Annotated in this window: 55 protein-coding genes, 1 tRNA gene and 1 pseudogene (1 of these 57 cut by a window edge); 33 read left to right on the top strand and 24 right to left on the bottom strand. The window is 65.3% G+C overall.

The window, feature by feature from the left end:
• The 5 genes from ACVIW0_RS33765 to ACVIW0_RS33745 form a co-directional block, all read left to right on the top strand.
• Positions 1-1022: the 3' portion of an NAD(P)(+) transhydrogenase (Re/Si-specific) subunit beta gene (locus tag ACVIW0_RS33765; protein ID WP_461356280.1), read on the top strand. It extends 379 nt beyond the left edge of the window; only the last 1022 of its 1401 coding nucleotides appear in the window; its start codon lies beyond the left edge, outside the window; the stop codon is at positions 1020-1022.
• A 533-nt stretch (positions 1023-1555) separates the two neighbouring features.
• On the top strand, positions 1556-2362 hold the full coding sequence (locus ACVIW0_RS33760) for an alpha/beta hydrolase (protein WP_461357500.1): 807 nt from the start codon (positions 1556-1558) through the stop codon (positions 2360-2362).
• 54 nt (positions 2363-2416) lie between these two features.
• Positions 2417-3514, top strand: coding sequence for a calcium:cation antiporter (locus tag ACVIW0_RS33755; RefSeq protein WP_461356279.1), 1098 nt, complete (start codon positions 2417-2419; stop codon positions 3512-3514).
• Between the two features lie 38 nt (positions 3515-3552).
• Positions 3553-3837, top strand: a complete 285-nt coding sequence (locus ACVIW0_RS33750; RefSeq protein ID WP_095731174.1) for a cupin domain-containing protein — start codon at positions 3553-3555, stop codon at positions 3835-3837.
• A 251-nt stretch (positions 3838-4088) separates the two neighbouring features.
• Entirely contained in the window at positions 4089-4952 is an 864-nt protein-coding gene (locus tag ACVIW0_RS33745; protein ID WP_461356278.1) for a hypothetical protein, read from the top strand.
• Between the two features lie 138 nt (positions 4953-5090).
• On the opposite strand, the gene ACVIW0_RS33740 is transcribed toward ACVIW0_RS33745, so the two are convergent.
• Positions 5091-5606: a DUF1993 domain-containing protein gene (locus ACVIW0_RS33740; protein ID WP_461356277.1), complete on the bottom strand. Its 516-nt coding sequence runs from the start codon at positions 5604-5606 to the stop codon at positions 5091-5093.
• Positions 5607-5685: 79 nt separating this feature from the next.
• Positions 5686-6435: an SDR family NAD(P)-dependent oxidoreductase gene (locus tag ACVIW0_RS33735; protein WP_461356276.1), complete on the bottom strand. Its 750-nt coding sequence runs from the start codon at positions 6433-6435 to the stop codon at positions 5686-5688.
• Positions 6436-6531: 96 nt separating this feature from the next.
• Between ACVIW0_RS33735 and ACVIW0_RS33730 the strand changes: the two genes are divergently transcribed.
• Positions 6532-7428: a LysR family transcriptional regulator gene (locus tag ACVIW0_RS33730; RefSeq protein ID WP_461356275.1), complete on the top strand. Its 897-nt coding sequence runs from the start codon at positions 6532-6534 to the stop codon at positions 7426-7428.
• Between the two features lie 244 nt (positions 7429-7672).
• On the opposite strand, the gene ACVIW0_RS33725 is transcribed toward ACVIW0_RS33730, so the two are convergent.
• Positions 7673-8332, bottom strand: a complete 660-nt coding sequence (locus ACVIW0_RS33725) for a tetratricopeptide repeat protein (RefSeq protein ID WP_461356274.1) — start codon at positions 8330-8332, stop codon at positions 7673-7675.
• A 114-nt stretch (positions 8333-8446) separates the two neighbouring features.
• Positions 8447-8743: a 30S ribosomal protein S21 gene (rpsU, locus tag ACVIW0_RS33720; RefSeq protein ID WP_021078544.1), complete on the bottom strand. Its 297-nt coding sequence runs from the start codon at positions 8741-8743 to the stop codon at positions 8447-8449.
• 264 nt (positions 8744-9007) lie between these two features.
• Here rpsU and aqpZ point away from each other — a divergent pair, with 264 nt between their 5' ends.
• The gene (aqpZ, locus tag ACVIW0_RS33715) at positions 9008-9730 is read left to right on the top strand and encodes an aquaporin Z (protein ID WP_461356273.1); all 723 of its coding nucleotides are present in this window, start codon (positions 9008-9010) and stop codon (positions 9728-9730) included.
• 83 nt (positions 9731-9813) lie between these two features.
• Here aqpZ and ACVIW0_RS33710 read toward each other — a convergent pair whose 3' ends face one another.
• Both ACVIW0_RS33710 and purE read right to left on the bottom strand, forming a co-directional pair.
• Positions 9814-10938: a 5-(carboxyamino)imidazole ribonucleotide synthase gene (locus tag ACVIW0_RS33710; protein WP_461356272.1), complete on the bottom strand. Its 1125-nt coding sequence runs from the start codon at positions 10936-10938 to the stop codon at positions 9814-9816.
• Positions 10935-11423 (bottom strand): 5-(carboxyamino)imidazole ribonucleotide mutase, encoded by a 489-nt coding sequence (gene purE, locus ACVIW0_RS33705; protein WP_461356271.1) that lies wholly within the window; start codon positions 11421-11423, stop codon positions 10935-10937. The genes ACVIW0_RS33710 and purE overlap by 4 nt, the downstream gene beginning before the upstream one ends.
• A gap of 145 nt (positions 11424-11568) precedes the next feature.
• On the opposite strand from purE, the gene ACVIW0_RS33700 reads away from it, so the two are divergent.
• The gene (locus ACVIW0_RS33700) at positions 11569-12297 is read left to right on the top strand and encodes a GGDEF domain-containing protein (protein WP_461356270.1); all 729 of its coding nucleotides are present in this window, start codon (positions 11569-11571) and stop codon (positions 12295-12297) included.
• A gap of 235 nt (positions 12298-12532) precedes the next feature.
• Here the strand turns inward: ACVIW0_RS33700 and ACVIW0_RS33695 are convergent, their stop codons facing one another.
• The 3 genes from ACVIW0_RS33695 to ACVIW0_RS33685 all read right to left on the bottom strand — a co-directional run bounded on the left by ACVIW0_RS33695 (position 12533) and on the right by ACVIW0_RS33685 (position 13411).
• Entirely contained in the window at positions 12533-12784 is a 252-nt protein-coding gene (locus ACVIW0_RS33695; protein ID WP_024583703.1) for a hypothetical protein, read from the bottom strand.
• A gap of 15 nt (positions 12785-12799) precedes the next feature.
• Positions 12800-13024 carry a hypothetical protein gene (locus ACVIW0_RS33690; RefSeq protein ID WP_461356269.1) on the bottom strand — a complete coding sequence of 75 codons (225 nt, stop codon included), beginning with the start codon at positions 13022-13024 and terminating at the stop codon, positions 12800-12802.
• 180 nt (positions 13025-13204) lie between these two features.
• Entirely contained in the window at positions 13205-13411 is a 207-nt protein-coding gene (locus ACVIW0_RS33685) for a YdcH family protein (RefSeq protein WP_024583705.1), read from the bottom strand.
• Between the two features lie 240 nt (positions 13412-13651).
• Between ACVIW0_RS33685 and ACVIW0_RS33680 the strand changes: the two genes are divergently transcribed.
• Positions 13652-13837: a YdcH family protein gene (locus ACVIW0_RS33680; RefSeq protein ID WP_461356268.1), complete on the top strand. Its 186-nt coding sequence runs from the start codon at positions 13652-13654 to the stop codon at positions 13835-13837.
• A 107-nt stretch (positions 13838-13944) separates the two neighbouring features.
• Here the strand turns inward: ACVIW0_RS33680 and ACVIW0_RS33675 are convergent, their stop codons facing one another.
• Positions 13945-15081: an NAD(P)/FAD-dependent oxidoreductase gene (locus ACVIW0_RS33675; RefSeq protein WP_461357499.1), complete on the bottom strand. Its 1137-nt coding sequence runs from the start codon at positions 15079-15081 to the stop codon at positions 13945-13947.
• Between the two features lie 234 nt (positions 15082-15315).
• Between ACVIW0_RS33675 and ACVIW0_RS33670 the strand changes: the two genes are divergently transcribed.
• The 3 genes from ACVIW0_RS33670 (at position 15316) to ACVIW0_RS33660 (ending at position 21635) form a co-directional block, all read left to right on the top strand.
• Positions 15316-18003, top strand: a complete 2688-nt coding sequence (locus ACVIW0_RS33670; RefSeq protein ID WP_461356267.1) for a sensor domain-containing protein — start codon at positions 15316-15318, stop codon at positions 18001-18003.
• Positions 18004-18358: 355 nt separating this feature from the next.
• Complete coding sequence (locus tag ACVIW0_RS33665) at positions 18359-19882, top strand: ABC-F family ATP-binding cassette domain-containing protein (protein ID WP_461356266.1); 1524 nt, start codon at positions 18359-18361, stop codon at positions 19880-19882.
• Positions 19883-20168: 286 nt separating this feature from the next.
• Entirely contained in the window at positions 20169-21635 is a 1467-nt protein-coding gene (locus ACVIW0_RS33660) for a glycerol-3-phosphate dehydrogenase (protein WP_461356265.1), read from the top strand.
• A 366-nt stretch (positions 21636-22001) separates the two neighbouring features.
• Here the strand turns inward: ACVIW0_RS33660 and ACVIW0_RS33655 are convergent, their stop codons facing one another.
• Positions 22002-23231: a tetratricopeptide repeat protein gene (locus ACVIW0_RS33655; RefSeq protein WP_461357498.1), complete on the bottom strand. Its 1230-nt coding sequence runs from the start codon at positions 23229-23231 to the stop codon at positions 22002-22004.
• 296 nt (positions 23232-23527) lie between these two features.
• Between ACVIW0_RS33655 and ACVIW0_RS33650 the strand changes: the two genes are divergently transcribed.
• Genes ACVIW0_RS33650 through ACVIW0_RS33640 form a run of 3 tightly spaced genes read left to right on the top strand, consistent with a single transcriptional unit; the run spans position 23528 to position 26354 of the window.
• Positions 23528-24628 (top strand): ABC transporter ATP-binding protein, encoded by a 1101-nt coding sequence (locus ACVIW0_RS33650; RefSeq protein WP_461357497.1) that lies wholly within the window; start codon positions 23528-23530, stop codon positions 24626-24628.
• Positions 24625-25539, top strand: a complete 915-nt coding sequence (locus tag ACVIW0_RS33645; RefSeq protein ID WP_461356264.1) for an ABC transporter permease — start codon at positions 24625-24627, stop codon at positions 25537-25539. Before ACVIW0_RS33650 ends, ACVIW0_RS33645 begins: the two co-directional genes overlap by 4 nt.
• Positions 25539-26354, top strand: a complete 816-nt coding sequence (locus ACVIW0_RS33640; RefSeq protein WP_461356263.1) for an ABC transporter permease — start codon at positions 25539-25541, stop codon at positions 26352-26354. The genes ACVIW0_RS33645 and ACVIW0_RS33640 overlap by 1 nt, the downstream gene beginning before the upstream one ends.
• Before the next feature lie 331 nt (positions 26355-26685).
• Here the strand turns inward: ACVIW0_RS33640 and ACVIW0_RS33635 are convergent, their stop codons facing one another.
• Positions 26686-27537 (bottom strand): carbohydrate ABC transporter permease, encoded by an 852-nt coding sequence (locus tag ACVIW0_RS33635; protein ID WP_461356262.1) that lies wholly within the window; start codon positions 27535-27537, stop codon positions 26686-26688.
• Positions 27534-28403: a carbohydrate ABC transporter permease gene (locus tag ACVIW0_RS33630; protein WP_028336011.1), complete on the bottom strand. Its 870-nt coding sequence runs from the start codon at positions 28401-28403 to the stop codon at positions 27534-27536. The genes ACVIW0_RS33635 and ACVIW0_RS33630 overlap by 4 nt, the downstream gene beginning before the upstream one ends.
• 189 nt (positions 28404-28592) lie before the next feature.
• Between ACVIW0_RS33630 and ACVIW0_RS33625 the strand changes: the two are divergent.
• Positions 28593-29582 (top strand): annotated as a pseudogene (locus tag ACVIW0_RS33625) (IS30 family transposase); the annotation flags it as partial.
• A 59-nt stretch (positions 29583-29641) separates the two neighbouring features.
• Here ACVIW0_RS33625 and ACVIW0_RS33620 read toward each other — a convergent pair.
• Complete coding sequence (locus tag ACVIW0_RS33620; protein WP_461356261.1) at positions 29642-31027, bottom strand: ABC transporter substrate-binding protein; 1386 nt, start codon at positions 31025-31027, stop codon at positions 29642-29644.
• 159 nt (positions 31028-31186) lie between these two features.
• Complete coding sequence (locus tag ACVIW0_RS33615; RefSeq protein ID WP_461356260.1) at positions 31187-33151, bottom strand: AsmA family protein; 1965 nt, start codon at positions 33149-33151, stop codon at positions 31187-31189.
• Positions 33152-33395: 244 nt separating this feature from the next.
• On the opposite strand from ACVIW0_RS33615, the gene ACVIW0_RS33610 reads away from it, so the two are divergent.
• The 5 genes from ACVIW0_RS33610 to ACVIW0_RS33590 all read left to right on the top strand — a co-directional run bounded on the left by ACVIW0_RS33610 (position 33396) and on the right by ACVIW0_RS33590 (position 37688).
• The gene (locus ACVIW0_RS33610) at positions 33396-34103 is read left to right on the top strand and encodes a CoA transferase subunit A (protein ID WP_461356259.1); all 708 of its coding nucleotides are present in this window, start codon (positions 33396-33398) and stop codon (positions 34101-34103) included.
• 24 nt (positions 34104-34127) lie between these two features.
• Entirely contained in the window at positions 34128-34778 is a 651-nt protein-coding gene (locus ACVIW0_RS33605) for a 3-oxoacid CoA-transferase subunit B (RefSeq protein ID WP_456728397.1), read from the top strand.
• A gap of 263 nt (positions 34779-35041) precedes the next feature.
• Positions 35042-36061, top strand: coding sequence for a GlxA family transcriptional regulator (locus tag ACVIW0_RS33600; RefSeq protein ID WP_461356258.1), 1020 nt, complete (start codon positions 35042-35044; stop codon positions 36059-36061).
• A gap of 102 nt (positions 36062-36163) precedes the next feature.
• Positions 36164-36691, top strand: a complete 528-nt coding sequence (locus tag ACVIW0_RS33595; protein WP_461356257.1) for a tautomerase family protein — start codon at positions 36164-36166, stop codon at positions 36689-36691.
• Positions 36692-36704: 13 nt separating this feature from the next.
• Positions 36705-37688 carry a carbon-nitrogen hydrolase family protein gene (locus ACVIW0_RS33590; protein ID WP_461356256.1) on the top strand — a complete coding sequence of 328 codons (984 nt, stop codon included), beginning with the start codon at positions 36705-36707 and terminating at the stop codon, positions 37686-37688.
• Between the two features lie 22 nt (positions 37689-37710).
• Here the strand turns inward: ACVIW0_RS33590 and ACVIW0_RS33585 are convergent, their stop codons facing one another.
• Positions 37711-38646: a threonine/serine dehydratase gene (locus tag ACVIW0_RS33585; RefSeq protein ID WP_461357496.1), complete on the bottom strand. Its 936-nt coding sequence runs from the start codon at positions 38644-38646 to the stop codon at positions 37711-37713.
• A gap of 65 nt (positions 38647-38711) precedes the next feature.
• On the opposite strand from ACVIW0_RS33585, the gene ACVIW0_RS33580 reads away from it, so the two are divergent.
• The 3 genes from ACVIW0_RS33580 to ACVIW0_RS33570 all read left to right on the top strand — a co-directional run bounded on the left by ACVIW0_RS33580 (position 38712) and on the right by ACVIW0_RS33570 (position 41964).
• Entirely contained in the window at positions 38712-39029 is a 318-nt protein-coding gene (locus tag ACVIW0_RS33580) for an ArsR/SmtB family transcription factor (RefSeq protein WP_461356255.1), read from the top strand.
• Positions 39030-39438: 409 nt separating this feature from the next.
• Positions 39439-41139, top strand: coding sequence for a vWA domain-containing protein (locus ACVIW0_RS33575; RefSeq protein WP_461356254.1), 1701 nt, complete (start codon positions 39439-39441; stop codon positions 41137-41139).
• A gap of 339 nt (positions 41140-41478) precedes the next feature.
• Positions 41479-41964, top strand: a complete 486-nt coding sequence (locus ACVIW0_RS33570; protein WP_095730922.1) for a Crp/Fnr family transcriptional regulator — start codon at positions 41479-41481, stop codon at positions 41962-41964.
• On the opposite strand, the gene ACVIW0_RS33565 is transcribed toward ACVIW0_RS33570, so the two are convergent.
• Positions 41903-42730, bottom strand: coding sequence for a metallophosphoesterase family protein (locus tag ACVIW0_RS33565; protein ID WP_461356253.1), 828 nt, complete (start codon positions 42728-42730; stop codon positions 41903-41905). The genes ACVIW0_RS33570 and ACVIW0_RS33565 overlap by 62 nt on opposite strands.
• A gap of 443 nt (positions 42731-43173) precedes the next feature.
• Complete coding sequence (locus tag ACVIW0_RS33560; RefSeq protein ID WP_461356252.1) at positions 43174-47049, bottom strand: PAS domain-containing protein; 3876 nt, start codon at positions 47047-47049, stop codon at positions 43174-43176.
• Positions 47050-47385: 336 nt separating this feature from the next.
• On the opposite strand from ACVIW0_RS33560, the gene ACVIW0_RS33555 reads away from it, so the two are divergent.
• From ACVIW0_RS33555 to ACVIW0_RS33530, 6 genes are all read left to right on the top strand, one after another.
• Positions 47386-47784 carry a phasin family protein gene (locus tag ACVIW0_RS33555; protein WP_461356251.1) on the top strand — a complete coding sequence of 133 codons (399 nt, stop codon included), beginning with the start codon at positions 47386-47388 and terminating at the stop codon, positions 47782-47784.
• 268 nt (positions 47785-48052) lie between these two features.
• Complete coding sequence (locus ACVIW0_RS33550) at positions 48053-48487, top strand: phasin (RefSeq protein WP_456752361.1); 435 nt, start codon at positions 48053-48055, stop codon at positions 48485-48487.
• A 189-nt stretch (positions 48488-48676) separates the two neighbouring features.
• Positions 48677-48753: transfer RNA gene (locus tag ACVIW0_RS33545), tRNA-His, on the top strand.
• A 172-nt stretch (positions 48754-48925) separates the two neighbouring features.
• Positions 48926-49255 carry a hypothetical protein gene (locus ACVIW0_RS33540; protein WP_461356250.1) on the top strand — a complete coding sequence of 110 codons (330 nt, stop codon included), beginning with the start codon at positions 48926-48928 and terminating at the stop codon, positions 49253-49255.
• A gap of 205 nt (positions 49256-49460) precedes the next feature.
• Complete coding sequence (locus tag ACVIW0_RS33535; RefSeq protein WP_461357495.1) at positions 49461-49787, top strand: hypothetical protein; 327 nt, start codon at positions 49461-49463, stop codon at positions 49785-49787.
• 182 nt (positions 49788-49969) lie between these two features.
• On the top strand, positions 49970-50650 hold the full coding sequence (locus tag ACVIW0_RS33530) for a ParA family protein (protein WP_021081815.1): 681 nt from the start codon (positions 49970-49972) through the stop codon (positions 50648-50650).
• A 107-nt stretch (positions 50651-50757) separates the two neighbouring features.
• Here ACVIW0_RS33530 and ACVIW0_RS33525 read toward each other — a convergent pair whose 3' ends face one another.
• Both ACVIW0_RS33525 and ACVIW0_RS33520 read right to left on the bottom strand, forming a co-directional pair.
• Entirely contained in the window at positions 50758-50901 is a 144-nt protein-coding gene (locus tag ACVIW0_RS33525; RefSeq protein ID WP_461356249.1) for a hypothetical protein, read from the bottom strand.
• A gap of 141 nt (positions 50902-51042) precedes the next feature.
• The gene (locus ACVIW0_RS33520; protein ID WP_212016924.1) at positions 51043-51339 is read right to left on the bottom strand and encodes a DUF4282 domain-containing protein; all 297 of its coding nucleotides are present in this window, start codon (positions 51337-51339) and stop codon (positions 51043-51045) included.
• 266 nt (positions 51340-51605) lie between these two features.
• Between ACVIW0_RS33520 and ACVIW0_RS33515 the strand changes: the two genes are divergently transcribed.
• The 3 genes from ACVIW0_RS33515 to ACVIW0_RS33505 all read left to right on the top strand — a co-directional run bounded on the left by ACVIW0_RS33515 (position 51606) and on the right by ACVIW0_RS33505 (position 52944).
• A complete protein-coding gene (locus tag ACVIW0_RS33515) occupies positions 51606-52064 on the top strand; it encodes a MaoC family dehydratase (RefSeq protein WP_461356248.1) in 459 nt (152 codons plus the stop codon).
• 88 nt (positions 52065-52152) lie between these two features.
• A complete protein-coding gene (locus ACVIW0_RS33510) occupies positions 52153-52635 on the top strand; it encodes a MaoC family dehydratase (RefSeq protein ID WP_461356247.1) in 483 nt (160 codons plus the stop codon).
• A 165-nt stretch (positions 52636-52800) separates the two neighbouring features.
• Positions 52801-52944, top strand: a complete 144-nt coding sequence (locus ACVIW0_RS33505; protein WP_024584466.1) for a hypothetical protein — start codon at positions 52801-52803, stop codon at positions 52942-52944.
• A gap of 105 nt (positions 52945-53049) precedes the next feature.
• Here ACVIW0_RS33505 and ACVIW0_RS33500 read toward each other — a convergent pair whose 3' ends face one another.
• From ACVIW0_RS33500 to ACVIW0_RS33485, 4 genes are all read right to left on the bottom strand, one after another.
• The gene (locus ACVIW0_RS33500; RefSeq protein WP_461356246.1) at positions 53050-53187 is read right to left on the bottom strand and encodes a hypothetical protein; all 138 of its coding nucleotides are present in this window, start codon (positions 53185-53187) and stop codon (positions 53050-53052) included.
• A gap of 225 nt (positions 53188-53412) precedes the next feature.
• A complete protein-coding gene (locus ACVIW0_RS33495) occupies positions 53413-53835 on the bottom strand; it encodes a hypothetical protein (RefSeq protein ID WP_016841371.1) in 423 nt (140 codons plus the stop codon).
• A 154-nt stretch (positions 53836-53989) separates the two neighbouring features.
• Entirely contained in the window at positions 53990-54958 is a 969-nt protein-coding gene (locus tag ACVIW0_RS33490; RefSeq protein WP_461356245.1) for a hypothetical protein, read from the bottom strand.
• 153 nt (positions 54959-55111) lie between these two features.
• A complete protein-coding gene (locus ACVIW0_RS33485) occupies positions 55112-55546 on the bottom strand; it encodes a nuclear transport factor 2 family protein (protein WP_461356244.1) in 435 nt (144 codons plus the stop codon).
• Between the last annotated feature and the right edge of the window lie 12 nt (positions 55547-55558).

The following is a 55558-nucleotide window of genomic DNA, read 5'->3' as shown; positions in this document are numbered from 1 at the left end:
GCCTGGTCGAGATGTCGCTCGGGGTTGCGATCGGCGCCCTGACCTTCACCGGCTCGGTGATCGCGTTCCTGAAGCTGTCGGCGCGGATGAGCGGTGCGCCGATCATCCTGCCGGCGCGCCACATCATCAACATCGTGCTGGCGCTGGCGCTGGTGTTCTTCATCGTCGGCCTCGTGCTTAGTGGCAGCGCGTTCGACTTCTGGATGATCACGATCCTGGCGCTGGCGCTCGGCGTGCTGATGATCATCCCGATCGGCGGCGCCGACATGCCGGTCGTGATCTCGATGCTGAACTCGTACTCCGGGTGGGCCGCCGCCGGCATCGGCTTCACGCTCGGCAACTCGGCGCTGATCATCACCGGTGCGCTGGTCGGCTCGTCGGGTGCGATCCTGTCCTACATCATGTGCCACGCGATGAACCGCTCGTTCATCTCGGTGATCCTCGGCGGCTTCGGCGGCGAAACGGCCGCGGCCGGCGGCGGCAGCGGCGAGCAGAAACCCGCAAAACTCGGCTCGGCCGACGATGCGGCCTTCATCATGAAGAACGCCTCCAAGGTCATCATCGTGCCCGGCTACGGCATGGCGGTAGCGCAGGCCCAGCACGCGCTGCGTGAGATGGCCGATCTGCTGAAGAAGGAAGGCGTCGAGGTGAAATACGCCATTCACCCGGTCGCGGGCCGCATGCCCGGCCACATGAACGTGCTGCTCGCCGAAGCCAATGTGCCCTATGACGAGGTGTTCGAGCTCGAGGACATCAACTCCGAGTTCGCCCAGGCCGACATCGCCTTCGTGATCGGCGCCAACGACGTCACCAACCCGGCGGCGGAAGAAGACAAGACCTCACCGATCTACGGCATGCCGGTGCTGCAGGTCTGGAAGGCCGGCACCGTGATGTTCATCAAGCGCTCGCTGGCCTCGGGCTATGCCGGCATCGACAATCCGCTGTTCTACCGCGACAACACCATGATGTTGCTCGGCGACGCCAAGAAGGTCACCGAGAACATCGTCAAGGCGATGGCCTGACGCTGATGGCCCTGGACCGGGAGTGGCATCGACACCATCGCATGCCAACCCGCGCCACGCGCGAGCAGCGCATCGCATGGCATGTGGCGCACGCGAAGGTTTGCGCCTGCCGGCCGGCTCCCGACAGCATCAGGCTCGAGGTCGAAGGGCTGCTCAATTCGAGGCGCAGGCCGGTCTCGGCGGCCGCTAAAGACCGGGGGCGGGACCAAAAACCGCGAAAACAACCCCATGCAAAGTAGCAATGGGGTCTCGCATCATCCCGACACACCAAATCTAGAGCATGATGAGATTCGGTTGAGCTGCAACGGCGTCGAAGCTTCACCTCTCCCTTGGGAGAGGTCGATTTGCGCAGCAAATCGGGTGAGGGGTTGCGGTCTATCGAGAAAGCAAGAGCCCTCCACCCGGATTGCTTCGCAATCCGACCTCTCCCCGAAGGGGAGAGGTGAACCGAGACCGGGTCAAGCCAATTCAACCCAAATTCATCGCGCTTTGGAGCGCAAATTGAGGGCGGCAGGCGGGATTTGCGCGTGGTTCTGACGATCCTGAAATGGCTGCTGATCCTCGCCGCAGTCGTCTATCTCGGTGGCCTTGCGGTGCTGTACGTCAAGCAGCGCGAGATGCTGTTTCCGATTCCGCCGGTGGGCCGAACCGCGCCGGCCGCCGTCGGACTTCCCGAAGCCGAAGAGCATGTGCTGACCACGGATGACGGCGAGAAGGTCATCGTCTGGCATGTGCCGGCGAAGCCCGGCCGGCCTGTCGTGCTGTTCTTTCCCGGCAATGGCGATTTCCTGGCCGGCCGCGTCGCGCGCTTCAAGGCCATCACCGCCGATGGCACCGGGCTGGTGGCGCTGTCGTATCGCGGCTATGCCGGCTCGAGTGGCGCACCGAGCGAGCAGGGCCTGCTGCGGGACGCTGCTGCAGCCTATGCGTTCACCACCGCGCGATACCGTGCCGCTGAGATCGTGGCCTGGGGCTTCTCGCTGGGCACCGGCGTTGCGGTCGCGCTCGCCGCCGAGCATCCGGTCGGCAGGCTGATCCTGGAGGCGCCGTACACCTCGACGGCCGATGTCGCTGGCGCGCTCTTCTGGTACGTGCCGGTCAGCCTGCTGATGCGGGATCCATTCCATTCCGACCGGCGAATTGCCGGTGTCACGGTGCCGCTGCTGATCATGCACGGCGCCGACGATGCGGCGATCCCGATCCGCTTCGGCGAGCGGCTGTTTGGCCTCGCGCACGAGCCCAAGCAGTTCGTGCGGTTGCCCGGTGGCGGGCACGACAATCTCGACGATTTCGGTGCGATGGCGACGGCGCGGCCGTTCATCGACGCCGCAAGAGGCTGACGGAGGCGATTGTCTATCGCATACTCGCAGCATCGGAAGTGAGGGGATCCCACGATGAGCGCACACGGACCGATGCCGCGGTCGGCCTGGCTGTATCCTGTTCTGGCGGTGCTGTTGTTTACCGCTGTCACGGGCACCGGCTACGGCTTCGCGCCATCGGCGGCCGGCTGGGCGTTCGCAGCCGTGCTGCTGGTGATCCTGTTCGGCACCGTGTTCGCAGCCGTCCATCACGCCGAGATGATTGCCGAGCGGATCGGTGAGCCGTTCGGCACGCTGCTCCTGACACTCGCCGTGACCATCATCGAGGTCGCGCTGATCTCGACCATCATGCTGGGCGACACGCCGGCGCCGACCCTGGCGCGCGACACCGTGTTCGCGGTGGTGATGATCGTCTGCAACGGCCTGGTCGGGCTCTGCATCTTCATCGGCGGCATCCGCTACCGCGAGCAGGATTTCCAGATCACCGGCGCCAACCTCTATCTCAGCGTGCTGTTCGTGCTCGCGACCATCACGCTGGACATGCCGAATTTCACGCTGACGGCGCCGGGCCCGATCTATTCCACGGCCCAGCTCGCCGTGATCAGCATCGTGACCCTGCTGCTCTACGCCGTGTTCCTCTACACCCAGACCATCCGCCACCGCGATTACTTCGTCAGCGGCGCCAACGAGGCGGCGGCGCATGGCGAGGTGATGTCGGACCGTGAGACCGCGATCAGCATCGTCCTGCTGCTGGTCTCGCTGCTGGCGGTGGTGCTCTTGGCCAAGAAATTCTCGCTGGTGGTCGATGTCGTCACCGTCAAGATCGGCGCGCCGCCGGCCTTTGCCGGCCTGGTGGTGGCGGCGCTGATCCTGTTGCCGGAGAGCGTTGCCGCGGTGTCGGCGGCGCGCAAGAACGACTTGCAGAAGAGCATCAACCTCGCGCTCGGCTCTTCGATCGCGACCATCGGGCTTACGGTTCCCGCCGTGGCCGCGGCCGCCTATGTGCTCGACAAGCAACTGGTGCTCGGGCTCAGCAACCAGCATATGCTGATCCTGCTGCTGACCTTCATGATCAGCATGCTCACCTTCGGAACCGGCCGCACCAACATCCTGTTCGGGCTGGTTCACATGGTGGTGTTCGCCGTGTTCGTGTTCATGGTCTTTGTGCCGTAGGGCACGATCCTCTCAACAAGAAACTTGGAGAAGTGACGATGCTCAGCGCCAAATCGGACGTGCAGGTGGATACGGCGGAGGTCCGCGTGACCGAATGGCGGCTCGCGCCCGGCAGCGCCACCGGCCACCACACCCACGAGATGGACTACGTCATCGTTCCGATCACGACCGGCGAGATGACGATCGTGGCGCCGAACGGGGAGCGCTCGAAGGCCCAGCTCGGGGCCGGCAAGTCCTACTTCCGCAAGGCCGGGGTCCAGCACGACGTGCTGAACGAGACCGCCAGCGAGATCGTGTTCCTCGAGGTCGAACTCAAGCCCTGACGCGGTCGGTAACCCTGCGCCCGCAGAATGGCAGCTCCGAGCACGCCCGGCTGTGGAAATTCATAACCCGTTAACGGCTGCGCGATGAATTAAGCGGTGGATGCGGCCTGCGCAGGGGGCGCCTCCGGCTGAAACCAAAGTGACACCAAAGGTGACGTTGGAACGGGGGTTTGCCACCGATCCGACGCAGTTGATCCCTGAATGTGCCTCAAAGTTCCAGCATGAAATAACGGGGTGGGGAGTGGCAGGTCATGCTGAGTTACCTGAAGAAATTTGTGATGGACATCTTACCCTCGGTGGCAGCGACCATCATCGGGGCGTACATCGTTAATCATTACATCGTGGCCAAGCCGGACGTACCCGCCACCGCAGCCGCGACCGCCGCCGTCGATCCCAAAGCCGCCAAGCCCGCCACCGTGGTCAGCAGCCTTCCCGAAGCCGGCGTGAAGGCCAAGGGCATGTCCGAGCGCACGCTGATCGAACGGTCGGCATCCGAGAAGGCGACCGTCACCGAGAAGCCTGCCGAGAAATCCGCCGACCAGAAGTCTGACGCGCCGGCCGATACCGCCAGCATCCCGGCCGACACCCGCCACCACACGGCTGCGCCGAAGGCCGTCGTCAAGGTGGCGCCCGCCGCGCCGCAGCCGGCCGCGCCCGCCACCGCGGCGGCGCCGGCCGAGGCCGCCGCCGCGACGGAAGAGAATCGCGACGCCAACGATCTCGCGCGCGCCGCCATCGAGCGCCTGCGCAAGGAGCGCCCGCAGGAGGCCGCGCGCACCCAGGACGCGACCCGCACCGATCTCGCCCGGCTGCCCGAGGCGCAGCGCCCGGCAGCTCAGTCGGCGATCCGGCCGTTGCCGCCGCCGATCATGGTGTCGAACCCCTCCACCGAGAACGTCGATCAATCCGCGCAGCAGCGTCCGCCCTACGCTGCCAATGCGCAGGATTCGAATCGGCTGACGCCGCCGGCCGACATTCCGGTGCCGGTGATCCAGGCGCCGCTCGACCTGCGCGCCGACGCGGCCATGCCGGCGCCGAAGAACGACCACAGCTCGGTGACCGACGACATGTTCTCCGGCATGAAGTCGATGTTCCACGCCGTCCTGCCGAAGTAAGTTGCCCAAGTAAGACCCTGCCGAAGCCTGCCGAGTAAGTCGATAAACGTCGGCTTCCGGCAATAAAGCGGAAGTCGCCCGGTGTGGCCGCCGAGGGGCTTTTGACCCAAGGCGGACATTTTGGCGGCTCGACAGAACCTATAGATAATCCGGCTTGCCGAGAAAATCCGCTTTGCCGATCGCCAGACCCTGATTGCGCAATATGTCGTGCGCGGTCGCGATGTGGAAATAGAAGTCCGGCAGCAGCACCTGGGTCAGATAGGTTTGGCCGGTCATCCTGCCGCTCACGCTTTTGAAGCGCAGCTCTATCGTGCGGCCTTCCGCGCCTTCAAAGTGCGCCGATCGAACGGAGGTGAGGAATGCGATGGTCTTTGCGATTCGCTCTTCAAGCTCCGCAAGAGAGCCTTCGGTGTCGGCAAATGCCGGCGTTTCCACGCCCGCTAGCCTTCCCACGCCATTCTTCGCCTTGTCGCTGGCTCTTTGAATCTGACCTGCGAATGTCAACATGTCTGGCGCGAGACGGGCATTCATGATGTCGCTCTCTTTGAGCCCCTGCGTGCGAACGCGTTCTCTCGCGAATGCAAGGTAGGAAGCGAGGACGCCGAGGCCGCGCATGAGGGCGGGAATGGTGAATTGATAGATGGCGTTTTCCATCTTGCAAATCCCTCTTGAAGATACCGCTGCTCGCCTCCCACCCGTTGGGCGGAAGGCAGTTGCAGCGGACCGAACGTTGTCAAACTTGACTTGCGCCGCCGTCGTTGGAGATATCTGCGCCCGTGATGTAGCTGCTGTCATCGGAGGCAAGGAAGGCTGCGCTTGCTGCAACTTCTTCTGGCCGTCCAATGCGCCCCAGCGGCACCAGGCTTGCGAACATCTTCTTCATCGCTTCGTTCTCCTCCGGGGTGGAGGCGAAGCTGTTCAGCATCGGCGTTTCGGTCGGACCCGCACTGAGGGTATTCGCCCGGATGCCGCGGTCCCTGAACTCGGCCGCCCAGGTGCGAACGTAGGAACGAAGCGCAGCCTTGGTTGCCGCATAGGTCGAGTGTGCCGGGATGCCCATTTGGTGCATGCCCGAGGACACCAGGATGATCGACCCACCCCGTGTCATCAACGGCAACGCCTTCTGAACCGTAAACAGAGGCGCACGCGCGTTGGCATTGAAGGTCTTGTCGAAGTGTTCGGGCGTGACCTTTTCGAGCGGCACCTGCTCGACGAAGGCAGCGCTCGCCACGACGATGTCGAGGACGCCCTTCGTATCCTTGATGATCCCGAAGAGTCGGTCGAGGTCGTCAAGGCTGGTGACGTCGGCCTGCACCGTGGTCACGTTGCGGCCGATCGCTGCCTTTGCCTTGTCCAGTTCGGATTGTCGGCGTCCGGCGATGAAGACGTAGGCGCCTTCCTCAACGAACGTTTTCGCTGTCGCCAGCCCGATACCACTTGAGCCACCGGTGATGACGGCGACCTTTCCATTGAGTTTGCTCATCTGAAGCCTCCTTTGCGGTAAATTCCAGCAAAGGATGGTTCATTCGAAAACGAATGAGTATACTGCAAAAATGGACAACATCTATTTGCATTACAAATGAGCGACCGCTTTCAGGAACTGACTATTTTCGTCCGCGCCGCAGAAACCGGAAGCTTTTCGCAGACCGCACGGGAGTTGCGCCTCTCGCAGCCTTCTATCTCGCGCATCGTTGGTGAACTCGAAGCGCGGCTCGGCGTAAGGTTGCTGCTGCGCACCACGCGACGTGTGACCGTCACGGATACAGGCGCGCATTTTCTTGAAAGGGCGCGCGACATCCTCGCGACTGTGGAAGAGGCAGAGGATGCGGCGCGAGGGCGGAATTCCGTGAGTGGGCTGCTTCGCCTTGCCCTGCCGATCATCTACGGCACTCAACAGATCGTTCCGCTCCTGCCGAAATTTCTTGCCGAGAACCCTCTGCTCCGCGTTGAACTCTCCGTCTCCGACGTGCGGCAGGATCTGGTCGCCGAAGGCGCCGACGTCGCATTCCGATTGGGGCGGCTCGCCGATAGCAGCTTTGGCGCACGCAAGCTGCCATCGCTTGAGCGGGTGGTCGTCGCGACGCCGGCCTACCTGGCCGCACGCGGGACGCCGAAAGCACCGGCTGACCTCGCCAAACATGATTGCATTGCGGGTCCCGGCGAATTCGGCCGCACTAGCTGGACGTTCCGGAAGGGAGAAGCGACCATCACTGTTGACGTGTCCGGTCGTGTCACCACGAACTCGGGTCCGGGCACGCTTACAAGCGCGATCAACGGCCTTGGCATCGCCATGATGACGTCGACCGCGTGCCAAAAAGAACTCAAATCCGGCGAACTCGTCAGGCTGTTGCGGGGCTATTCGCTTGAACCGATAGAAGTGCACGCGGTGTTCCCGGCCGGCCCTCGCCCCTCGCCGAAGGTGCGGGCGTTCCTTGCGTTTCTCGAAAGCGAACTCGAGCGGTCTCCTGATCACTAACGTCTAACTACTTCGGCTCATGGCCCGAGGCCTTACATGCAGCTACGTCGGCTTCAACGTCAGCTTCGGAGACAAGAGCGGACGCGACGAATTTACGAGTACGCGCCCTAAGCGGAAGAGTGAGCTTCGGTTGCGTCGGCTTGGCGCGGGAGAGGCGAACTTTCGACGCTGCTCCAGCTCAGCCTGACCTCACCTGGCTTTAGATCTTCTCGGAAAACCGCTTCGCACTTTTCCGGATCATGCGTTAGCCGCCGGTGCGCGCCAGGCCGCTGCGCGCGTTGCCGTCATTGGGCCGCAGCGCGAGCGCGCGGTTGTAGGACGCTGCCGCCTTGGCCTTGTCGCCGAGCCGCTCATAGGCCTGGCCGCGGGCGCTCCACGCCGCAACATTGTTGGGATCGGCCTGCACCGCCTCGTCGAGGTCGGTGGCGGCCTGTCTGGTCTTGTCGAGCGCTAGGTAGCTGGCGGCGCGGCCGACCAGCGGCTCGGCCTTCTGCGGTGACAGCCCGCTGGCCGCCGTGAAATCGTCGATCGCCTGCTGGTGCTGTCCGCGGCCCTGATAGATCAGGCCACGGCCGTACAGGGCCTGGACGTTGTAGGGATCGGTCGTCAGCGCCTGCTCGAATTCCGCCATCGCCTCGTCGAGCTTGCCGGAATGCACCAGCACCTGGCCACGCGTCGCGTGATCCCTGGCGCTGTTGACGTCCTGCGGCGTGATGGCGTCGGCCGCCGGTCTGTCAGCGGTGGCGGCCGGTTTCGGCTTGTCGTCCGAGCCCCACGATCCCAGGTCGAAGGAGCATGCCCCGAGCGGCAGGCCGAGCAGCATGGCGGCGATGGCGAGGTGCAGCGCGCGACGTCGATGCGCTAGCTCCGGGAACCGGGGGCAGGGTGCCGGAGCAACCTTCATGCAAAATGCTCTTGCCGGTGGTTTTGCATGGAATCCCCGGAAGGCGGGCCTGCTTCAAAACGACAACGCGGGCCCGTGGCCCGCGCTGTTAGACTTCCAGATCGGCAAAACGGTTCAGCGGGGGCCGCGACCAGCGCCTGCACCACCGGGACGGCCGCCACGGTCGCCACCGGGACCGGCGCCGAACACCGGCTTCGGCTTCATCGGCAGCAGGCCTTCGCGCTGCAACTTCTTGCGCGCCAGCTTGCGCGCGCGGCGCACGGCCTCGGCCTTTTCGCGAGCCTTCTTCTCAGAAGGCTTTTCGTAGTGACCGCGGAGCTTCATCTCGCGGAAAATGCCCTCGCGCTGCATCTTCTTCTTCAGCGCCTTCAGGGCTTGGTCGACATTGTTATCGCGGACGAGAACCTGCACGCGGCATCCTCTTTTGAATTGATCGGTTCGGAATTCTGGCGAGGTGAAGGGGCGGCAAAAGGCCTGCCTCTTAACCCTAGGCGCGCGCATGTATCAGACAAACGCGCAGATGTCCACCGGTCGAGTGACTTTCGGGCCTAGTAAAGCCACGAAATAGGGCGAAAATGCCTTCGTGCGGCCCTGATTTGGGTGATTTGGCGCCCAGATGAAGGCCGCTCCCGGCGTTTTGGACAACCCGGACATTGGAAATAGGGGAGATGCCACATGGAGATGAAGAAATACGCTGCCGAGCTCATCGGTACGTTCTGGCTCACATTCGCGGGCTGCGGCAGCGCGGTGATCGCGGCCGGCTTTCCGCAGGTTGGGATCGGCCTGGTCGGCGTGTCGTTGGCCTTCGGGCTCAGCGTGGTGACCATGGCCTATGCGATCGGCCATATCTCGGGCTGCCACCTCAACCCGGCCGTGACGGTCGGCCTCGCCGCGGGCGGGCGTTTCCCGGGCGGCCAGGTGCTGCCCTACATCATCGCGCAGGTCATCGGTGCCATCGTTGCGGCCTGGCTGCTCTATGTGATCGCGAGCGGCGCGTCCGGCTTCGATGTCAGCAAGGGTTTTGCCTCCAACGGCTATGACGCGCACTCGCCGGGCCAGTACAGCATGGTGGTGTGCTTCATCATGGAGGTCGTGATGACCATGATGTTCCTGTTCATCATCATGGGATCGACCCATGGCAAGGCGCCGGCCGGCTTCGCGCCGCTCGCGATCGGCCTCGCGCTGGTGATGATCCATCTCGTCAGCATTCCCGTCACCAACACCTCGGTGAACCCGGCGCGCAGCACCGGACCGGCGCTGTTCGTCGGCGGCTGGGCGCTGGCGCAGCTCTGGATGTTCTGGGTCGCGCCGTTGATCGGCGGTGCGCTCGGCGGCGTGATCTATCGCTGGCTCAGCGACGAGCCGACCGGCATCGTCGCCGGCATCAAGACTGCGTGACGTGATCGGCGAAATGGGATCGTGGTCGCCACGATCCCATTTTCGTCAACACGTCGAAGGTGGCTGCGGTCGCCGTTTGAGATTTACGGCTTGCGCGGCGGCGTCACTTCGGTGACGTGGCCCATCTTGCGGCCGGGGCGCGGCGTGCCCTTGCCGTACAGATGCACGGTGGCGCCGGGAACGCTGAGCCACTGCTCGTAGCTCAGGATGTCGTCGCCGATCAGGTTGGTCATGGTGACCTCGCCATGGCGCACCGGCTTGCCGAGCGGCCAGCCGGCGATCGCACGGATGTGCTGCTCGAACTGCGAGATCGAGGCGCCGTCGAGCGTCCAGTGGCCGGAATTGTGCACGCGCGGCGCGATCTCGTTGACCAGCACCGTCGCGTTGCCGTTGCCGGGCACGGCGCTGCCGTTGCCGGGCACCACGAACAATTCCACCGCGAGCACGCCGACATAGTCGAGCGCCGTGGCGATCTTCTCGGCGATCGCGCGGGCCTGCGCGGCAAGCTCTTCGGAGATCGCAGCCGGCACGCGGGAAAATTTCAGGATGTGGTCGCGATGCTCATTTTCGGTGACGTCGAAGCACTCGACGTCGCCGGACGCGGAGCGCGCCGCGATCACCGAGATCTCGCGCTCGAACGGCACGAAGGCCTCGAGGATCGCCGACTTGGTGCCGAGATCGTCCCAGACCTGCTCGATGTCGTCGCCTTGGCGGATGATGGCCTGGCCCTTGCCGTCATAGCCGAAGCGGCGGGTCTTGATGACAGCAGGCAGACCGATCCGCTCGATCGCACTGCGCAGCGTCGCGACCGAGGAGACGTCGGCATAATCGGCGGTGCCGATGCCGAGCTTGCTGACGAAATCCTTCTCGATCAGCCGGTCCTGCGTGGTCTCGAGGATCTTGTACGCAGGCAGCACCGGGCGGCGCGCGGCGAGCACCATCGCGGTCGCGGCCGGCACGTTCTCGAACTCATAGGTGACGACGTCGACGTCGTTGGCGAACAGCTCGAGCGCCTCGACGTCGGCATATTCCGCGCAGGTCGCGTGCTGCACCACGTCGAAGGCCGGCGAGTCCGGATCCGGCGAGAACACCTGGCAGCGCAGCCCGAGGCGCGCTGCGGCCATCGCCAGCATCCGGCCCAATTGCCCGCCGCCGAGGATTCCGATGGTGTCGCCCGGCTTCAGCTTCACAGGATTCGAAGCCGTCACGCCGTACCCTCCGGCTGGTCCTTGACCGCATCGGTCTGCTCCGTGCGCCAGGCCGCGAGGCGGGCCGCCAAAGCGGGATCGTTGAGCGCGAGCACGCTCGCCGCGAGCAGCGCGGCGTTGATCGCGCCGGGCTTGCCGATCGCGAGCGTTCCGACCGGAACGCCGGCCGGCATCTGCACGATCGAATAGAGCGAATCGACGCCGGACAGCGCCCTGGATTCGACGGGAACCCCGAACACCGGAAGCTCGGTCAGCGCCGCCGTCATGCCCGGCAGATGCGCGGCACCGCCGGCGCCGGCAATGATCACCTTGTGGCCGGCCGCCTTGGCGCCCTTGGCGAAGGCATAGAGCCGATCCGGGGTGCGGTGGGCCGAAACGATGCGCGTTTCGCAGGCAACCCCCAGCGCGGCCAGGGTGTCGGCGGCGTGGCGCATGGTTTCCCAGTCGGACTGGCTTCCCATGATGATGGCGATCGGAGCGGTCATCTCTTCAATTCTGTTCAGGAATCCAAAAGCATAGGCCGATTATAGGGGCGGCCCGGTTGTCATCCAAGGCGTGGCAAGGGAGATAGAATGGACTATCCTGACTTGGTGAATCCCGGCAAGCCTTCATAAGCAAGCCTCAACAAGGATGCGCATGAAGAAGAAGACGAAGGCAGCCGCCTCCGGGGCGGCAAAACGACGAAAAGGCGTGGCCGCCGCGGACAAATCCGCACCCCGCAGAACTGGAACCAAAACGACTGGAACCAAACGGACAGGCGCAAAAGCGGCCGGAACCGGCACTGCCACGCGCGGCGTCACCTCCGGCGACAAATCGACCATCCGCACGCTCCGGGCGCAGCTGGCACGCGCCCAGGCCCGGATCGAGCAGCTGCAGGCCTCGGCTGAGACCGACTTCCTGCTCGACATTCTGAACCGGCGCGGCTTCGAGCGCGAGCTCGCCCGTTCGCTCTCCTTCATCAAGCGCTATCAGGCCTCCGGCGCGCTGATCGTGCTCGACGTCGATCGCCTCAAGCCGATCAACGATGCGTTCGGGCACGCGGCCGGCGACGAGGTACTGAAGGCGATCGTTGCCGCGATCTCGCACCAGGTGCGCGCCTCCGATGTGATCGGCCGGCTCGGCGGCGACGAGTTTGCGCTGCTGCTGTGGAATCTCAGCGAGACCGATGCCCGCGCCAAGGCGGCTGCGCTGGAAGAGGCGATCGACCGCCTGACCTTCGTGTTCGGCGGCAGCCAGGTCTCGGCGGGCGCCTCCGCAGGCGTTGCGATCCTCACCGCGCATTCGGATCTCGATCGGGTTCTCGATGAGGCCGACCGCGCGATGTATGTGCGCAAGGCGCAGCGCCGCCATGAATCCTAGATATTAGGGAATCCCAGAGCAGGATGAGTTTTAGTTGAACTCGGCTTGGCGCAGTGTCGGTTCACCTCTCCCCGTTGGGGAGAGGTCGGATTGCGAAGCAATCCGGGTGAGGGCTCTTGCGCTCTCGATAGACCATAACCCCTCACCCGATTTGCTACGCAAATCGACCTCTCCCAAGGGAGAGGTGAACCTTCGAGGCCGTTCCAGCTCAACCTGATCCCATCATCCCTAGCAGTTACAGCGCGCTCAGATCCTCCGGCACGTTGCCGTAGGCCCGCAGCAGCTTGGCATCGCCGAATTCGCCGATCGCGGGATCGCCGGTGCGGCTGAACGCGACGGCGCCGATGCTGCCCGGCATCCGCGACATCGTCTCGGCCCGGCGCAGCGCGATCGCCGAACTCTGGCATTCCTCGGCATTGCCGGCGACCGGCGTGCCGTCGTCGTCCTGCATGAAGGGCAGTGCCACGTAATAGGTCACATCGGCCATCGCTGTGTTTCCTGGTCAGGCGGCGTCGATCGCAGCATCGCTCGCCAAGTGGGGTCGTGCCGGTACGCAGCCGGCGGTGATCGCGGCCTGCAATTCCTCCAACTCGGCTTCGAGATATTCGTTGGCCATGATCAGCGCCTTGATGGTGCTGCGCAGGTTGCCGTCGCACATCGCGATCGCCTGATCGCAGGCCTTCTCGTAGCGGCTGTTGTGGTCGGGCAGGGACGGCGGGGCGGACATGGCGAAACTCCCTTCAATGGCTGGCGGCTGGGTCGTAATGTTCTCTTTTTGTTCTTTAGGAGTCAAGCGCCGAGAAACGCGCTCGGCTGCGTTGCCGCGAATGTGAAGCCGATGGGGCGCTGTGGATGACGGGGAAAACCGCCGGCCGAACCGAACCCGCGTCGCGAGGCGGCGCGCGCCTCAGGCGATGATGTCGGGCGTGATCTGGTCTTCGATGAAGGCGATGCGATCGCGCAATTGCAGCTTCCGCTTCTTCAGGCGCTGCAGCATCAGAAGATCCGGCGCCGGCGACTGATGCAGCGCGTCGATCGCGGCGTCGAGGTCGCGGTGCTCTTGTTGCAGACGCGCAAGCTCGGCGAGGAGTTCGCGCTCATCCTGATCGTTCATGGTTGCGTATTAACTGGTAAGCACGAAGAAATTGTTGCGGCCGAAGCGGCCGTTCGCGGGAATATCCTCCCTCGGCGCGCGCCGCGCAAGCCGAACCGGTTCCCGTATCACGATTGGTTACAGATAAACCGAAATGCGTGCGTGCGGCATATCGCATCCCCTATCGACAGCACCGTCCACTCGTGTACACTTGGTGGTCCGGATCGACCCTGAGGTTTAACGCACCGAGGAGTGTTCGCAATGGCAATACAGGCCCATCTCGTTGAGCTGGAGCGTAAGCACAAAATACTCGAGAACGAACTGCACGAAGCGCTCGTTCACCCCTCTGTAGACGATCTCCACATTTGCGAGCTGAAGCGCCGCAAGTTGATGGTAAAGGACCAAATCGAGCGGCTGAGACTGTCCGCCGACAATACGGTCCACTAAGCCGGTCCCCGCAAATCAGCAAACAATCCTGACCTTTTCACCGAGGGATGAACGCCGCGGCGCGCATCCCTCGGAAGGTCATGCTGCGTTTGCCATGCTGCGCTTGCTCAGTGTCCTGCCAGCTCGCCGACATGGTTGGCGATCGCGAGCGACGACGTCAATCCGGGCGATTCAATCCCGAACAGGTTGATCAGCCCGGCGACGCCGTGGTCGGTCGGCCCCTGGATCAGGAAGTCCTGGGTCGCCACCGCCGGCGGCACGATCTTGGGCCGGATTCCCGAATAGCTCGGCATCAGCGCGCCATCCGGTAGCGTCGGCCAGTATTTCCGGATCGCCGGATAGAACCGCTCGGCCCGTGCCGGGTCGACGGCGTAATCGATGTGATCGATCCATTCGACATCGGGGCCGAACCGCGCCTGTCCGGCCATGTCGAGCGTCAGATGCACGCCGAGTCCGCCGGGCTCCGGCACCGGATAGATCAGGTGCGAGAACGGCGCCCTGGCGCTGCAGCTGAAGTAATTGCCCTTCGCCAGATAAGCCGTTGGAATCAATTCGATCGGCATGCCCTCGACGTTGCGCGCGACCGCCGTCGCGCCCAGCCCTGCGGCATTGACCAGGAGATTGCAGGCGAGCGTCATCGGCGCCGCGCCGCCGGCCTCGACCTCGAAGCCGTCAGCCGTAGCCCGGGCGTGGAGCAGCGGCGTATGGAAGGCGAAGGCCGCGCCCGCGTCCTCGGCGTCGCCGCGCAGCGCCAGCATGTAGGCATGGCTGTCGATGATCCCGGTCGAAGGCGACAGCAGCGCCGCGTCGCAATTCAGCGCCGGCTCCAGCGCGCGCGCCGCAGCACCTGACAGCAGCTGCATGTCGTCGACGCCATTGGCCTCGGCATGGGCGCGGATCGATTGCAGCTTTTCGGTTTCCGCCGGCGTGGTGGCCACGATCAGCTTGCCGCAATTCCTGTGCGGGATGCCGTGATCGGCGCAGTAGCGGTACAGCGCCCGCTTGCCGCTGACGCACATCCGCGCCATCAGGCTGCCGGCGCGGTAGTAGATCCCGGCATGGATCACCTCGCTGTTGCGCGACGAGGTCACCGTGCCGATGGCTTCGGCCTCCTCGATCACAATCACCTCGCGGCCGGCCTGTGCCAGCCTCCGCGCTACGGCGAGGCCGATCACCCCCGCGCCGATGATCACGCAATCAACCCTGTCCATCTCGTCCTTCAAGTCCGAATATTTCCGCGCGATCGCGCCCTCGCCGCCAACATCGTTCAGCCGATCCGATCGCTTTCGGCAAGTGCTTATTGGGCAAGTGCTTGGACCATCTCAAAGAGTTCGGGAGCCATGCCCTGTTAGTGCAGCATTAATCATGTCAGGGCAATTGCCGCAAATTGCGCCACGTTTACCGGTTGCATCGCTACGCGTTTACCCGATCCAAACCGCCAAAGCCGGACATTCGCCCTGGAAATCCGCGGGTGATCGATGGCAGGCAGGACGTGGCAGGCGGGCGGGAAGAATTCGATTCCGGCAAGGGCCGTGCTTTGCCTGATTGCTGCCGTCGTGCCGCACGCCGCAGCCCGGGCCGGCACCGGCGGGTTCGCGCCGTCGAGCTATCTCGGTGACCTCGATCCGGGCGTGGTCTGGGAGCTCCTGATCGGCAGCGTGGTGGCCGCGTCGTTTTTCGGCGCGATCGGGTTGTGGATCCTCTCGGCGCTGCGCAAGGCCAAGCGCGCCCAACTGCGCCGCAACGCTTTCGTCTCCTCGGCGCTCAACCATCTGAACCAGGGCGTGGTGATGACCGATGCGGGCGAGCGCATCGTGTTCTGCAACGACCGCTATCTCGACATCTACGGGCTGTCGCGCGCCGACATCAGGCGCAACATGACCGGCACCGAGCTCTTGGAGCTGCGCCGCGACCGCGGCGTGCTCGACATCAGCGCCGCGGATTTCTTTACCCGCGCGGCGGCGCCGGAAGGCCTCGTCACCGAACTGCCGGGCGGGCGGTCGGTGCTGGTGAAGTATTTCCCGCTGCCGAACGGCGGCTCGGTCGCCACCCATCTCGATTGCACCGACCAGCGCCAGCTGTCGCGCAAGCTCGCCTCGACCACGCAATTCCTGGAATCGGTGCTCGACAACGTCCCGGTCTGCGTCGCCGCCAAGAACATCGAGGACGGCCGCTACATCTTCGCCAACCGCGCGTTCGAGCGCTTCTCGCGGTTCTCGCGCGATCATATCGTCGGCAAGCGCGCCGACGAGATCTTCCGTCCCGAGACCGCGGTCAGCATCGACGCCGCCGACCGCGCCGCGCTGGACGCGCCGCAAGGCTATCACCGCAGCGAGTTCTTCGTCGAACGCGGTTCGGAGAAGCGCATCCTGGCGTCCAACCGGGTGATCGCCCGCAACGAGGCCGGCGAGCCGGAATTCCTGATCGCGCTGTTCGAGGACGTCACCGACCGCCGCGCGCTGTCGCGCGAGCTCGAGAACAACAAGAAATTCCTCGAGCTCGTGGTCGACAACATCCCGGTCTCGCTGATCGTGCAGCGGGTCAGCGACGGCCGCTATCTGCTGGCCAACCGCAGCGCCGAGACGATTCTCAATCGCCGCCGCGAGGACGCCGCCGGCTTGACCGCCTCCGACATCTTCAACGCGCGCGAAGCGAAGCTGATCATCGCCCGCGACGAGGCCGCGATCAGAAAGCGCAGCATGATCGCCGAGGAGCACCCGATCTCGACCAAGGACGGTTTGCGGCTGTTCCTGACCCGCCGCATGACCGTGCTCGACGATGACGGCGAGCCGCAATATCTGATCAAGACCCATGAGGACGTCACCGACCGGCGCCAGACCGAATCGCGGATGGCGCACATGGCCTATCATGACGGCCTGACCGATCTGCCGAACCGCGCCGCCTTCCTGCAGGCGCTGACCCAGATGATCGAGGCCTGCGACGGGACCGGCGAGGAGTTCGCCGTGCTCTGCGTCGACCTCGACGGGCTCAAGGAGATCAACGACGTCTACGGCCATGCGATGGGCGACAAGGTGCTGATCGAGGTTGCGCAGCGCTTGCAGACCGTGGCACGCGGCGGCGTGGTGGCGCGGCTGTCCGGCGACGAATTCGGCCTCATCATCGACGGCCAGCAGCCGGCCGCCGGCATCGCGCTGGCCGAGCAGGCCGCCGAGGCGCTGGGTGGGGATTTCGCGATCGACGGCAAGTCGGTGCGGACCGGCCTCACCGCGGGGATCGCGGTGTTCCCGCACAACGGCACGGATGCGGCGTCGCTGCTCGCCAATTCCGGCGCGGCGCTGTTCCGCGCCAAGGCGAAGTCGCGCGGCACGATCTCGATCTTCGAGCCGGAGATGGACCAGCAAATCCGCGATCGCCGCGTGCTGCACCAGGAGCTGGCGGTCGCGCTCAAGAACGGCGAATTGTCGCTCTATTACCAGCCGCAGGCGGCGGCGGGCGGCAGCGTCGCGGCGAGCCAGATCGTCGGCTTCGAGGCGCTGGCGCGCTGGCACCATCCCCTGCGCGGCTTCGTGCCGCCCAGCGACTTCATTCCGCTCGCCGAGGAAAGCGGCCTGATCGTCGAGATGGGCGAATGGATCCTGCGCGAAGCCTGCCGGGAGGCCGCCTCATGGGCCGTCCCGATGCAGGTCGCGGTCAACCTGTCGCCGGCGCAATTCGTCCATGGCGACCTCGTCGGCCTGGTGCATTCGATCCTGCTCGAGACCGGGTTGACGCCCGACCGGCTCGAGCTCGAAATCACCGAAGGCGTGCTGATCGAGGATTTCGACCGCGGCCTGTCGCTGCTGCGGCGGTTGAAGGCGCTCGGCGTCCGGATTTCGATGGACGATTTCGGCAGCGGCTATTCCTCGCTGAGCTATCTGCAGGCATTTCCGTTCGACAAGATCAAGATCGACCGCGCCTTCGTCATCAATCTCGGCCGCAACCCGCAATCGGCCGCGATCGTGCGCGCGGTGATCGATCTCGGCCACGGCCTCGAAATGTCGATCGTCGCCGAGGGCGTCGAGACCGAGGCGCAGCTCGGCTTCCTCTCCGAGGAAGGCTGCGACGCGGTGCAGGGCTATCTGATCGGTCGGCCGGCCCCGATCGGTCAATTTGCCGCGCTGGTCGGCGGCGACAGGCTCGCCGAAACCGTGCGCAAGGCGGGGTAAACCGGCTTCATCCAGCGGACCGGCCAGGCCGGCTGCGCTTGCCATCGGTTGCACGTCCGGTTACCGTCCGACCACCACATCATTTCGGCCGAGAAAGGAGGGCTGCGTCGTGGCGAGATACAACGATCCCCACCTCAAGCGTGGCCCCGTCAACGCCCTGCAAATGCGTTTGCAGGGCTGACCGGAAACGCGTCTAAAATCTTGTCCTGGTCTGCCCTTCGTGGCCGTGCGGTGCCGAACGTTTGAGCGTTCGCGCTTGCACTCAAATCCCTCGCCGCGCTTCGAAACGCACATCCGATGATGGCTGGGTGCCTCTGATGGTGTCGTGATTGCCGGCAAGACCAGAGAATTGACCGTGTCCCTCATCAATGTACGCAATCTCGGCGTGACGCTGAACGCGCCGCTGTTTTCCGAACTGAATTTCGTCGTCAATGCCGGCGACCGGATCGGCATCGTCGCCGCCAACGGCCGCGGCAAATCCACGCTGCTGCGCTGTATCGCCGGCAGCTTCGAGCCCAATGAAGGCGACATCAGCCGCGCGCGCGGGCTGACCATCGGCCACGTCGAGCAGAATGCGCCGCAGCGGCTGATGGCCCTGCCGTTCCATGCCGCCGTATTGGAGGCGCTGCCCGCCGGGCAGCGCGACAGCGAGAACTGGCGGGTCGACGTCGCCCTGCAATCGCTCGACGTGCCCGACGAGTTGTGGCGGCGGCCACTCAGGCAATTGAGCGGCGGCTGGCTGCGGTTTGCATTGCTTGCCCGCGTGCTCGTGACCGAGCCCGACGTGCTGCTGCTCGACGAGCCGACCAACCATCTCGACCTCGCCAAGATCGGCCGGCTCGAGGCCTGGCTGAATGCGCTGCCGCGCGAGATGCCGGTGGTGATCGCAAGCCACGACCGCGCCTTCCTCGATGCGACCACCAACCGGACGCTGTTCCTGCGCCCGGAACGGTCGCAGCTGTTCGCGTTGCCCTACACCTCGGCGCGTGCGGCGCTCGACGAATGCGATGCCGCGGACGAGCGGCGCTTTCAACGCGACATGAAGACGGTCCGGCAGCTCCGCCAGCAGGCCGCCAAGCTCAACAATCTCGGCATCAATTCCGGCAGCGATCTGCTGCTGTCGAAGACCAGGCAGCTGAAGCAGCGCGCCGAGAAACTCGAAGAGACCGCGAAGCCCGCGCATCTGGAACGCTCGGCCGGCACGATCCGGCTCGCCAACCGCGACACCCATGCCAAGGTCCTGATCCGGCTGAACAACGCGGTGATCGCTACCCCCGACGGCAGGCCGCTGTTCAGCACCGGCCAGCAATTCATCTGTCGGGGCGACCGGATCGCGTTGCTCGGGCCGAACGGCGCGGGCAAGACCCGGTTCGTCGCGGCGCTGCGGCTGGCGATCGAGAACTCCGTGGCGGCCGCCGCCGAGATCCGCGCCACCGAGTCATTGGTGCTGGGCTATTGCGACCAGGCGCTGGCCGATCTCGCCGATGGCGACACCCCGATGCGCATGCTGACGCGGCGCTTCGCGGTCGGCGATCAGCGGGCGCGCGGCCTGCTCGCCGGCGCCGGACTCGCGATCGAAATGCAGGGCCGTCCGATTGGGCGGCTGTCGGGCGGGCAGAAGGCCCGGCTCGGCATGCTGGTGCTGCGGCTGACCGAGCCGAACTTCTATCTGCTCGACGAGCCGACCAACCACCTCGACATCGAGGGCCAGGAGGCGCTGGAGCACGAACTGTTGCAGCAGCAGGCCAGCAGCCTGTTGGTGTCGCACGACCGCCAGTTCGTGCGATCCGTGGCCAACCGGTTCTGGGTGATCGAAGGCAGGAAGCTGATCGAGGCCGATGGCCCGGAACACTTCTTCGCTTCTGTTGGAGCAGGCTGATCTTCGAATCGAGCAGCGGACCCCGCTTCACCTCTCCTCGCGTGCGGGGAGAGGTCGGAACGCATCGTTAGATGCGTTCCGGGTGAGGGGGAGTCTCCGCAAATGCAGCTATCACCGTGTACGCGGAGACGGCCCCTCACCCCAACCCTCTCCCCGTAAGAACGGGGAGAGGGAGCGCAGCGTCGTGGTCGCTGCTCAACTTAATCTCATCACGCCTTAGACGCGGCCGCGCATTTTTTGTGTGAGCACATCTTCCGTTCGCATTCAAATGCGATAGCCGTTGGGCATGGCGGACTACGACGTTGCGATCTTCGGCGGTGGGCTGAACGGCACGAGCATCGCGCGCGATGCGGCCGGCCGCGGCCTGCGCGTGATCCTGCTGGAACAGGGCGATCTCGGCTCCGGTGCGTCGCAGGCCTCGCCGCGGCTGGTGCATGGCGATCTGGCCGGGCTGGAACGGCGGGCGTTGTTCCGCGTCCGGACCGCGCTGAGGGAACGCGATGTGTTGCTGCGCATCGCGCCGCATCTGGTGCGGCCGGCGCGCTTCGCGATCCCAGTTCATGCCGGGGAGCGGCCGGCGTGGCAGCTGCGGTCGTTGTTGCTGCTCTACGAGCGGCTCGCCTCGCGCAGCGGCCTGCCGCGCTCGACGACCCTCGATGTCACCCACCATCCGGTCGGCAATGCGCTGAAGCGGCCGTTCGGCACCGCGTTCGAATATTCCGATTGCGTCGTCGACGATTCTCGGCTCGTCGTGCTCAATGCGGTCGACGCCGCGGCGCGCGGCGCCGAGATCCGCACCGGCGCGCGCCTGACCCGGGCCGAGCGCGGCGACACCTGGCGGCTGGTCGCGATCGACCGCGGCTATCGGCGGGTGATCACGGCGCGGGCGCTGGTCAACGCCACCGGCGCATGGACCGCTTCCGTCGCCGACACCGTATTGCGCGTGCCGGCGCCGCCGCTCGCCACCGTGCAGATCAGTCAGATCGTGGTGCGCCGCCTGTTCGACTGCGACAACGTCTATGCGTTCCAGAACCCCGACGGGCAACTGATCTTCGCCAGTCCCTATGAGCGCGACTTCACCCTGATCGGCAGCGTCGGTCATCCCTTCAAGGGCGATCCCGCCATTGTCGCGATGGACGTGCGTGAAGTGGCCTATCTCTGCGACGCGGCCAATCGCTATTTTCGCGAGCAGATCACCCCGGCCGATGTGCTGCGAACGGTTTCCGGTGCCAATTCCATCATCGCGTCGGCGCGCTGGCGGCGACGCGATGGCGCGGTATCGTTCGATACCGGGCGCGGCAAGGCGCCGCTGCTCACGATCTTCGGCGGTGACGTCACGACATCGCGGCGCCGCGCCGAGCGGGCGGTCGCGAAGTTCGCGCGGTTCTACTCGATGGGACCGCGCTGGACCGCGACAGTGCCGCTGCCGGGCGGCGAATTCGCCTGGCAGCGTTTTGAAACCGAGGTCGACATCGCCCGCGACCGCTGGCGCTTCCTCAGCGAGGCGCAGGCGCGGCGGCTGGTGGCCGCCTATGGGCTGAACGTGAAGGATATCCTGGGTGACGCGAAGGCGAAGGCCGATCTCGGCCCGGCTTTCGGTGCTGAATTGACCGGCGCGGAGGTGCGTTACCTCATGCGCAAGGAATGGGCGCGCTTCACCGATGATGTGCTGTGGCGCCGCTCCAAGCTCGGGCTGACCATGCCGCAAACCCATCGCGATGCGCTCGCTGCGTTCATGGCGAAGATGGACTAAGCGAAGCTCTCAAACCTACCCTTGCAAAGGGGAGGTCGCTTTGCTCGCAGAGCAAAGCAGGTGGGGATCTGCTCTCTCGGCGAGCAGCGGTGTCTGCGGCTGACCCCCATCCCGACCTTCCCCCTTTCAGGGCAGGCAATCGCATATGGCAAAAGAACTTCGTCGTCCCGGACAAGCGCAGCGAAGCGGAGCGCAGATCCGGGACCCATAACCACAGGGCGTGGTGATAAAGCGAGCTGGAGCCACAGCCTTGTTCAACAACAAGGCCCTGTGGTTATGGGTCCCGGCCTACGCCGGGCCGACACTGAACTTTGCAAATGCGATCGCCCTGACTTTCAGGGGGAAGGAGAACAGCTCCAAGCGCGGCTACTGCCGCGCCGCCTCCTGCGACCAGGCGAGGTCGCGTCGGGACGGACGGCGATGCAGCCGGTCCGAGATCAGGCCTGTGGCTTGCCGGCCCTGACCGGCGCGTAGGCAGGCGACGATGAAGGTATCCTCCCACAATTCGCGCTGCGCATGGCTGCCGCCGATCCGCACCAGCTCGGGCATCAGCGGCGCCAGGATGCGCACGGCGCCCTCATGGTCGCCGGCGGCGAAGGCCGCGATCCCGCGGCCGAGCCCGATCGCGGCAGTGCCGGGCGCCAATTTGCCGTCGGCGTCGCGCGCCGCCATCTCGGCCAATCGCGCCTCCAGCGCTTCGTTGTTCGTCGTGGCTGCAACCAGCGCGTGGTGCATGTCGGCGAAATGCGCGCCGGCCTTCGGGAAATAACCGTCGCCATATGCGGCGACATCCTTCCAGTGCGCGTCGAGGCCGGTCTTGCCGGCAACCGCCAAGCGCCACAGCAGCGAGGCCGTGTCGGTATAGATATTGAGCGGCGGATAGGGCCGGCCCGCCGGCTTGATGTGCTGCTCGTAGATTTCGAGCGCGCCGTCGGCGTCGCCTTCCTCGATCGCGATCAGGGCGAGGTGCCAGGCGAGGTGCCCCTGCAGGAAGCTGGTGCGATCATTCGCCGGCAGCCAGGCGGAGAGGAAGCTGCGGCCTTCGGCGCCGTCGCCCTGCTCGAACAGCGCATGCGCCAGCGCGTGCGCGGCGCCGGCATTCTCCGGCTTCAGCGCATAGCCGCGCTCGGTGATGGCGCGGCCGGAGACGACGTCGCCGGCCTCGGTCTTCGACCAGCCGAGATAGGTGAGGAACCACCAATCGTCGCCATAGTCCTGGGCGTAACGTTCGGAGATCGCGAGCCGCGCGGCATCATGGTCGGGCCGGCCGGAGAAGGCGTAGAGGCCGAAGGCGCCGAGCAGCAGCGAGAGGATCTGCGCATCGCGCGGATATTCGGCGAGGTGCTGCTCGGCCGCGGTCATCGCTTTCTTGCCCTGGCCCTCGATCACGGACGCGATGATCTCGATGTGCTGGCGCTCGCGCGGGCTTGACGCCGCGGCGAGCTGCCGGGCGTCGGCCGCCTTGGCGCGGGCCGCGGCCACCTCCATGTTGAGCTGGTGCACGCGGGCGCGGCCGAGATGGGCCAGCGCGAAACCCGGGTCCTCGGCGATCGCCGCCTCGAACGCTAGATCGGCGCCGTGCAGCGCCGCCAGCATCCGATCGACGCCGTCGACATAATAGGCGGCGGCGCGGTCCGAATCGGTCGTCAGCGGCAGGCCGTAGCGATCGCAAATCATCGGTTGTCCTCCCGAATTCGGCTGCGAAGTCTAGCAGAGGCGGCGATGCCGACAATATTGCGGGAGATGTCCGTGAGGCGGTTGAGCCGGTGGCGATCCGCCGCTAGCTTGCCGGCAGGATCGGACCTTGCGGGGAATCGGGGCTTCTTGACGTGATACCGGGCGAAGCGACTGCAGAGGCGGCAAGGCCGTTGCCTGAACCGGCCGTCTCGGACATGCCGCTGCTGCGGATCGAGGGCGTCGCCAAATCGTTCGGCAATTTCCGCGCGGTCGATAAGCTCTCGCTCGACATCCGCGCCGGCGAGTTCTTCGCGCTGCTCGGCCCGAGCGGCTGCGGCAAGACCACGCTGCTGCGCATGCTAGCCGGCTTCGAGACGCCGGACGAGGGCCGCATCCTGCTCGGCGGCAGCGACATCGCGCCAGTGCTGCCGCATGAGCGGCCCGTCAACATGATGTTCCAGAATTACGCGCTGTTCCCGCATCTGTCGGTGCGCGACAACATCGCCTTCGGCCTCAAGCGCGCCGGGATGGCGCGCAAGGATATCGCGATCCGCGTTGCGGAGATGGTGGCGCTGGTCAGGCTCGAGGGGCTGGAGAAGCGCAAGCCGGACCAGCTCTCCGGCGGACAGCGGCAGCGCGTGGCCCTGGCGCGCTCGCTGGCGCGCCGCCCGCAGGTGCTGCTGCTCGACGAGCCGCTTGCCGCGCTCGACAAGAAGCTGCGCGAGAGCACGCAAGGCGAGCTGATGGAGCTGCAGCGCAGGCTCGGCATGACCTTCATCATCGTCACCCATGATCAGGAGGAGGCGATGACGATGGCCGGCCGGATCGGGGTGATGGACGCCGGCCGCCTGGTCCAGGTCGCCACCCCGCGCAATCTCTACGAGGCGCCGGCCTCGCGCTGGATCGCCGAGTTCGTCGGCGACATCAATCTCTTCAGCGGCCAGGTCGCCGCCCGCGAGAATGGACGGTTGACGGTCGCGACCGCGGAGGCGGGCACGCTCGCGGTCAGCGAGTTGTGGCCGCCGGTGACCAAGGAGGTCGTCAGCGTCGCGATCCGCCCCGAGAAGGTGAAGCTGTCGCGCCGCGCGCCGGCCTCGGATGAGGCGGGCTCTCGGGCGATCAATCGGCTGGAGGGCGTCGTCACCGACGTCAACTATCTCGGCGGCGTCACCAGCTACCGGGTGAAGCTGGAGAGCGGCGCGGTGCTGCGCGCGTCGATGGCCAACACCGCGCGGCTCGATGTCGACGCCTATCTCGCCGGCCAGCGCGTGGTGGCATGGTTCACTGCCGACGATTGCCTGGTGCTGGAGCAATGAGCGCGCGCCGCATCTTCGCCCGGCCGGCGCGGCTCGCCGCGATCGCGCCCTATCTGTGGATGGTGCTGTTCTTCCTGGTGCCGTTCGGCTTCGTTTTGAAGATCAGCCTGTCGCAGACCGCGATCGCGCAGCCGCCCTATACGCCGGTGTTCGATTTTACCGAGGGCCGGGCGGCGCTGGCGGCCGCGTTTGCGCAATTGTCGTTCGACAATTTCCGCCTGCTGCTACAGGACAATCTCTACATCCTGTCCTATCTGCGCAGCCTCGTCGTCGCGGTGACCTCGACCTTGATCCTGCTCGTGATCGGCTATCCCATTGCCTATGGCATGGCGCGGCTGCCGCAGAGCTGGCAGGCTGTCGCGATGATGCTGGTCATCGTGCCGTTCTGGACCTCGTTCCTGATCCGCATCTACGCCTGGATCAACATCCTGCAGCATGACGGCCTGCTCAACCAGATCCTGCTGGCGCTGCATATCGTATCAGTGCCGGTGGTCTGGCTGTCGACCGACAGCGCGATGTATCTCGGCATCGTCTATTCCTATCTGCCGTTCATGATCCTGCCGCTCTATGCGACGCTCTCGAAGCTGGATGCGTCGCTGCTGGAGGCGGCCGGTGATCTCGGCGCCTCGCCGCGTCAGGCGTTCTGGCTGGTGACGTTCCCGCTGTCGCTGCCGGGCGTCGGCGCCGGCGCGCTGCTCTGCTTCATTCCAATCGTGGGCGAGTTCGTGATCCCCGATCTGCTCGCCGGCTCCAACTCGCTGATGATCGGACAGACGCTGTGGCTCGAGTTCTTCACCAACAAGGATTGGCCGGTGGCCTCCGCCGCGGCGGTGGCGCTACTGTTGCTGCTGGTGCCGCCGCTCGTGCTCTATGACCGCTTGCAGCGGCGCCAGCTCGAGGCGGACAGCTGATGGCGCACACCGTCGCCAGGCTCACGCGCTTCAACATGACGTCGCTGGCGCTTGGGCTCGCGTTCCTCTATCTGCCGATCGTCATCCTGGTGATCTACTCGTTCAACGCCTCACGGCTGGTGACGGTGTGGGGCGGCTGGTCGCTGCGCTGGTACCGCGAGTTCTTTGGCGACCGCGCCATGCTGGAGGCGGCGTGGATGAGCCTCTCGGTCGCCGCGGTGTCGGCGACGCTGGCGACGCTGCTCGGCACGCTGGCGGCGGTCGGGCTGGCGCGGGGCGAGCGGTTCAAGGGCCGGGCGCTGTTCTCCGGCATGCTGTATTCGCCGCTGGTCATGCCCGAGGTGATCTCCGGCCTGTCGCTGCTGTTGCTGTTCGTGGCGCTGAATGCCGAGCGCGGTTTCTGGACGGTGACGATCGCCCACACCACGCTGACGATGTGCTTCGTCACCGTCGTGGTGCAGTCGCGCCTCTCCGCGCTCGACCGCAGCCTGGAGGAGGCCGCGATGGATCTCGGCTGCGATCCGGTGCGTGCGTTCCTGATGGTGACGCTGCCCTTGATCGTGCCGGCGATCGTGGCGGGGTGGATGCTGGCCTTCACGCTGTCGCTCGACGACGTCGTGATCGCGAGCTTCACCACCGGTCCCGGCTCGGCGACGCTGCCGATCCGGATCTACTCGGAAGTGCGGCTCGGCGTGAAGCCCGAGATCAATGCGATCTGCACGCTTGTCATCGCGCTGATCGCCGTGATCATCGTGGTGGCGTCAATCGCCTCGAAACTGTCGAACGCGGGCGGCGAGAGCGCCGCGCCGCTGTAGATTGTTGTTTTTGGCGCTCTTTCCTGGCGGCCACCGGCGGAAGGGCTCCCTCCCCCCTTGCGGGGGTCCGAGGCGAGCGAAGCTCGCTCTCGAGGTTGGGGAGAGGGGTACCGGCGTACTTTATCCGTCCAGCGCTTCCACGAAGCGATCGAGATTGCGAGAGCGACGCCCGCGTCAAAACATCTCCCCCGGGGCCACCCCTCTCCCCACCCTCCCCCGCAAGGGGGGAGGGAGCCTGGGCAACGTGCTCACCTCACGTGAGGCGAGAGAACTTGCGCGCGTCGCCGGACGTGACGGGAGCGTCTACTTCGCTCGAAAACGCTCTGGCGCATCAAGACTTGACCGCGCCTGCCGTCAGCCCGCCGACCATGTAGCGCTTGAAGGCGTAATACACCGCGGCCGGCGGCAGCGCGTAGATGAAGCCGGTGGTCATCAAGAGCTCCCACGGCGAATCGTCGGCGGCGAGAAAGTTGCCGAGCGCGACCGGCAGCGTGATGTCGGTGTCCTTCGAGAGCAGCAGGAAGGCATAGAGATATTCGTTCCAGGCGAGCAGGATCGCGTAGGTGCCGACCGCGACCAGCGACGGCATCATCAAGGGCACATAGACCAGACGGAACAGCTGCAGCGTGGTGGCGCCGTCCATCGTCGCGGCCTCGTCGAGTTCGACCGGCAGCTTGTCGGAGGCCTGTTTCAGCACCCAGATCGCGTAGGGCGCGGCGATCGTCACCATCGCCAGGATCAGCGACCAGTGATTGTTGAGCAGGCCATAGCTGCCCATGGTGCGGTACATCGGCACGGCGAGGAACGCCGCCGGGATGAAGTAGGTGAACAGCGCCATGTTCATGACGGCGCGGCCGCCCGGCACCCGCAGCCGCGAGATCGAGAACGCGGCGGCGGTGGCGACGAACAGCGTCAGCGCGCCGACCGCGAGTGCGATCACGGTCGAATTCCAGAACTGGATCCAGAAGTCGCGCAGGAAGTAATGCTGCTGGTGGAACACGATCGAGAAATTATGCAGCGTCGGATGCGTCGGCCACAGCTTGCCGGTGAACGCGTCCTCCTTCGGCGAGATCGCGAACACGAACATGTGGTAGATCGGAATCGTGGTCCAGATGAAGACCGGGATGCCGATCAACAGCAGCTTGGCCTCGGTGCCGACTTCGCGGAGGGTGGGCAGCTTCATCGCGACAACCGTTTCATCATGAAATAGACCAGCGGCAGCACAAACGGCATGGCGCAGACGATCGAAGCCATCGCCAGCGAGAGCTGGTCGAGCCTGAGATAGCGGATGCCGAGCGTCGACAGCACGTGGGTGAGGTCGGCCGGCCCGCCGCCGGTGAGCAGGTAGACGCTGTTGAAGTCGCCGAGCGTCCAGATCATCGAGAGCAGCGTGCAGGTGATGTAGAGCGTCTGCATCGACGGCCAGGTGATGTAGCGGAATTTCTGCCACCAATTGGCGCCGTCGACGTCGGACGCCTCGTACAGATCGTGCGAGATCGCGAGCCGACCGGTCAGCAGGATCAGCGTCCAGAACGGCAGCGATTTCCAGATGTGCACGCCGATCGCCATCGCGAGCGCGACCGCCGGATCGTTCAGCCAGTTCGGGCCGTCGTCGCCGGTGAACTTGAAGATCAGCTGGTTGACCACGCCCCATTCCGGATTGAGCATGAAGCGCACGGAAAGAATGGTCGGGATCGACGGCACCGCCCAGGGCAGGATGAAGATCACCGACAGCCACCTGATCCAGGGCCGCTGCTGGGCGAAGAAGCCGGACAGGAACAGCGCGATCAGCATCTTGATGTTGATGCCGATGACCAGGAAGATCAGCGTGTTGACCGCGGCGCGCGCGAAGATCGGGTCGTGATAGAGCGCGACATAGCTCGACGGATGACGCGCCAGCCACAGGCCGTAGCCGACCGGATAGACCACGAAGGCGAGGAACACCAGCAGATAAGGCGCGAGCAGCGCGATACCCCAGACCTGCGGCGGCGACAGCCGCGCCGACAGCGGCGGCGAGGGGGCATCGGATGCGGAGAGTGTGATCGCCATTCGGTTACTCTTGGAAAGTCAGCCCGGCCGCGACTAAGTCGTCGTCCCGGCGAAGGTCGGGACCCATAACCCCAAGCCCCGGTTGTTGTGCGAAAGCCGTCCACCAGCTTACTCCAAAACCGCTGCCGCGGCGTATGGGTCCCCTGAGTTCACAAACGAAGTGCAACACTTCCGACTGGAGGTGTTGCGATGGGCCGGACTTACAAGCAGCTGTCACTGGACGAGCGATGCGAGATTGCCAGACTTTCGGCCAATGGGGCCTCGATCCGGCAAATCGCTGCAGCTTTGGATCGCCCGCCATCAACGATCTCTCGGGAGATGAACCGTAATCATGGCGTTCAGGCCGGCTACAAGGCCGACTATGCCCAGCAACGGATGCGAGCGCGGCGCTGGACGGGCGGACGCCTCGAACGGGAGCCCGTCCTGCGCCGCGCGGTGTTGGATGGCCTTCGCCGTGGCTGGTCGCCCGAACAGGTCGCCGGCCGGCTGGCCATCGAGCATGGACGCAAGGTGATCTCCTACGAGAGCATCTACCGCTTCATCTATGCCCAGATCAGACGCACCACGGACGGCAGCTGGCGGCACTATCTGCCACGCGCCAAGAGCAAGCGCGGCCGCCGTGGCAAGCGGGGCGGAAGTCCCGCAAGCTTCATCGAAGGCCGTGTTTCCTTGGATAAACGGCCCGTCGAGGTCGCCGATCGCAACACTCCCGGCCATTGGGAGGCCGATCTGATGATGTTCTCCAAATACCGTCAGCAGATCCTGGCCGTGCACGAGCGCACCTCCCGCCTGCTGCTCGGCGTCCGCCTCCCAAGCAAGCTCGCTTCCGGTGTCGCAAGCTATCTCGTGCGTCTGTTCAAGGCGCTGCCAGAGCAGATGCGCCAGACCGTCACCTTCGACAACGGTACCGAGTTCGCATCTCACCTTTCCTTGCAAAGCCTCTTGATGAAGACCTTCTTCTGCGATCCGCACGCCCCCTGGCAGAAAGGTGGCATCGAGAACGCCATCGGTCGCATGCGACGCTTCATCCCGCGCAAAACCGATCTCGACAAGCTCCCAACCCGACGCCTCAGCAAGTTCATCGCCGCATACAACAACACCCCGCGCAAATGCCTTGACTTCAGGACCCCAGCGGAGACCTTTGCTGCTCAAGTGTTGCATTTCGAGTGTGAATCCACCTCCCGGCCTTCGCCGGGACGACACGGAGTAAATGGCGGCAGTGCCGGCCATCGTCTACATCATCCCGCGACCTGCTTGATGCGGGCGATCAGTTCGTCGACGGCCTTGTCCACCGGCACCTTTTCGCTGACGACGCGGTTCATGGCCTTGGCCCAGACGTTCTCGTTGTTCAGGATGGTGAACTTCCAGTTCTTGGTGAAGTCGAACGGCGCGGTGCCGCCGGTGAACTGATTCCACACTGCCTTGCGGTGCCGGTCGGCCTGCCAGAACGGGCTGGCCTGGCTCGCCTTGGTCACCGGGAACCAGCGACCGAGCGCACCCTCGACATAGGGCCGCACATTGTCTTCCTGCATCAGGAAGGCGATGAACTGCTTGCCTTCCGCCTTGTTCTTGGCGTTGGCGAAGATCAGACCGGTCTTGACGTCGGAGCGGTACTTGATGGTCGAGCCGTCCGGCGCCTTGGGGAAGGACGCCGTGATGATGTCCTGCTCATAGGCCTGCTTGCCGGCGGCGTGCTGCGCGTCGGTCAGCGCCGGATTGGTGGAATCCTCGAACCACTTCGCCGCGATCGAGATCGTGAAATTGTGCGTCATCACGATCGTCTTGTTGTGGAAGGCGACGTTGTTGTCCGGGTCCTTCCAGGTCGTCGAGGACGGCGGGGTGCAGCCCTTGATGTAGGTGTCGGTGTAGTCCTTCAGCGCGTGAATCAGGCCGTCGCGCACCTTGGGATCGTCGACCAAAAGCTTGCCGTCGTCGTCGACCAGCTTGACGTGGTAGGCATCCATGAAGGTGTAGAACGACTGGAACGAGTCGGTGGATTCGACGCCCATCGGCTGGCCGACGCCGTAGATGCGCTGGCCGGTGGCCTTGCGGATCGCCGGCTGCACCTTGTCGCACCAGAACGTCCAGTAGTCCTCCCACTTGGTCGGGATGTCGGCGGCCTTGAAGCCGGCCTTCTCCAGCATGTCGCCCCAGATCTGGACGTGCATGCTCTGCTGCTTGAGCGGGAAGCCGTAGTAGGACTTCTTCTTGGTGACGTCGTTGTAAAGCAGGGCCGCTTCCAGCGTGTTCGGCGCAAGGGCGTCCTTCATCGGCAGCATGATGTCGGAGAGGTCCTCGAGCTTGCCCTCATAGGCCCACTTGCCCTGCGCCTGCACGTCGTAGGTGTCGGAATAGGCGACGTCGGGCACGGTGCCGGAATCGAGTGCCGCGACCGTCTTCGGAATCATGTCCTGGATCGCGTATTGCGACAATTCGACCTTGATGCCGGTCTTGGCTTCGAATTTCTTGATCGTCTCGAGCAGCGCGTCGTCTTCGGATTTGTAAAATCCCTTGCCCCACCAGACGGTGATCGTCTTGCCCTGCGCCAAAGCGGGCGCAGTCGACGCGAACAGGCCAACCGCAGCGACCGCCAGTGATAGCGCACCGATAACCTTGGATCTCACGTTGTTCTCCCTCATGAGGCCGGCTTTTTAACCGGTTGGAGAAAACACTAGCGCATGCCCGTGACCCGATAAAGATGCCGCATCGACGACTTCTGTAGGGGTGCGCCGCTGGCAGGTGGATCAGTCCCGCGGCATCGATGCGCAAAGTGGATGGATCGATCAGTTCGATTTGGCATTCTCGGCCGATGCCGCCGGTGCGCCGCCGGATGCGCCGGCCGCTGCATCGGGCGCGGCCGCCGGCCGGGCGCCGCCGCCGGTGAAGCGCTCGATCACCGAGCGCACCGCGTCGCGGGTCTTGCGATCCTTCACCGCGTCGAGCAGCGGGGCGGATGCCGGCGAGCGGCGGATCAGGCTTTCCGGATCGGGGAAGATCAAGGGATCATCCCACGGACCCTGGATCACGAACGGCAGGTCGAACGCGTTGCCGCCGGCCGACGCCGAGGTCAGGCTGGCGACGCCCTTGAGATCGTATTCGCGGGACGGCACCGAGGCGGTGCCGGTCAGCGTGATCTTCGCCGTGGGGCTCACGACATGGATGTCATCGGCGGTGGCGACGCCGTCGGCGAATTTCACCGATATGCTGAGATTGTCGTAGGGCGTCGAGCCGGAGCGGAAATTGCCGCCGCCGGACAGCGGCCGCTTCTCCAGCCGCCGCAGCAGCTGCTCGACATTGAAGCCCGCGATCGCGCCGTCATGCCCGTTCAGCGTGGCGGTGCCATCAAGCGATGACGCGAGCCCGAACGGGCTCGAGCCCGAGGCCGTCAGCGAGACGTTGAGGTTGCCGCGGCCGGAGAGCTTGTTGATGCCGAACAATTCGCTGGCGCAGGCCTGCAGGTCGACATCGGTGAACTGGAATTGCGCCCTGACGTCGGCGACCGCATCCGAGCGCGCGATCGCGAACGAGCCCTTGGCGATGCCACCATACATCTGCGCCTCGCCGACGCTGAGCGCGAGCGCGCCGCCGCGCAGATTGGCGCCGAACGCGGTGCGGCCGAGCTTGGACGGACCGACCGTGACCTTGGCGGCCGACAGCCGCATGTCGAGATCGGTCGACGACAGCGAGGACAGGTCGAACAATTGCCTGTTCCAGTCGCGCTGGCCGCTCGCCAGCAGGCGGAACGTCGAGATGTAGGGCGTGAAGTCGAGATTGCCGGCGGCGAGCGTCGCCTGCAGCGTCTGCCGGCCGTTATTGGCGTAGGTCATCACCCCCTCGGCGACATTCCCGTCGAGCTCGACATTGACATTGGTGAGCGCGACGGAGCCGCCGACCACATTGGCGCGGGCCTTCAGCGCGAAGCGGCCGAAGCCGCCACCGCCGCCGGGCGGCGCCTGTCCCATCCAGCGCAACGCGTTGCGCAGCGACGGTGAGTCCATGGTGGCGGTGCCTTCCATCATCACGCTGGTGCGGTTGGCGACGGTGCCGTCGAAGGCAACCTTGAGCGGCGCGCTGGCGAGCCGGGCCTTGAGGCCGGAGCGGTCGCCCGACAGCAGCGCGACGAAATCGCTGGCGCTGATCGAGCCGTCGACGCGCTCGCCGCGCCAGTCGAACTGGCCGGTCGCGGCAAAGGAGCGCGAGATCGACGGCCAGGCCAACGACAGATCGATGTCGCCGAGCTTCTCGGAGATGCGGTTGGTGCCGTCCTCGTAATTCAGCTCGCCGTCCTGGATCCGGATCTCGGAGAACGACACCTGGTTCTCGGCGCCGGGCGTCATCGCCTTGGCGATGGTCTCGACGAACGGGGTCCAGTTGCTCTCGCCGGCGCCGTCGCGGACCACATGGATATGCGGGCGGAGCATCATGACGTCGGAAATCTCGAACCGCCGCAGCAACAGCGGCAGCAGCCGCAGATTGGCGGTCAGCACATCGACCTGCAAAGCCGGGTCGGTGGTATCGGCGCCCTTCAGCCCGACATTGTGGAAGGAAACATAGCTGCCCGGAAACACCGACACGTCGATCGGGCCGTTGACGACGAGTTCGAGCCCGGTCACCGCGCGGATCTGCGCCTCCACCGCGCGCTGCAGCGCGTCCCGGTTGAGGAACCATGACGTTCCGACCAGGCCGATGACCGCCAGGCCGAAAAGCGCCGCGATCGGCATCCCCAGGCGCTTAATTCCTTGGGCCATCGTCAATGACATATCCGGGTCGGGTTGAGGTCTGTCGGGTCGTCGTCGAACACAGCGGGCTCTCGCCGGAGGCCCCTGCCAACCCCCGCAACTTGAAGGGTTTTCTTGACGCTTTCAAGGCCATGTTGCCGCCCGAGGCCGCCGCCCGTCGCCGCCCCGGGGCCTGATTGACGCATTGCGAAGATTTCGCCTAATAATCCGCATTGCCACCGCCGTTCCGCGCCCTCCATCAGGTATTCGCTGCATGAACAAAGTTTATCCCGACGCCAAATCGGCACTCGATGGTCTCCTCAAGGACGGCATCATGATCATGTCGGGAGGCTTCGGCCTTTGCGGCATCGCCGAGACCCTGTCGGACGCGATCCGCGATTCCGGCGTCAAGGGCCTCACGGTCGTCTCCAACAATGCCGGCGTCGACGGCATCGGCCTTAGCCGGCTGCTGGAAACCCGCCAGATCAAGAAGATGATCTCGTCCTATGTCGGCGAGAACAAGCTGTTCGCCCAGCAATATCTTGCCGGCGAGCTCGAGCTCGAGTTCAACCCGCAGGGCACGCTGGCCGAGCGCATCCGCGCCGGCGGCGCCGGCATCCCGGCCTTCTATACCAAAACGGGCGTCGGCACGCTGATCGCCGAAGGCAAGGAAGTGAAGGAATTCGACGGCGAGAAGTACATCATGGAGCGCAGCCTGTTCGCCGACCTCGCCATTGTCCACGCCTGGAAGGGCGATACCGCCGGCAATCTGGTCTACCGCAAGACCGCGCGCAACTTTAACCCGATGATGGCGACCGCGGCCAAGGTCACCGTCGCCGAGGTCGAGCATCTGGTGCCGGCCGGCGAGATCGACCCGGACCACATCCATACCCCCGGCATCTTCGTCAAGCGCATCGTCGAGGTCGGCTCGGCCAAGAAGCGGATCGAATTCCGCAACACCCGTCCGCGGCCTGCCGCTTAGAACCCGATTTATCAGGAGAGCCTCATGGCCTGGACCCGTGAACAGATGGCCGCCCGCGCCGCCAAGGAGCTGCGCGACGGCTATTACGTCAATCTCGGCATCGGCATCCCGACGCTGGTCTCGAACTACATCCCCGACGGTATCGACGTCAGCCTGCAAAGCGAGAACGGCATGCTCGGTATGGGCCCGTTTCCTTACGAGGACGAGGTCGACGCCGACCTGATCAATGCCGGCAAGCAGACCGTCAGCGAATTGCCCTCGACCAGCTATTTCTCCTCGGCCGAGTCCTTCGGCATGGTGCGCGGCGGCCATATCGATCTGTCGATCCTCGGCGCCATGCAGGTGGCGCAGAACGGCGACCTCGCCAACTGGATGATCCCCGGCAAGATGGTAAAGGGCATGGGCGGCGCGATGGACCTCGTCGCCGGCGTCAAGCGCGTCGTGGTCGTGATGGAGCATTCCGCCAAGGACGGCCCCAAGCTGCTCAAGCAGTGCAATCTGCCGCTGACCGGCGAGCGCGTGGTCGACATGGTGGTGACCGATTTGGCGGTGTTCACCATCGACAAGCATGGCAAGGACGGCATGGCGCTGATCGAGCTCGCCGACGGCGTCACGCTCGACGAAGTCAAGGCCAAGACCGAGGCGGAATTCCGCGTTGCGCTGAAGAACACCTGAGACGATCGCTGCGGGACGATCCCGGATCCGTCCCGCACGATCCGACGACGTGGGGCGCGACAAGCGCGCCGCATCCACCGCCGTCGTCCCGGCGAAGGCCGGGACCCATACTCCGTGGCGGACATCGTGATCGGGACTCGTCGTCCCAGCATTGCGCACCAATCAGCATCGATGGCTCTGGGTGCGATCCCTGCGCGCAGGCCTTGCTCCGCCTGCGCCACGATGGCAGAATTACCCCAATTTGTGCAGGATCGGACACGGCCATGCCGCTCATCCGGATTTGGGTCTACGACGGCATCCTCGCTTCGGGTGTTGCGGGTATCGCCGACGTGTTCACCGCCGCCAATTCGGTGGTGGCGAGGCGGCCGCAGCGCCACGGCGGCAAGCGGTCACAGCTGCGCTGGCGCGTCGAGTCGCTGACTGGCCGGCCGGTCGAGACCGCGTCCGGCCAGATCGTTGGCGTCGATGGAGCGATCAGCGCGCGATCCGCGGCGGATGCGGTGGTGATCCCCGGGCCGTTCGTCGGCGACATCGAACGCTTCTTCGAGCGGCTCGATACCGTCGAGCCGCTGCTCGCCGCGCTGCGGCGGCAACATGAGCGCGGCACGTTGCTCGCGTCGTATTGCACCGGCAGCTTCATCCTCGCCGAGGCCGGCCTGCTCGACGGCCGGGTCGCCACCACCCACTGGGCGAAAGGGCGGACATTCGCGATGCGCTATCCGGCGGTGGATCTGCGCGTCGCTGAGATCCTCACCGAGCAGAACCGGATTGTCTGCTCGGGCGCGGTGACCACGTCGCTCAATCTTGCGCTGCGGCTGGTCGAGAAATTCACCGGCGCCGACGTGGCGACCGAGACCGGCAAGTTGATGCTGATCGACGGCAATCGTGTTTCGCAGGCATCCTATGCCAGTCGCACGCGCGACACGCAGCACTGCGACGCACTGGTGGCGCGGGCGCAAAGCCTGATGGAGAAGTCGCTGCAACAGGGGTTCAGCCTCGCCAGGCTGGCCCGCGACCTTTCAGTCAGCGAGCGCACCTTGAACCGCCGCTTCAAGCTCGCGGTCGGCGAGGCCCCCCTGCAATATCTGCAGGCGCTGCGGGTCGACGTGGCCAAACGCCTGATCGAATCCAGGCGGCTGAAGCTTGACGCGGTCAGCGCGCGCGTCGGCTACAACGATCTGTCGACCTTTCGCCGCCTGTTCAAGCGCGCAACGGGGCTTTCGCCACGCGAATACCAGCGCCGGTTTGTGCGAACGACCGCGCGCACGGCACAAGCCACCTGACGACGCCATGTCCGAATCTGCCCTGAGAATGGCGATACTGCCACTGCTGCGGGAGACAGCTCGCGCATAGACCTCGTCCTGGCAACAACAGGAGGTCTCTCAATGCCGATGATCGACGTGACAATTCCCGAAGGAGCCCTGAGCCCGGAAGCCGAAGCGCGGCTCATCAAGGAACTCGGCGATATCCTGATCGGTCACGAGGGGTTCGATCCGGCCAACAGGATTGCGCAAAGCGTCACCGTTGTCTTCCTGCATCGGCCGGCCGCAGTTTATGTGGCGGGCCAACCCTCGCCATCTCCGCGCTACCGGATTGTGCCGACCGTGCCGGAAGGCCAGTACACCGAAGCCTCGCGCGCGGCCCTGGTGAAGGACGTGACCGATGCAGTGGTGCGGGCTGATGGCGGTTCGTTCGAGGATGTCGCGGCGCAGGTCTGGGTGTTTCCGACCGAGATACCGGATGGCCAGTGGGGCAGCCGTGGCGTGATCCGTCCGCTGCCGGACATCCAGGCCTTCATCGCAGGCGAGCACGAGCGCAAGGTCGGCGAGGCGCGGCTCGCGCGACGGCGGCGCGTCAAGGCGCTCGAATTGCTGGCGGGTGCGCTCGACGCCGCGCGCAAGGGCGTCGAGTGAAGCGAGCGCAGCCGTGACAATCGATCCGCATTTCCGGCTCGCGGCGATCCAGGCCGCCGCGGTGCCGTTCGATCGCGAGGCGTCGGTGGAGAAGGCCTGCCGTCTGATCCGCGAGGCCGGCGCCATGGGGGCCACGATTGCCGCCTTCGGCGAGACCTGGCTGCCCGGCTATCCCTTCTTCTGTCATGCGCCGACCGGTCCGACCACCTTTCTCGCGATGGCTGACTATCTCGATAACGCCGTCGAGATTCCATCGCCGGCGACCGACCGGCTCTGTGCAGCCACCGAGGGCGCCGGGATCGATGTCGTGATCGGCATTGCCGAGCGCGACGCCGTAACCAAGGGCTCGGTCTACTGCACGCTTCTGTTCATCGGCCGCGAAGGCCGGATCCTCGGCCGCCATCGCAAGCTCAAGCCGACCTTCAACGAGCGTTCGGTGTGGGCTGACGGCGACGCGGTTGGCTTGCGCGTACATGAGCGGCCCTATGGCAGGATCAGCGGGCTCAATTGCTGGGAGCACAACACCATGCTGCCCGGCTATGCGCTGGCGGCACAGGGGACGCAAATTCATGTGGCGGCGTGGCCGGGACGGGAGCCCGCCGTGGCACCGCCGTTGCCGACGCCGCTGTGGCCGCGGCAAGTGTTGCTGTCGCGCGCGTTCGCATCCCAGGCCGGCTGCTACGTCATCGCCGTCGGCGGCATGCGCTCGCACGAGGCGACGCCCGAGCGCTATCGCGAGTTGTCGACGGTCGAGTATAGCGGCGACAGCGTGATCATCGATCCGCGCGGCGAGATCATCGCCGGGCCGGCGCAAGGCGAGACCATCCTGATCGCCGACGGATCGCGGCAAGCGGTGCTCGCCGCCAAGGCGCTGTGCGATATCGGCGGGCATTATTCGCGCCCCGACCTGCTGCGGCTGATCGTCGACCGCAATCCGCAGGATCGCGTCGTCGACTGCGGCTTCGCCGGCCGCGTCACCCCTGACATGTGGGAGTGACGCGAGCGGACTTGCCGCGCCGTCAATGGGTGCGGTTGAAGTCCACCGCGGTGGTGTTGCCGCCGCTGACCAAAACCGCGACCCGCTCGCCGGGCTCGGGCTTGTAGGCGCCCGACAGCAGCGCCGAGATGGCCGCGGCGCCGCCGGGCTCCGCGACGACGCGCAGCGCGCGCCACAGCGTGTCCTGCGCCGAGGCAATCGCATCATCGGACACCAGCACGGTGCCGCTGACAAATTTCGCGGCGATCGGGTAGACGCGATCACCGACCCGGCGCGGCGCCAGCGAATCCGCGGCGATCCCGCCGGCCTCGGCATCGACCGGATGGCCGGCCGCAAGCGCGCGGGTCAGCGTCGGCGCGGCCGATGGTTCGACGCCGATCACCTTGATGCGGCCGGCGAACCAGGCGGCAATGCCGGCGATCAGCCCGCCGCCGCCGACCGCAACCAGCACGGTGTCGATGTCGGGCGCCTGCTGCTCGAGCTCGAGGCCGAGCGTCGCCTGGCCCATGATGGTCTCGCGCTGGTCGAAGGCCGGTACCGGCATCGCACCGCTTTGCCGGGCCCAGACCTCGCTGGCGGCGAGCGCGTCGGCATACCGGTCGCCCTCGATCACGAGCTCGGCGCCGTAATCACGGATGCGCTGCACCTTGGCCGGCGACGAGACGCTGGGCACGAAGATCCGCGCCGGCTTGCCGAGCGTCATCGCGGCATAGGCGGTGGCCGCACCGTGATTGCCGCCCGATGCGGCAACCACACCGGCGGCCGGTACCTCGCGGGTCAGGAGATTGGTGAAGGCGCCGCGGGTCTTGAACGAGCCGGCATGCTGCAGCAGCTCGAGCTTCAACGTCAGCGGACCGGCCGCGAGACCGAACTCGCCGCGGTCGAGCGCGACCACCGGGGTCCGCCTGACATGGGGACGGATCAACGCCGCGCTGCGTTCGATGTCTTGCGAGGTGATCTCGGTCACGGCGGCCTCCAAGGTACGGTAATTGACAGCACTTAGCCATTTAGCTAATTAGCAATATGCCTACTTCGCCTGATGATGTCGAGTCCACCCTGCGCGCGCTGGCGAGCGATCGCCGGCTGTTGATCCTGGAGTGGCTGAAACGTCCCAAGGCGCATTTCCGCCCGCAGGTCGACGGTGATCTCGTCAAGGACGGCGTCTGCGCGGTGCTGATCGCCGAGAAGCTCGGCGTCAGCCAGCCAACGGTCAGCGAGCATCTGAAGATCCTGGCGCAGGCCGGTCTAGTGACCACCAAGCGCGTCAAGCAATGGACGTTCTACAAGCGCGACGAGGCACGGATCGGGCGGATCAAGGCCGCGATCATCGAGAAGGTCTAGGCGGAGATGGCGGCGCGTGCGGACGCTTCGTCGTCGCGTCATATGCAAAGGCGCGCCAGCCAATGCATGGCAGCGTGCAAAGCTTCGTCATCTGTGATCACACTCACATCAGCATCCGAGGCCACGGCAACCCTGCAAGCGATTTATTTGTAGTCGGCGTGTCGCGTCAGGCCAAACGCTTGTCGCAATAGTCCAAGTGTTCGGCGGCAAGTTGCGCCAATAGAAGGTGATTTGGCGTTTGGCTGCGTACACATCGCAATCGTGTCACATCAGCAATCCGGCCAATAAAAACAAAATCGAGATCGAAGCAGGGCGCGGCTGCGGCAGGGCACGTGTGATCTCGCGACACACGTCGCGCCGTCGCCGTCGTCTTTGCCCTTCGATTGTCTCCATCATCGAGGATCGTTCCGTGATTAAGCTCTTCCGCCGCTCGTTCGCCGCCGGCCTGCTGTCGCTTGGCCTGGCGTTGCTGCCATCTCATGGCGTCCAGGCGCAAGCCCAGGCGCAGGGCACCGACACCATTCTCGTGCTCGATGCATCCGGCTCGATGTGGGGCCAGGTCGACGGGCAGAGCAAGATCTCCGCGGCAAGGCAGGCGGTCGATGCCATCCTGTCGAAATGGAATCCGGCCGACCGTCTCGGCGTGATGGTCTACGGTCATCGCTCGAAGGGCGACTGCAAGGACATCGAGCTGATGGTGCCGGTCAGCAAGTTCGACCCGGCGCGGATCAAGGCGGCGGTCGACGGCATCAACCCGAAGGGCAGGACGCCGATCGCGGATTCGCTGCGCGCCGCCGCCGAGGCGCTGCACGCGACCGAGAACAAGGCCAATGTGATCCTGGTCTCCGACGGCATCGAGACCTGCGCGCCGGACCCGTGCGGCGCTGCCGCCGAATTGAAGAAGGCCGGCATCGGCTTCACCGCCCATGTCATCGGCCTCGACGTCGCCGATCCCGCGGCGAAGAGCCAGCTGCAATGCATCGCGCGCGCGACCGGCGGCGTCTATCTCGACGCCGGCAATGCCGCAAGCCTGACCGGCGCCTTGACCAAGGCGGTGGCGGCGACGCAAGGCAGCAAGGTCGCGAGCGAGGCGCCGGCGAAACCGGTGGCGGCCGATCCCTATCTCGGCAAGAACATCCGCGGCGTGGCGCGGCTCGCCGAAGGGCTCGATCCGATCAGCGACGAGGACGTCAACTGGGGCATCTACAAGCGCGCCGGCGACGAGAAGGGCGAGCATGTCAACACGTTCTACGGTGCGCCGTTTGCCGACAACGTCGCGCCCGGCGATTACATCGTCGAGGTCACCTACCGGCAGCTCAAGCGCGAGTTTCCGCTCAGGGTCGAGAAGGGCAAGCCGGCCGTGCTCGATGTCATCCTCGACGCCGGTTACGTCACCAGCGAAGGCGCGGTGGCCGGCGGTGCGGGCAAGGTCGATGACGTGGTCTGGCAGGTCTCCGACAAGGGCGGCACGCTGGTCGCGCAGGAATATGACGCGGTGCCGCGCTTCGTGCTGGCCGCGGGCAATTATACCCTGACCCTGACCAAGGGCCAGTCGAAGACCAGCAAGCCGTTCTCGGTCGCCGCGGGCGATGCAAGCAACGTCCAGCTCACGCTCGATGTCGGCAAGCTGATCGTGACCTCGACCTACGCCGAGGGCGGCCCCAAGGTCGAGAAGGACATCGTGGTCGCGGTCTATCAGCCGGCCAAGGCCGACGGCGACGAGGGTGAGAAGGTCGCGCAGGGATACGACGCCGAATCCAGGTTCGATCTGCCGAGCGGCAGCTACGAAGTGATGGCAACAGTCGGCGAGGCCAAGGGCACGGTGCGTGCGGAGGTGAAGTCCGGCGCGCCGACCCGGATCAACGTCAACCTCAACGCCGGCGTGGTCGGGATCAAGACCGACGGCGCGCAGGAGATCGACATCCTCGGCGCCGAGCGCGACCTCAATGACGAGCGCAAGCGCGTCTCGGTGAGCTATGATCAGGCCACCAACGTCGCGCTCCCCGCCGGCGACTATGTCGCCGTCGCCATCTATGCCGACGGCCAGAAGGTCGAGAAGCCCTTCTCGATCACCGCCGGCAAGCGCCAGACGGTGGAGATCAAGCAGTAGGGGCGGCGGTGCTCGAGGCCGTTCTGCGCGTGAGGTGAGCACGCTCTCCAGGCTCCCTCCCCCCTTTGCGGGGGAGGGTGGGGAGAGGGGTGAGCCCCGGGCGGGATGGTCGCCGTTAGCTTCGCTTGCGCAATCGCGATCTCGTCGTCGCCAAATGGAGAGAGTTCGCCGTGTGGCACCCCTCTCCCTAACCCTCCCCCGCAAGGGGGGAGGGAACCCACCCGCCGGTGCGTCCCTTACGTCGCCGCACCTGCCGACAATTTGAGCAAATCGCCCAGCTAATCCCTTTCACCTCCGCAGCATCTCTGCCTAGTCTGGCCTGAGATGGAGGCGGACAGCATGCGAGCGATCCTTGATCACTGCACGGGCGGGGCCAGGCGCAGCCTGCCGGCCGGCACGGATTTCGTCGAGGAGGGCGGCAAGACCGGGCACCTGTTCGTGCTGCTCGAGGGCAAGGTGGAAGTCATGAAGGGCGACAGCCTGGTCGCCGTGATCGACGAGCCTGGTGCGGTGTTCGGCGAGATGAGCGTGCTGCTCGACCGGCCGCACAGCGCGAAGGTGCGCACGGCGTCCGACTGCGTGCTGTATGAATTCGACGATGCGGCGTCGTTCCTGCGCGAGCAGCCGGCGGTGGCGCTGTTGATCGCGCAGCTGCTGGCGCAGCGGCTGCACGTCGCGACCACCTATCTGGCCGACCTGATGCACCAATATGCCGACCACGGCACCCATCTGGCGATGGTCGGCGAGGTGCTGCAAAGCATGATCAACCTGCCGCCGATGCAGGTCGCGCCAGGCTCGGATCGGCAATCCGATCCAAGGATATGAGCCAGTCCGGCGCCTCGCGCACCGGCTCTGCCGGCCGCGACAACGGCACCTTGAGATCGACGATCTGCGCATCACCGGCGGCAAGCCAGAACGCCTTGTCCTGCGCGAGATCGAGCACGATGTAGACCGGCGGCCGGCCGGGCTGCAGGCCGGTGTTGAACACCCAAGTGGTGCCGATCCGGTCGAACCACGACCCGCTCGGAATGAACGGCGACTGATGGACGTGGCCCGAGATCACCATCGCCGGATGGTGGTGCTCGATCCAGTGCAGCAGCTCGACGTCGCCGAAGAAGCGCTTGCCGCCCCAGCTGATCGGTGAATCCGCCGGCGGGGCGTGATGGACCCAGACCCAGCGTCCGTGCGGCATCGCCGCTGCCGCGCGCAGCTGCTCGTCGATCCGCGCCTTGACCATCGGGCCATCCCACCACGGGCACACCGTGAACAGCGTGTCGCCGATGGTCAGATTGTCGCCGTCGCAGGCGATGCCGAACTCCCTGATGTCGGCAACCCAGCGCGCGATCTTCTCGCCGTCCGCGCTGCGCTCGTCCAGATCGTGATTGCCCGAACAGAAGATCACGCGGGTCAGACCGGAGAGCCGCGACAGATATTTTGTGACGACGACGATCTGGGCGCGGTAATCCACCGCCGAACCGAGATTGAGCGCATCGCCGGCGAAGATCACGAGGTCGAATTGCGGCGCCGCCGCCAGCAGCCAGTCGAACTGCGGCAACGAGTAGTGCAAATCCGCGACGACGAGACAGCGCATCCGCCAGATCCAAATGCCCGGGGGGCCAAACGGCAATGAATTATTCAAACAATCGGGAAATCGCAGCAAGATCCATGCCGCGCCGCGCGGATCAGGCGCGACAGATTTTCGCAGTATCATCGCAAGCAATCCGCGCTGCTTGCGTGAGAAGTGAGTGTGAGCACGCTGTCTGGCTCCCTCTCCCCTTGCGGGAGAGGGGGGGGGGGAGAGGGGTGGCCCCGGGCGAGATAGGCGATGAAGGCTTGTTCTGGCAATCACGCTCTGAGCTTGTCGATGAATATTGGAGAGAGCGCGCCGCGTGGTACCCCTCTCCCCGACCCTCCCCTGCATCCGCCTTCGCCAAGAGGCTTCGGCGGACAAGTGGGGGAGGGAGCCTGTCCGCTGGTGGCTCCCTCACGCGGAAGCGAGAAATCCGTTGATCGTTCGCGTGCCCGTGCCGCCGCTCACGCCCTCGCCGCAGCGTGAGCAAACGTCACCTCGATCAAGGTGCCGGTGCGGCCGCCGGGCCGGATCTGGAATTTGGCGCGGTTGGCTTCGACCAGCGCCTTGGTCAGCGACAGGCTGACACCGGCGGAGCCGGCCTGGTCCGAGGGTGTCGGGGCGCGGAACGGCTCGAGCGCGGCGGCGACCTCGTTGTCGTTGAGGCTCTGGCCGGTGTCGCGCACCCGCAGCATCACCTCGCCGAAATCCGACAGCGCGGTCGAGACGATCACCTGGCCGCCGGCATTGGCGAGATGGATCGAGTTGCCGATCAGGTTCAGCGTGATCTGGCGCAGCGCGCGGGCGTCGGCGACGACCGGCGGCAGCGTATGGGCGAGCGAGGTGCGGATGATGATGCGCTCGCGATTGGCCTGCGGCTGCATGACCGCGACGCAGCTCTCCACCATCTCGTTGAGGTTCTGGCTGGTGAAGGCGAGGTCGAGCTTGCCGGTCTCGATCCGCGACAGATCGAGCAAATCGTTGACGATCGCGATCACCCGTTCGCCGGAGGCGCGGATGTCCTTCATGTATTCGACATAGCGCTCGTTGCCGAGCGCGCCGAAGCGTTCGCCGATCATCACCTCGGCAAAGCCGATGATGGCGTTGAGCGGGGTACGCAGCTCGTGGCTGATCCGCGCCAGCACGTCGGTCTTGGCGTTGGCCGCGCGTTCGGCGAGCCGCCGCGCCTCGCGCACCTCGCCCTCGCTCTTCTTGGTCTGCGAGAGATCGCGGAACACGGCGAAGAAGTTCGGACCGTCGGCGCGAGTGCGGCCCATCGTCACCGACAGCGGGATGATGCCGCCCTGGCGGACGCGGCCGAGCGTCTCGCGGCCGTGGTCGAGCAGGCTCTCGACGCCGGCCGATTTCACGCTCGCCAGATAGTCGAAGATGCCGTGCTGGCTTTCCGGCGCGAACAAATCGGCGAGGTTGTGCGTGACGAACTCGCTGCCATCATAGCCGAACAGCGCTTCCGCGCTGCGGTTGCAGGAATGGATGTTGCCTTCGGCATCGAACATGATGATGCCTTCGGCCGCGGTGTCGAGAATGGCGCCGAGCTCCTCGGCGTCGGCATGGCCCGCCTGCGGCGGCGGTGGCGCAGGCACCGGCTCCGCTTTTGCCTCGGGCTCGGAGAGGGCGGCGGCGACCGCGGTGTCCTCGTCGAGCGTGCGCGAGAAGATCAAGGCCAGCGCCGCGTCATCATCCCAGCTGATGGTGTGCAGCCGCGCTTCGGCGGGCACCTGCTCGGCCTGGCCGTTCTGGTTTGCGGAGATCGTGACCGGCGTGCCGGTACCGGAGGTGCTGCTCGCCTGCGAGACGCCGGGCTCGACGTAGAGCGCATCCAGCCCGCCGGCGGCCTCCAGCGCGTGCAGGCTGTCATAGCCCATGCGGGCGAGGAAGGCGTGGTTGGCATAGAGCAGGCGGTCGAGCCGGTAGACCAGGATGCCGACGGGCAACAGGTCAAGCAGCGCGCGGTCGCGCCGGGTCTCGGCGCGCGGCGCGGGCTCGGCGGCGGCGAGCCAGCCGGGCTTTGGCGTGTCGGCCGGCGTCTCCAGTTGCGCGACCGCGTCCTGCTGTGCCGGCGGCTCCGCCTGTTGCGGCGGCTCGCTTGCGGGCGGCTGTTCGGCGACCGGCTCGGCGGTGACGCTCTCGTTGGTCGTAGCAGTGAGGCCGGCCTCGCTCTCGAGCCGGGCCGACAATTGGCGCGCGAGCTCGTTGAACGCGTTGTTCTCGACCGGCGTCAGCGACGGCGGCCGCGCGTCGCCGGCGGGGCGGAACGGCACCACATTCGGTGGCGGGTCGTGACGCACTTCGTGCGTTTCCTCATGCGTGTCCACGGCGTGATCCGGATCGGCTTGGTGTGAAGTCTCTGCTGCTACAGGCTCGGTCAATTCCTCTGGTGGCGTTATCGTATTCGCATCGGGCGGCGGCTCCGCATGCGGCGGAGGATCATCATGCGGCGCGGCCGGTCCGGGCGGCGCAGCGGTGCGCGGCGTCGGTGCGGCATCGGCCGACAGCGATCGCGGCTCGACCGCGCCGCTGAAGAACTCATAGCGGCGCAACGCGGCGAGTCGCGCAAGCCCGTCGAGATCGCGACACACACCAAAGCCGCGATAGCCGGCGAAATTCCGGTTGCGGTCGAACACCGGCAGGCCGGACAATTCGACCGGCAGCCGGCCGCCGCCGTCGACCGGCCAGTGCAGCGTGATGCCGCTCCAGGTGTCGTGGCTGGCAAAGGCCTGCATGACGCGGCCCTCGGGATCGAGCCCGAAGCTGTCGGCGATGTCGCTCCACAGCCGGCCGAAGCCGGCCGCGGTGTGCAGGCCGATCAGGCGGGTGAACTCGTCGGAGCCGAGCGAGAAGCGCGCCTCATGGTCCATCTGCCACATGAAGCGCAGCGGATGCCGCCGCACCGGCAACGGCTCGTCGAGCCAGGATGGCGGCTTTGCCGGTGCCGACGTCGCCGGCTCTGCGGCCGGTGGCGGCGCGGGCAGATCCGCGATCGCATAGGGCGAGGGGGCGGGGTCGGCCGGCGGTGCCGGTATTTCCGAAGCGGGCGCGCCTGCCGTGTCTTCGGCGACAGGTGCGGGCTGCGATGCAGGCGCTCCGACCTGCGCTTCAGCCGGCGCCTCGATCAGCGCTTCCGACAGCGGCTCCTCGACGGCGGGGCTTTTGTCAGGTGTGGTGTCGAGAGCAGCGGCCTCGAGAGGAACTGGCTCTGCACGCGTCTCTTCTGACGCAAGAAGTGACGCAGCGCGCACCGGCTCTTCGACCTGCGCTTCGGCAGGGGCTTCGATCAGCGCCTCCGACAGCGGCTCTTCGAGCGCCGGAGTGTCGTCGGATGTCGTGTCGAGAGACGCGGTCTCGAGGGACCCTGAGTGCGTCAGTTCTGACGCGAGCGATGGAGCAACGCCCGCAGGCTCGGACTCTGTCGCGCTGATGATCGGTTCGGCGGCTTCTTCCGGCGTCGGGTCGAGTGCGTCGAACAGCGTGAAGGTGGCCGGCTCGTCGGGGGCTTCGTGATGCGCCGCTTGTTGTTCGACGGCGAGCGGTGCTGGCGGCGGCTCGGTCGCTGCGGCCTCTGGCGGCGTAGCCGCTGCGGATACCGGTGCTTCAGGTGCTGTCGGCGCAGCCGACTCAGGCTCGATGGGTTGAGGCACGATCGGCGCCGCAGGTCTTGCGGCAAAATGCGCTGCCGGCTTGATCAGCGCGACCAGCGCGCGATCGGCGCCGCGGCCGATCCGTTGCAGCATGACGCGGCCGATCGCAACGCTCGCCGCCGCGCGGCCCTGCGCCAGCGCCTCGTCGCGCGCGGCATCGAGACCGGCTTCGCCGAGATCGTGCAGGCCGGGCAGCGGACGTGCCGCTTCGTTGGTGGCGATCAGCAGTCCGTCACCGGTGAAGGCGGCAGCCGGACGCGGCAGTCCCTGCACCAGGCGCAGCAAGCGCTCGGCAAGCGGCATGCTGCGGCCGGTCGCATTGAGCGCCGAGATCAGGATGCCATGGCTGCCGTCCGGCAACTCGATGCGAATGCAGCCGCAGGTCGCGAGCATGCCGGGCGCCGCGCCGAAGCCGCGCAGCCGCTCCAGCCGGGCCGCGCCGGTGGTGCCGAGGCTGGGGCCGAGGCGTGCGACCTGGCGGCGATGCGGATCGGCCGGACCGAAGACGCGCTTCGCGAGTTCGGCGCCGTTGGCGGCACCGAATACCTGCGCACCGGCCGGGTTGGCCCACAGAATCCGTGCGCCGTCGGCCGACCACAGCCATGCCGGCAGGGAGCTCGTCGCATGGTCCGCCAGCCTGACATCGCCGAGCGCCTGAATCTGGAATTCCGCGTCACTCATCACGCAAGATTTGACCGCATAGGTTTGGCTTTCTTCCTTAAGCTCAGCCGAGGGCTCGGCGGCCGCAGGACGACAGCCTTAACAGAAGGTTAGTATCGCAACTGGGGCGCGACAGGTCCATGTTTGAGGCCAAACTGCCCCCGCCAAAGCCGGGATAACGTTAACTTGGCTGAACGATCCACAGCGGTTTAGCGTTGTCGGGGCAGAGGCGGTGACTGCGATAGTGTTGCGGCGCCGGACGGGCGTCACACCTGTGGTTGCAGTGCCGCGATAATATCCTGCCGTGCGCCCGCAAGGCCAAGCGGCGGGCCTATCACCAAGCGAGGGAGAACGACCATGAGCGACAACGGGCGTGACCAATTCGAGATCCCCAAATTCGAGATCCCCAAGGACATGCGGTCGATGGCGGAGGCGAGCTTCGAGCAGGCGCGCAAGGCTTTCGAGCAGTTCGTGACCAATGCCAGGGACACCGCCGGCAAGATCGAGGAGCGCAACGCCACGATGCGCGCCGGTGCCAAGGACCTGTCGACCAAGGCGTTGTCCTATGCGGAGAAGAACGTGCAGTCGTCGCTCGACTACGCCCAGTCGCTGCTCAAGGCCAAGGACCTCACCGAGGTGATGCGGCTGCACAGCGAGTATGTGCAGGGCCAGATGCGCTCGCTCGCCGAGCAGGCCAGCGAAATGGGCCAGGCGGTCAGCCGCGCGGCGATGGATGCGGTGAAGCCCAAAAGCTGACGGGTCAGGCTGACTAGAGGCCGATTTTGGCCCAACCCTCGGTCGGGCGCGGTAACCCTATATTCCGCCACATAAAAAATGTGGCGTCGCACGTGATCCCACATTGCGTTGCACAATATTGACATGATATGGGTGTTTATTAGGCGCGCCCGACGAAGGGCAATCCCGTGAATCAAGGCAGCGTGATCCATTTCAACGTTCCCGGCCTGCTGGCTCCGGGGCGTTCGCAATGGTCACATCTACTCAACCGTTGCGAAGGATTACACGTATGACCAACCCGTCCGATCCGTTCTCCGCCTCCATCATCCCGTTCGAGGTTCCCGAGCAGATGCGCGCGTTCGCCGAAAAGGGCGTGCTGCAGGCCCGCGACAGCTACGCCAAGTTCAAGGACGCTGCCGAGACCCACAACTCGACGGTCGAAGCCGTGTTCACCTCGGTGAGCAAGGGCGCCAGCGCGTATTCAGCCAAGCTGATCGAGTTCTTCAAGGCCAACACCACCTCGTCGCTCGACTTCGCCCAGGAGCTGTTCAGCGTGAAGTCGCCGACCGAAGCGGTCGAGCTGTGGACCTCGCATGCCCGCAAGCAGTTCGAGACCTACACCGCGCAGGCCAAGGAACTGGCCGAGCTCGGCCAGAAGGTCGCCAGCGAGACCGCCGAGCCGATCAAGGCCAGCGCCTCGAAGTTCTACAAGCCGGCCGCCTGATCGCGGTCCATAGGACCTAAGCGAAAGGCCCGGGCCTTGACGGTCCGGGCCTTTTTGCTGGGCGCGGGCCCGGCAAACGGCCCGAGATAAGAGCGGAAATCGGCGCGTTACGGCCTTGCCAAAGCGCGGCGTTGCACCTAGTTTCCGCCCGAAATCGCGGCCCCGCTTGAGCGGGCCGTGCGTCAGGATGCAGTTGTAGCTCAGTTGGTTAGAGCGCCTGTCTGTGGAACAGGAGGTCGGTGGTTCGAGCCCACCCAACTGTACCAATACACAAGATCACCCAACGCGACATCGCAGGATCGAGCCATCGAACGGTCGCTTGCATCTCGTTCATCGCCACCTGCGTGTCATCTCGTCCGCTTGCACTTCTTCGTCCCTTCACCCACACTCCGCGAAACGACGCCTTAACGACACCTTAGTGCCACCATGGGGGGACGCATGGGGACCGCCGGTTCAAGGAGTTTTTCGTTTGCGTTGATGCTTGGGCTCGCCGTTGCGGCGCTGCTGTTGCCGGGCCGAAGTGAGGCCTACACGCCCGATCAGCAGCAGGCCTGTACGCCGGATGCGTTCCGGCTCTGCGGTCCCGAGATTCCCGACGTCGATCGCATCACCGCCTGCATGATCAGGAACAGGGCGCTGTTGTCGCCGGCCTGCCGCGTGTTCTTCCGCGGAGATCCTGAGCCGCGTGAGGCGAGCGAGCGCGTGGAGCGGCGGCCCGCAAAGCGAAAGGTCTACAGGCCGCATAAGGCGAAGAAGTCCACCAACTGAAGTCCATTGGTTCCCATCGCGCGCACGTGCCGGAGCAGCGTGTCGTCGTGACGCGAACCGGCGTCCGCGTCGCGCGAAAGCGCGTGGCCTGGATTGCAAGGGCTGCGATACGCGACAGACTGACGCCTTGTGACGCTGTCACGCAGCATCATCTCTGAGCCTTGTGTTGTTTGCCAAATCCGTTCCCGTCTGTGGAACAGATGGAGTGGGACGCGTGAGCCAAGACTATAAGCAAGAGATCGATCGGCACTTTGCCTGGTTCGAAGCCAAGCTGCCGGAAAAGCCGGCGCGCTTCGTCGCGTGGCTGCGCCGGCCGTCGTCGCGCTATGTGCGGATTCCGCTCGCGATCCTCTTGATCATCGGCGGCATCTTCAGCTTCCTGCCGGTGCTCGGCCTCTGGATGCTGCCGCTCGGACTCCTTTTGTTCGCGCAGGATGTGCCGTTCTTGCAGAAACCCACCGCGCAATTGCTCGGCTGGATCGAGCGGAAGTGGATCGCGCGCGAGCGCGCCAAAGCTGCCGAAAAGCGCTAGGCCGTGAGTCAAATCAAACGCTTAGCGCTTCCATTTTCGGTTGTGTCATAAGTATGGTGTGACTCAAAAAGCAAAACGCATCGGTAATCTTGGCCACTTTGCGGATTGCAAGAAATTTTTTCTTTCGCGAATCAGCGCTCTGATTCATTTTCGCCTCCTGGGGTCAATCTGGAGGCCAACGTATGAACGTGATTGTTTTCGCTTCGCGTAAGGGGGGCTCGGGAAAAAGTACCCTGGCAGCTCACCTCGCCGCGCAAGTGCACAAGGCGACAAAACCATGCCTGCTGATCGACGCCGATCCGCAGGGCTCGCTGACGCTCTGGCACAAGCTGCGCGGCACCAACGAGCCGGCGATCAAGACGGCGGTGAACTCGGTCAGCGGGATCATTGCCCAAGCCAAGCGCGACGGCATCGAGTGGGTGTTCATCGACACGCCGCCGAACCTGTCGGCCGTGGTCGACGATTCGATCAAGAACGCCACGATGGTGATCATTCCGGCACGGCCCGGCGTGTTCGACGTCAACGCGGTGCAGGAAACCATTCAGACCTGCCGCTCGATGCGCAAGCCCTATGCCGTCGTGATCAACGGCGCGCCGGCGCAGCGTGACGGCGCCGAAAGCCGCATCGTCGCGATCGCGCGCGAGGCGCTGGCGAAATTCCGCGCTCCGGTGTGGAGCGGGCAGATCACCAACCGCGCTGACCTGCTGATGGCGCTCGGCCAGGGTGAAGGCGCCCGCGAATATTACGCGGAAGGCCGCGCCGCTGCCGAGATCAATCGGCTGTGGGCCGCGATCGAACGCTCGATCAAGGCGATCCGCGGCACGGCGTCGGCCTCCGGCGCGATGCACAAGCAGGCGGCGTAACAACGCCGCTTCTCGTTCGACCTGGAAAGAAACGCGCGGCACTCGCGCGTTTTTTGTCGGCTGATGGAACGTCATTCCGGGGCTCGCGGAGCGAGAACCCGGAATCTCTACGCCACCATCAGCAGATAGAACACGATCACCGGCGCCAGGGTCAGGATCACCGACCAGATGCCGACAGCCCATAAAATATCCTCGGTCGTAAAGCCCGGCGCGGTGCCCGGCCTCACGGCAAAACCATTCCTCGAACTCACGACGCCCCCGCGTTGGTCTCATGCAATGCGCAAGGCTGATACGCGAACGGTTTTAATATCCCGGTTGGAATTTCGCGCGCATTTGCGCGCGGGCGCTACTTCGGATTAACCACGGCCGACGCGGCAGGGCGCCCGACAACCTCAGTGCATGCTCCCGTCGCGATCGCGGATCGCGCCGAGATGCTCGTTGATCCGGAATACGATCAGGATGAACTCGGCGGCGATCCGCGAGAACACGATGCCGACGAAAATGCTGGCGATCGACGCAAGCAGCTGGATGAAGCCGACGAACGGGCTGATCGCCATCGCCGTGAGGCTCCACAGGATGCCGGAGATTCCGAACAGCACGATGACCGCGATCACCAGCCAGTAGAACGTCTTGATGATCGTGGGCGTGATGAAGCGGTCCCACTGAAACAGATCCTGGAAATCGAACATCGTGGTTCTCCCGGCAGTCCGAAATATGATTCGCGTCTCGTTCATCCTACTGCGTCACCCCCGGCGTTGCGCCGGGCCGATGCTGCGCCACGGCGCCAAAGTGCCGTTGCACCACCGGAATCGATACCGCAGGAGCCCAATGTCCAGCCGGTGGCGAGCCTCGGACCGGGCGCCGGCAGTCCAGGGGCGAGCTATGCGAGCAGGCCGGTTGTGATTGCCGCAAATAACGGCCACAATCGGGCTTCCCTCCGGCATATCCTCATCCAATGACCACGCTGACTTTCGAAGACTTCAAGCCCGGCCGTTTCGGCACGTTCGGCCCGCGCCATGTTTCGCGCGAGGAGATTCTCGCCTTCGCCGCCGAATTCGACCCGCAGCCGATGCATCTCGACGAGGAGGCGGCGAAGAAATCCATGCTCCGCGGCCTGTCGGGCTCGGGCTGGCATCTCGGTTCGCTGATGATGCGGATGCTGTTCGATGGCTTCATCGGCCGCACCGCCTCGCTCGGCTCGCCCGGGGTCAACGAGATGCGCTGGGTGGCACCGCTGCGTCCGGGCGACGATTTGACGCTGGATGTCGATGTGGTCGAGGCGCGGGTCTCGAAGAGCCGGCCCGAGACCGGCATCGTCACCTTCAAGGGCACGATCCGCAACGCGCGCGGCGAGATGCTGTGCGAGATGGAGTCGCCGATCATCATCCGCCGCCGCGCCGGCGCGAGCGCGTAAGCATGATCCGGAGAAGTGTGAAGCGGTTTTCCCTCGCGACAAACGCGGAACGCGTTTGCGCGGAGATCATGCTCAGGAGATAGACGTCATGCGCTTCTTCGAAGACATCGAGATCGGCGACCAGCGCGCGTTCGGCTCCTTCACCTTCACGGCCCAAGACATCAAGCGCTTTGCCGCGCAGTTCGATCCGCAGCGCTTTCATCTCGACGAGGAGGCGGGGCGCAACTCGCTGTTCGGCGGGCTTGCCGCGTCGGGCTGGCACGTCGCCAGCGTCTGCATGAAGCTGCTCGTCGCCGACGGCAAGCGGCTCGCCGCAGAAGCCGCCGCCCGCGGCGAGACGGTCGCGGTCTGGGGCCCGTCGCCGGGCTTTCGCGAGCTGCGCTGGATCCGCCCGGTGCTGGCAGGCGATACCATCAGCTTCACCAATCAGGTCGAGACCAAGCGGACGTCCGAGAAGCGGCCCGAATGGGGTATCCTTCAGACCCGCAATACCGGCGTCAATCAGCGCAATGAGGCGGTGTTCTCGTTCCTGGCGACCGCCTTCGTGCCGCGGCGGAATCCCGGTTCCTGATGTTGCCCGCACACCTCTGATGTTGCACGGGCGCCATGGTGGCGGACTAAGTCTGCCGCCGACGCAGTTGTGCGTTGCGCGGAACCCATATTTTGCTAACGCATTTTGAACCTTTGTCCCTGCCTATGGTTTGTGGGCATCTGGGCAAGATTCACTGGGGATACCATGGCAGATCGCAGCGCGTTGAAACTCGTCGGCATTATCTTCGCGACGGTCACGCTGGTGGTGATGCTGGCGACCGGACTTGTCGTGAAGGGCTTTGCCGACGGCAATTATTCCTTCGAGACCACCGCGAGCATCGATCGCTGATCGGCCGTCTGTTACCCTCGGCGCTCGCGGGAGCGCTGGGTGGCGCCTGTTGGCGCTTTTCAATGTGACCCGTCGGCGGACCACGTCACACTTCGCTACTCCGAATTAGCGATTCCAGATCAGCACCATCACGACGGTCGCCGCGGCCAGGATGCCGATGAACCGGATCATGATCGTGCCGATGCCCTGCTGCGGCTGGCGCAGCGGCATCGGATCGGCGTTGTCCGGCCGGACGCTCTGCATGAATCTCTCCAAATCGATGCCCCGCTTCAGGCGCGGTCCGGTCGGTCAATTCCGGATTGGACGCGGGCCCGGCATCTCCCGTTCAAATCGGCGTCGGTAAAAATAACGCCGCGGAGTGTACACCGCGCTGCATAACGAATCGTTCTGCGCGGGAGCCGGGAGCACAAACGAAACCGCCGCGTCACGGGGAGGCGGCGGCTGGTCGGTTTGCAGACCTGATCGGGATCAGCTGTTGCGCAGGCCGTCGGCGGCGCGCTTCCACTGCGAGACGTTGTCGGCGATCATGCGGGTCGACTTCATCGCGGCCTGGCTGAGCTGGGCATAGCCGGAGATCTCGCGCTGGACGCGCTGGCCCTCGGCATGCAGCAGGTCGCGCAGGCTCTCGAGCTCGCCGATCAGCTTCTCGATCTCGGCCAGCGAGGTGCCGGCGACGCGCTGGATCAGCGAGTTGACGTTGCTGACGGTGGCATCGGTGTTGGTGTCGGTCGGCGCGGTCTCCGGGCTCGCCACCGGCCGGCGCAGATAGGCGATATCGTTGCGCACGAAGTCGCGGATACCGGCTTCGACTTCCGAAACCGCGGCAAGGTTGGTGTCGACCTCGGACGTCGTTTCGACTTCAGCTTCCTCGGTACGGTTGGTGGCGTTCATCGGCTTTCCCCTGGATCGCAATAGCGAAGCGCGGCTTGTCCCCCGCACGACGAATTGATGAAGTTACGGACCTATCAGTGCCGCCGAATTTGACCGCATCTGGGCCAAGTTGGGGCAATGCCTGATCATTAGCGCGACAGGGCTAACAGATCGTTCACCATGAGTGCTTGTAGCCGGCGCCGATGCTCTTGTTGATCGTGCCCTGGGGGGTCTCGCCGACTGAGCCGGAGACGGTGACGCCGTCGAACAGCTTCTGCTCGGCGCCGACCCGGCGCAGCCATTTGTCGTCGGTGGTCGACAGCGTCTGGCCCGCGGTGATGCTGGTGCCGGTGTCGTTGGCCGACAGGCTGGCCGACTGATCGGTATTGTAGCTGCTCGATGGACGGCCGACGATGCCGGGCACCGGGACCACGCCCTGCTGGATCACATTGTAGCCGTTCTGCAGCGTCAGCGAATACTGCTCCGACAGCGGCACCGACTTGCTCAGGGAGGTGCCGACCTTGCTCTGGTCGGCGCCGGGGTCGACCCGGGCCTCGACCGAGGTCTTGTCCCAGATCGACGCCACGCCGCCGGTCGAGATCGACGCCCAGGCCGAGCCGCCGGACTGCGGCGGGCTGCCGCCATTGGCGAGCCGCTCCGACAATTGCTCCGACGTGGTCATCGTGCCCTGCCTGGCAACGGTCATGTCGGCGCCGATGCGGGTGTCGAGGAAGGGCGAGACCGACTGCTTGACCGACACCGCCGCCGAGCCGTTGGCGTTGTCGTTGGTGGTCCAGGATGGATCGTTGCCGGCGACGCCGGCGCGCTTGGCCGCGTTCTTCGGTGCCAGCGTGGGCAGGCTGGTGGAATCGGTGTCGAGCTGGCTCCAGTCGAGCTTGCTCTCGTCGATGTCCTTCATGATGTCGGCATCATTGGCATCGGCCGCCGGCGGCGCCGCGTCGGGCGCGGCCTCTGCGCTATCGGCAGGCGCGTCCTGCGCGGTGTCTTGCGCGGCGGGAGTGATCCGCAAGGGTCCGGGCTGTACCGGCGGGGACTGCGCGGCGGCCGAAAGCGCCAGCGCCATGCAGAAGCCGGCCGCCAGCACCGGCCGCCTTGCCCAGCCAAATCGCAATGTGGAAGTCATTCCCAGCCCGCAAATTCCAAAGCGGCAGCATGCATTTGCCGTGGCGCAAAATTGCGGCAACGGGCCTGCAAAGGCAAGTGATAGGCGCGTGATCGCGATGACCGGGACCGTGAACGGCCCCGGACATGCCGAAGGTGTGAGATCGGGAAGCGGTCAGACCGCGATGCGCGGCAGGTGGATCGGGTAGCCGACGGTCTGCTCGACCAGGTCGAAACTGTCAATCAGCGCGCGGAAGCTCATGAGCTTGCCGGCCTTGAACTGCGCGAAATGCGCGATCCGAACCGAGATCGGCTTGTTGGAGTCGAGCGCGGTCAGCGAATAGCGCAGCATCGAGGCTGCGGACTCCGTGCCCAGCATGATCTGCTCCCGGTCGAAGCGGTGAACCCGCAGGTTCTCGCCGATCTGCTTGATCACCTCGAGCACGGCGGCCTTGCCGCGGCGCGCGCCGAAGAAGGAAAACAGGTCGATCGGTCCATAGATGGCCCATTCGACCTCGTCGTCGAGCACGAGCTCGATGTCTGCAAGCTGGCGTTCGTTGATCGCGCGATGCAATGCGCGCGAAAAACGCCAGAGGCTATGCTCTGTCATTTTGGTCTCGTC

Source organism: Bradyrhizobium sp. USDA 4454 (genome assembly GCF_054822705.1).
Note: the sequence above shows the minus strand (reverse complement) of the source record. Positions and strands in the feature narration are given on the sequence as shown.

Excerpts from the sequence above, each read along its gene's own strand:
- ACVIW0_RS33755 (WP_461356279.1), top strand. The coding sequence starts at position 2,417 with ATGAGCGCACACGGACCGATGCCGCGGTCGGCCTGGCTGTATCCTGTT.
- ACVIW0_RS33750 (WP_095731174.1), top strand. The coding sequence starts at position 3,553 with ATGCTCAGCGCCAAATCGGACGTGCAGGTGGATACGGCGGAGGTCCGC.
- ACVIW0_RS33745 (WP_461356278.1), top strand. The coding sequence starts at position 4,089 with ATGCTGAGTTACCTGAAGAAATTTGTGATGGACATCTTACCCTCGGTG.
- ACVIW0_RS33740 (WP_461356277.1), bottom strand. The coding sequence starts at position 5,606 with ATGGAAAACGCCATCTATCAATTCACCATTCCCGCCCTCATGCGCGGC.
- ACVIW0_RS33735 (WP_461356276.1), bottom strand. The coding sequence starts at position 6,435 with ATGAGCAAACTCAATGGAAAGGTCGCCGTCATCACCGGTGGCTCAAGT.
- ACVIW0_RS33730 (WP_461356275.1), top strand. The coding sequence starts at position 6,532 with ATGAGCGACCGCTTTCAGGAACTGACTATTTTCGTCCGCGCCGCAGAA.
- ACVIW0_RS33725 (WP_461356274.1), bottom strand. The coding sequence starts at position 8,332 with ATGAAGGTTGCTCCGGCACCCTGCCCCCGGTTCCCGGAGCTAGCGCAT.
- aqpZ (WP_461356273.1), top strand. The coding sequence starts at position 9,008 with ATGGAGATGAAGAAATACGCTGCCGAGCTCATCGGTACGTTCTGGCTC.
- purE (WP_461356271.1), bottom strand. The coding sequence starts at position 11,423 with ATGACCGCTCCGATCGCCATCATCATGGGAAGCCAGTCCGACTGGGAA.
- ACVIW0_RS33700 (WP_461356270.1), top strand. The coding sequence starts at position 11,569 with ATGCGCATGAAGAAGAAGACGAAGGCAGCCGCCTCCGGGGCGGCAAAA.
- ACVIW0_RS33695 (WP_024583703.1), bottom strand. The coding sequence starts at position 12,784 with ATGGCCGATGTGACCTATTACGTGGCACTGCCCTTCATGCAGGACGAC.
- ACVIW0_RS33690 (WP_461356269.1), bottom strand. The coding sequence starts at position 13,024 with ATGTCCGCCCCGCCGTCCCTGCCCGACCACAACAGCCGCTACGAGAAG.
- ACVIW0_RS33685 (WP_024583705.1), bottom strand. The coding sequence starts at position 13,411 with ATGAACGATCAGGATGAGCGCGAACTCCTCGCCGAGCTTGCGCGTCTG.
- ACVIW0_RS33680 (WP_461356268.1), top strand. The coding sequence starts at position 13,652 with ATGGCAATACAGGCCCATCTCGTTGAGCTGGAGCGTAAGCACAAAATA.
- ACVIW0_RS33670 (WP_461356267.1), top strand. The coding sequence starts at position 15,316 with ATGGCAGGCAGGACGTGGCAGGCGGGCGGGAAGAATTCGATTCCGGCA.
- ACVIW0_RS33660 (WP_461356265.1), top strand. The coding sequence starts at position 20,169 with ATGGCGGACTACGACGTTGCGATCTTCGGCGGTGGGCTGAACGGCACG.
- ACVIW0_RS33655 (WP_461357498.1), bottom strand. The coding sequence starts at position 23,231 with ATGCTGGCGGCGCTGCACGGCGCCGATCTAGCGTTCGAGGCGGCGATC.
- ACVIW0_RS33650 (WP_461357497.1), top strand. The coding sequence starts at position 23,528 with ATGCCGCTGCTGCGGATCGAGGGCGTCGCCAAATCGTTCGGCAATTTC.
- ACVIW0_RS33645 (WP_461356264.1), top strand. The coding sequence starts at position 24,625 with ATGAGCGCGCGCCGCATCTTCGCCCGGCCGGCGCGGCTCGCCGCGATC.
- ACVIW0_RS33640 (WP_461356263.1), top strand. The coding sequence starts at position 25,539 with ATGGCGCACACCGTCGCCAGGCTCACGCGCTTCAACATGACGTCGCTG.
- ACVIW0_RS33635 (WP_461356262.1), bottom strand. The coding sequence starts at position 27,537 with ATGAAGCTGCCCACCCTCCGCGAAGTCGGCACCGAGGCCAAGCTGCTG.
- ACVIW0_RS33630 (WP_028336011.1), bottom strand. The coding sequence starts at position 28,403 with ATGGCGATCACACTCTCCGCATCCGATGCCCCCTCGCCGCCGCTGTCG.
- ACVIW0_RS33615 (WP_461356260.1), bottom strand. The coding sequence starts at position 33,151 with ATGGCCCAAGGAATTAAGCGCCTGGGGATGCCGATCGCGGCGCTTTTC.
- ACVIW0_RS33610 (WP_461356259.1), top strand. The coding sequence starts at position 33,396 with ATGAACAAAGTTTATCCCGACGCCAAATCGGCACTCGATGGTCTCCTC.
- ACVIW0_RS33605 (WP_456728397.1), top strand. The coding sequence starts at position 34,128 with ATGGCCTGGACCCGTGAACAGATGGCCGCCCGCGCCGCCAAGGAGCTG.
- ACVIW0_RS33600 (WP_461356258.1), top strand. The coding sequence starts at position 35,042 with ATGCCGCTCATCCGGATTTGGGTCTACGACGGCATCCTCGCTTCGGGT.
- ACVIW0_RS33595 (WP_461356257.1), top strand. The coding sequence starts at position 36,164 with ATGCCGATGATCGACGTGACAATTCCCGAAGGAGCCCTGAGCCCGGAA.
- ACVIW0_RS33580 (WP_461356255.1), top strand. The coding sequence starts at position 38,712 with ATGCCTACTTCGCCTGATGATGTCGAGTCCACCCTGCGCGCGCTGGCG.
- ACVIW0_RS33570 (WP_095730922.1), top strand. The coding sequence starts at position 41,479 with ATGCGAGCGATCCTTGATCACTGCACGGGCGGGGCCAGGCGCAGCCTG.
- ACVIW0_RS33565 (WP_461356253.1), bottom strand. The coding sequence starts at position 42,730 with ATGCGCTGTCTCGTCGTCGCGGATTTGCACTACTCGTTGCCGCAGTTC.
- ACVIW0_RS33560 (WP_461356252.1), bottom strand. The coding sequence starts at position 47,049 with ATGAGTGACGCGGAATTCCAGATTCAGGCGCTCGGCGATGTCAGGCTG.
- ACVIW0_RS33555 (WP_461356251.1), top strand. The coding sequence starts at position 47,386 with ATGAGCGACAACGGGCGTGACCAATTCGAGATCCCCAAATTCGAGATC.
- ACVIW0_RS33550 (WP_456752361.1), top strand. The coding sequence starts at position 48,053 with ATGACCAACCCGTCCGATCCGTTCTCCGCCTCCATCATCCCGTTCGAG.
- ACVIW0_RS33540 (WP_461356250.1), top strand. The coding sequence starts at position 48,926 with ATGGGGACCGCCGGTTCAAGGAGTTTTTCGTTTGCGTTGATGCTTGGG.
- ACVIW0_RS33530 (WP_021081815.1), top strand. The coding sequence starts at position 49,970 with ATGAACGTGATTGTTTTCGCTTCGCGTAAGGGGGGCTCGGGAAAAAGT.
- ACVIW0_RS33520 (WP_212016924.1), bottom strand. The coding sequence starts at position 51,339 with ATGTTCGATTTCCAGGATCTGTTTCAGTGGGACCGCTTCATCACGCCC.
- ACVIW0_RS33515 (WP_461356248.1), top strand. The coding sequence starts at position 51,606 with ATGACCACGCTGACTTTCGAAGACTTCAAGCCCGGCCGTTTCGGCACG.
- ACVIW0_RS33510 (WP_461356247.1), top strand. The coding sequence starts at position 52,153 with ATGCGCTTCTTCGAAGACATCGAGATCGGCGACCAGCGCGCGTTCGGC.
- ACVIW0_RS33505 (WP_024584466.1), top strand. The coding sequence starts at position 52,801 with ATGGCAGATCGCAGCGCGTTGAAACTCGTCGGCATTATCTTCGCGACG.
- ACVIW0_RS33500 (WP_461356246.1), bottom strand. The coding sequence starts at position 53,187 with ATGCAGAGCGTCCGGCCGGACAACGCCGATCCGATGCCGCTGCGCCAG.
- ACVIW0_RS33495 (WP_016841371.1), bottom strand. The coding sequence starts at position 53,835 with ATGAACGCCACCAACCGTACCGAGGAAGCTGAAGTCGAAACGACGTCC.
- ACVIW0_RS33490 (WP_461356245.1), bottom strand. The coding sequence starts at position 54,958 with ATGACTTCCACATTGCGATTTGGCTGGGCAAGGCGGCCGGTGCTGGCG.
- ACVIW0_RS33485 (WP_461356244.1), bottom strand. The coding sequence starts at position 55,546 with ATGACAGAGCATAGCCTCTGGCGTTTTTCGCGCGCATTGCATCGCGCG.